The sequence below is a fragment of the Arthrobacter parietis genome (assembly GCF_039530425.1).
Taxonomy (GTDB): domain Bacteria; phylum Actinomycetota; class Actinomycetes; order Actinomycetales; family Micrococcaceae; genus Arthrobacter_D; species Arthrobacter_D parietis.
Genome location: NZ_BAAAON010000002.1, coordinates 445,584 through 503,254, shown reverse-complemented (window position 1 = coordinate 503,254; position 57,671 = coordinate 445,584). Strand labels below are relative to the sequence as shown.

Here is a 57,671-nt window from a genome sequence, read left to right as displayed (position 1 = left end):
ACGGCAAGGACCACCTCTGAGCGCGCAACAAGATCACCCAGCAGCGATCCAAGTACCGCCTCTGACTGTCCGTCAGAGAAACGTGCGGCCGTGCTGATCAGCGTTCCGCCGGCCTCGACGAACAGGCGCAACTGCTCCCGCGCCGCTTCTTCGTCAACGTCGCTGCCCCAGGTCATTGTCCCGAGGCCGAGCACTGATACCAGTTGTCCGCTACCGCCCGCGTTTCGCCACTGCATACGCCTAAGCCTACTGGCCGAGGGACCCGCGCCGAGTGCGGGCGAGCGGCGAAGGCGAGGACTCATTGAAGGGTAGGCCCGGCACGGTGACGTAGGGTCTTATCTGTGAATTGGATCGAAGCGGCCGTCCTGGGCCTCGTTCAGGGCCTTACCGAATTTTTGCCAATCTCATCAAGTGCACACCTGCGAATCGCCGGAGAGCTTCTGCCCAGGGCACAGGACCCGGGGGCAGCTTTCACGGCGATTACCCAGCTCGGGACAGAAACCGCGGTGATCGTGTACTTCTGGCGGGACATCGTCCGAATCATCAGGGCGTGGTTCGGCTCCCTCACCGGCAAAACCGCGCAGAACGACCCGGACGCTCGAATGGGGTGGCTGGTCATCCTCGGCAGCCTGCCGATCGTCATCCTCGGGCTGCTCTTCCAGGAGCAGATCGAAAGTACGTTCCGCAGTATGTGGCTGGTGGCTACCATGCTGGTCGTTTTCGGCGTGATCCTCGCGGTTGCAGACGCCGTTGGCCGCCAACGGCTGACTCTTGACCGACTGACCTACAAACACGGAATCCTGTACGGGCTTGCGCAGGCGCTCGCTCTTATTCCCGGTGTCTCCCGCTCGGGTGGAACGATCACTGCCGGACTGCTGATGGGCTACACGCGCGAAGCGGCCGCGAGATACTCCTTCCTGCTCGCCATCCCCGCAGTTTTTGGCAGCGGTCTCTACCAGCTCTACAAGAGTGCCGGGACGCCCGGTCCCTATGGCGGCCTGGAGACCCTCCTCGCAACCGTCATCGCCTTCGGGGTGGGCTACGTCATCATCGGGTGGTTCCTGAAGTTCGTCTCCACCCGCAGTTATGGCGTCTTCGTCTGGTACCGGATCGTCCTCGGCCTGGTAATCTTCCTGCTTCTCGGCTTCGGCGTCATTACCGCGTGACGCGTCTGTCGCGCCGATCGCCAACATCCAACCCCGTAAGGTAGAACAGTGATTTCCTGGAATTCCCGGACCGTTCCGGGCCTGCCCGGCAGCCCTCCTCCCATTCGCCTGTGGGACAGCGCCCTGAAGCGCTTCATAGAGCTTCCCGCTGGGCAGCGACAGGGATTGTATGTCTGCGGAATCACACCCTACGACGCCACGCATATGGGCCACGCGGCCACCTACGTGGCATTCGACCTGCTGAACCGGCTCTGGCGGGATGCCGGGTCCGCGGTGGACTACGTCCAGAACGTGACAGACGTAGATGATCCGCTGCTCGAGCGCGCCAGCGCCACCAACGTCGATTGGATGGATCTCGCCCGCTCGCAAACGGACCTTTTCCGAGCGGACATGGAAGCGCTCAACGTCCTCGCTCCCGCCCACTACGTGGGAGCAGTCGAATCCGTCGCTGCCATTGTCCCGGTCATCGAGGATTTGCTGAAGCGCGACCTCGCGTACCGCGTTCCGGGCTCCGAAACCGACCCCGACGGCGATGTGTACTTCTCCGTCGACCAGGCAACGGAACTATCGGACGCCGCCGGAGAAACGCAGTGGAAGCTGGGCTTCATCTCGCATCTGGGCGAAGACGAGATGATTCCCACCTTCGCCGATCGCGGTGGCGATCCTGCCCGACCGGGAAAGCGCAATGCGCTCGACCCCCTGCTCTGGCGGGTCGCCCGGCCGTCGGAGCCGGCGTGGGACGGTGCGTCCCTCGGCGACGGAAGGCCAGGCTGGCACATCGAGTGCTCGGTGATTGCGCTCCAGCATCTCCCGGCGCCTTTCGCGGTGCAGGGCGGGGGAGCGGACCTGATGTTTCCCCACCACGAAATGAGCTCTGGCCACGCGCAGGCCATTTCCGGGCGTCCGCTTGCTCGCCACTACGCGCATGCGGGCATGGTAGGGCTTGACGGCGAGAAAATGAGCAAGTCCAAAGGCAATCTGGTGCTGGTCTCTGCATTGCGCGAAGCCGGGACCGATCCAGCTGCCATTCGCCTCGCCATCCTCGCGAACCACTACCGTTCCGACTGGTCGTGGACATCGATCGGTCTGGATACCGCGCGCTACAGGCTGGATACGTGGCGGGCCGCACTCGCCGGAGCAACGGTGGAATCGGTAGAGGATCTTGTCGGAGCGATGCGGGCGGCGTTGACGGATGACCTTGATGCTCCGGCGGCCCTGCTGGCAGTGGATCGCTGGTGCGCTGAAACAGCGCACCTCGCAGGAACAGACTCAGGCGCGCAGCTGGCTGCTGACGCTTTCGACGCGCTGCTGGGGATCCGGCTGAAGGACTAGTCCTTACGGCGTTTCTTGAGGTAACGCTCAAACTCACGTGCAATTGATTCGCCGCTTGCCTCCGGAAGGTCAGCGGTGTCCTTTGCCTCCTCGAGCTGGCGCACGTATGCCGCAACCTCCGGGTCCTCAGTGGACAGCTCATCCACTCCCCGCTCCCATGCCTCGGCTTCCTCTGCGAGTGCCTGCGTGTCCAGGCCGACGCGGAGTAGTTCTTCAAGCCGGTTCAACAGGGCGAGCTGGGCTTTCGGGGACGGTGACTGTCCGACATAGTGGGGGACGGCCGCCCACATGGACAGGGTGGGTATGTCAGCGAGCTGGCCCACCTCCGCAAGCACTCCCACAATGCCGATCGGTCCCTCGTAGGTGGAGGCCTCGACGTTGAGCGACTCGCGAATGAGGTCGTCGTCGGAAGACACCGTGACCGGAATCGGACGGGTGTGCGGCACATCCGCGAGGAGCGCACCGACCAGGACAAGGCAGTCGACGTCGAGTTCCTTGGCCATACCCACCAGCTCGGCTGTGTATCCGCGCCACTTGTAGGACGGTTCGACACCGTGGACCAGGATGACGTCCAGGTTACTTTCAGGCACTGAGGCCTTGCTGATGCGGGTGGTGGGCCATTTGATGCGCCGCAGTCCGGAGCTATTGCGCCTGATGACGGGCCGGGTGAATTGGAAATCGTAGAACTCGTCGGCATCGATGGTCGAGATCTTTTCCCCGCCCCACTGCGTACCGAGAAACTTCAGAGCATCGCTGGCAGCTTCGCCGGCATCATTCCATCCCTCGAACGCGGCGAGCATGACCGTGACTCTTCCTCCGGTTTCCGTCTCCGGGAACAGGCCGGGAATGCCGTCAGGAACATCCTGAGTCTGGTTGTCTTCGAACGTACTCACCGTTTCACCCTAATCCTCCGCCGCTGTCGTGTCAGGCGCGCCAACGCAGCTTCGCGCAGAGCGGACCCGCCGGCCGGCCCTGCGTGGCCCCGTAGACTTGAGGAATGGTCACCCCTTTCAGCAATACGGCTGTGCCCTCAGATAACGGACAGCGTGCCGAGCACCGTGCTCCCGCGGAGCGCATTCTTCAGGCTGTGCTGTGGGACATGGACGGCACGATCGTGGATACCGAACCGTACTGGATTGAAGCTGAGCGTGCGCTGGTCGCCGCCCACGGCGGATCCTGGTCCGATGAGCAGGCAACGGGCCTGGTAGGCCAGGCACTCACCTTTTCGGCCGGCGTGTTGCAGGCCGCTGGTGTCAGGTTGAGCGTGCGCGAGATCATTGACACGCTCACGACACAGGTGACAGCAAGGGTCAGCGAGTCGGTTCCGTGGCGTCCGGGTGCCCGCGAACTCCTGACCGCCCTGCGGCAGGCCGGGATTCCCTGTGCACTGGTCACGATGTCCGAGCAGCAATTGGCGCTCGAGGTGTCACGCCACCTGCCGGAGGGTACGTTCGAATTGTTGGTAACCGGTGACCAGGTAGCCCGGGGAAAGCCTGATCCCGAGGCATACCAGAGGGCCTTTGACTTCCTCTCGGAAGGTCGCATGCTACACAAGGAGCGCGTGGTGGCCATCGAGGATTCCCTTCCCGGGGTCACATCAGCCAGGGCCGCGGGAGTAGTCACCCTTGGCGTACCGCACTTCGTTGCCTTGCCCGCTGAATCCGCTGACCACCAGTGGACCAGCCTCGCCGGACGCACCGTGGAAGATGTTGAAGACCTCGTCCACTTCCACGTTGGACGCGCTACAGGCGAAAGGGCAACTGCGTGAATAGGTCACGACGCCCTGAGCCCGTACGCCAGGAAGGTATTCCGCTAGGGCGGATCTTCGGTATTCCGGTTGTACTGGCATGGTCATGGTTCATCATCACGGCTTTCGTGGTCATCGTCTTCGGCCCGCAGGTGGCAGACCTGTACCCTGCCATTGGCTTGGGCGCGTACGGCGTTGCCCTCACCTATGCCGTCCTGCTCGCAGCGTCCGTCCTCATACATGAACTTGCACACGCGCTCTCAGCCCGAAGGTTCGGGTGGCCGACCACGCGTATCGTCCTGAATCTCTGGGGCGGACATACCCAGTTTGAAAACTTCGCCGCCAGCCCCGGCAGGTCATTGGTCGTTGCCATGGCGGGACCCGCAGCCAACCTGGTCCTTGCTGTCGCCGGGTGGGGAGCGCTGGTCATCATCGAACCAACCGGCGTGTTAAATCTCCTGGCCAATATACTGATCTGGGCCAACTTCCTTGTCGCGGCCTTCAACGTACTGCCCGGCCTGCCCCTCGACGGCGGACGGATCGTCGAATCTGCTGTTTGGCGTGCTACCGGCAGCCAGGAAAAAGGAACGGTGGCCGCCGGCTGGACAGGGAGGGCTATCGCCGTCCTCCTCGTTGCTGCCGTTGTGCTGGTGCCACTTCTTGGCGGTTCCCAACCCAGCACCGTCACGGTGATTGTCGCCGTCGTTATGGGCGGTTTCCTATGGCTCGGGGCCAGCTCAGCGATAGCCAACGCTCAGATGCGGCTGAGACTACCCGAAGTCAGCGCAGGGAGATTGAAGCGTCCCGCGATGAGCGTCCCGGCGGGAACCTCCGTCCAGCAGGTCCGGCGACTGCTCGCCGACCGGCCAGGGCACGAGGTCGTCCTGACCAGCCCGGATGGGCTGCCGGAAGCGGTGGTGGACCAAGGCGCGTTGACGGCCGTCCCCGATACGCAGGCCGAGGGTACGTCGGCGAATGCTGTCGCCCGCGCGCTCGCGCCGGGCGCCTACGTGCCTGAATTTGCCGAAGGGCAGGAACTGGTGCAGTATCTGGCCAGGCTCGCCGGAAGTGAGTACGCGGTGACAGACCGGCAAGGGTCGGTCACCGGTGTTCTGCATCAGTCCGTTGTCATCGCGGCTATCACAGGCCGTGCTCAACCAGGCAGTAACTGACACTACGCATACCCACGAACACGGGCGCCGTCAGGTTGCCTCAGCAGAACCACCGGAGGACTCCATGAACACCAGCCAGCATGAGACGGATGAGGCTCCGTCCAACCAGCGCTCTGCGCCGCAACCCCACGGCGCGGCAGCCCGCCGCGGGCCGCTGCGTCCCGGTGAGCGCGTACAGTTGACCGACGAGAAGGGGCGAATGAACACCGTTACCCTGACTCCGGGCGGTGCATTCCACACTCACAAGGGGTTTCTCAGCCACGACCAGCTGATCGGCATTCCTGAAGGAACGATCGTCACCAACACCACCGGCGGCCAGTATCAGGCACTCCGCCCGCTGCTGTCCGACTTCGTCTTGTCGATGCCTCGCGGCGCTGCGGTTGTCTACCCCAAGGATGCCGGTCAGATCATCACCATGGCAGACATCTTTCCGGGAGCCCGGGTAGTGGAAGCCGGTGTGGGTTCGGGTGCACTGTCCATCTCGCTGCTCCGTGCGGTCGGTGACAACGGATACCTGCACTCGTTCGAACGCCGCGAGGAATTCGCGGACATCGCCAAAGGCAATGTCGAAACGATCTTCGGCGGCGAACATCCCGCCTGGCAGATCACGCTCGGGGATTTCCAGGAGCAGGTTCTGGAAACGGAGCAGCCGGGAAGCGTTGACCGCGTCGTTCTGGACATGCTCGCGCCATGGGAGTGCCTTGACGCCGTCGCCACCGTGCTGGCACCGGGCGGAGTGTGGATCAGCTATGTGGCCACCGTTACCCAGCTTTCCCGGACAGCGGAGTCGATCCGCGCCGATGGCCGGTTCACTGAACCGGACGCGTGGGAGTCGATGGTGCGTGGGTGGCACCTTGAAGGACTGGCTGTGCGCCCCGACCACCGCATGGTGGCGCATACCGGATTCCTGCTCATTACCCGCCGTCTCGCGCACGGAGTGACCGGAATCAGCACGAAGCGCCGACCGTCGAAGACCGGATTCAGTGAAGAAGACCTCAACGCCTGGACGCCGCAGGCGGTGGGCGAGCGCTCAGTGTCGGACAAACGGCTGCGGCGGGTCGCGCGTGATGCAAGTTCGACCATCCAGCGCGGCGCATTGTCGGCCGAGGAGGCGCAGTTCCGGCGTGAATCCGAGGCGTCGCGGCAGACCGACTGACCCGAGCGCTTCCGAGATGACGAAGTTGTCACTTTCGGCATAATCCGATGTGCACTGCGCTATGGTCAAAAGAGAACGCAACAGACAACGGTGAAGGTGGCGATCGCGTTGGATACATCGAGTAATGAGTCCGGAACGCCTCGGTCCGCGCCCAATGCCAACCCGGCTCCGACCGACGGACAGCTGGCAGTTGCGCAGCGCCAGATCAATGTTCTACGGGACAAGCTTCGGCACATTGATCGACAACTGGCGTCCGCTACGCAGAACAACTCCAAGCTTGTTTCGGCGCTGGAAGCCGCCCGGACCGAAATTGTTCGGCTCAAGGCGGCACTCGAAAAGGAGGGGGCCGCGCCCTTCAGCTTCGCGACTGTGATCGAAGTGAACGCCCGTATTTCGTCCGGCGAGGCTAACGGTGCTCAGGCCGCACAACAGGTCAGCGCTGACATCTTCCAGTCGGGCCGGAAGCTGCGGGTCGCTGTCAGTCCGCTTGTGAACATGGACCAGCTGATGCCCGGGCAGGAAGTTCTGCTGAACGAGTCCTTGACAATCGTCGCGGCGCTTTCATTCGAGCGCGCCGGGGAACTGGTGACCACCAAGGAACTGCTCGGCAAGGACAGGGTTCTGGTCATCGGGCGCGCCGACGAAGAGCGCGTAGTCCGGTTGAGCGGCCCATTGCAGCAGCAGAAGATCCGTGTCGGGGATGCATTGTCCGTGGACAACCGGACTGGTTATGCGCTGGAGAAGATTGCACGTTCTGAGGTGGAGAACCTCGTTCTCGAAGAAGTGCCTGACATTGCTTACGAGGATATTGGAGGTCTGGGACCGCAGATTGAGCAGATTCGCGACGCCGTCGAGCTGCCTTTCCTCCACCCGGACCTCTACCGCGAGCACGGGTTGAAGGCTCCCAAGGGGATTCTGCTCTATGGTCCGCCAGGGTGCGGCAAAACGCTCATCGCCAAAGCCGTAGCCAATTCGTTGGCGGCGAGGGCAATCGAGCGTACCGGATCAGAGGAAACCCGCAGTTACTTCCTTAACATCAAGGGTCCCGAGCTGCTGGACAAGTATGTCGGTGAAACGGAACGGCACATTCGGCTAATTTTTGCCCGTGCACGTGAGAAAGCATCGGACGGCTCGCCCGTTGTCGTCTTTTTCGACGAAATGGATTCGCTGTTCCGCACGCGCGGTACCGGAGTGTCATCCGATGTAGAGACAACCATCGTGCCGCAGCTGCTCAGCGAGATCGACGGTGTCGAGAAGCTCGAGAACGTCATCGTGATCGGTGCTTCGAACCGTGAGGACATGATCGATCCAGCCATCCTCCGCCCGGGACGCCTCGATGTGAAGATCAAGATCAACCGACCGGATGCCGAGGGTGCGGCGGAGATTTTTGCGAAGTACGTGACCGGCAACCTACCCCTTCACAGGGATGATCTCGCCGAATACGGCGGCAGCACCGCTGCCGCCATCCAGGCTATGGTCCGCCGCACTGTGGAGAAGATGTATTCGACGGAGAAATCGAACGAGTACCTGGAGGTGACCTACGCCAACGGTGACACGGAGATGCTCTACTTCAAGGACTTCAACTCCGGCGCAGTCATCCAGAACGTCGTGGACCGCGCGAAGAAGAGCGCAATCAAGGACTTCCTGCTGAACGGTCAGAAGGGGTTGCGAATCGAGCACCTGCTGCAAGCCGTGGTGGACGAGTTCCGCGAACACGAGGACATGCCGAACACCACAAATCCCGATGACTGGGCGCGCATCTCGGGCAAGAAGGGTGAGCGCATCACCTACATCCGGACCATCGTGCAGGGCAAGGCAGGGCAGGAACCGGGCAAGACCATCGAAACCACCGCCAACACCGGGCAGTATCTGTGACGGAACCTTCATCCACTGCTGCATCAACAGTCGATGTGCCGCCTCTGACCGTCCACCGTGTCATGGGCACTGAAACCGAATACGGAATCATCGCTCCCGGTATCTCCGATGCGAATGCGACCGTGCTTTCCACACAGGTTGTGAACGCGTACGCTACAACACTGCGCGAAGGTTTGGGGAATCTCGCCGGTACCCGTTGGGACTACACGGACGAAGCCCCGCTGTCCGACGCCCGCGGCTGGCAGATGGGACGGTCCGTCGCTGACTCTTCCCAGCTCACCGATGAACCCCCAGTGCTCACGGCGGAGGAGGTCGCCCTCGTTGACCAGGGCGGCACCGATCCTTCGGAAGATGCTGCGGTGCTGATGAACCTCGTCCTGAGTAACGGCGCGCGGCTTTACGTGGACCACGCCCACCCGGAGTACTCAAGTCCGGAGGTAACGAACCCGCTGGATGTTGTGCGCTGGGATCGTGCCGGAGACGTTGTTGTGCAGCGCGCCATGGCCCGTATCGCGGCTACCCACGGCTTCGCGCCCGTCATCCTCTACAAGAACAACACCGACAGCAAGAGTGTTTCGTACGGGTCCCACGAAAACTATCTTGTACCCCGAAGCGTTCCCTTCGGCAGGATCGCCGCCGCATTGATCCCGTTCTTCGTGACCCGCCAGGTCATGTGCGGAGCGGGACGGGTGGGTCTAGGTTCCCTCAATCAGCAGCCCGGTTTCCAGCTGAGCCAGCGGGCAGACTTCTTCGAGAATGAAGTTGGTCTGGAAACCACCGTCCGCAGGCCGATCATCAATACACGGGACGAGCCGCACGCGGTCGCCGAGAAGTATCGCCGACTGCACGTCATCATCGGTGATGCGAATCTGAGCGAGGTATCCAACTATCTGAAGCTCGGAACTACCTCGCTTATTCTGTCGCTGATCGAACATGAGCTGGTTCCCATCCCGGAAATTGCCGAACCGGTCCGGGAACTGCAGGCGGTCAGTCACGACCCCTCCCTGCGTCACCTCATCAGACTCACCGATGGTCGAAGGGTGACAGCCCTCGACATTCAGCAGATGTATCTCGAAGCTGCACTGTCCGCAGTGACCGCCCAGGGCGGGGGAGATGCACAAACAGCGGATGTGCTTGCCCGGTGGGAGTCCCTGATTGAAACGCTGCGTCGAGATCCCATGGAAGCTGCCGGTCAGGTGGACTGGGTCGCCAAGCTGAAAGTATTACAGGCATACCGTGACCGGGATGGCCTCGGTTGGAAAGATCCACGGCTGGCGCTTATCGACCTACAGTACGCGGATCTCAGGCCGGACAAGGGTATCTATTACCGTCTCGCTGCCAGGAACGCAATGGAACGCCTGGTGAGCTACGACGACGTCGTTGCGGCAGTCACGGATCCGCCCACGGACACGCGGGCCTACTTTCGCGGACGCTGTATCTCCGCCTTCCCGAAGGAAGTGGTTGGTGCGAGCTGGGATTCCATTATCTTCGAACTGCCGTCGCAGCGAAGACTTCAGCGTATCCAGACGCGCGAACCACTTCGCGGGACAGCCGCGTTGACGGAGGAATTGTTCGCCGGTTCGCGGACGGCGGAGGAATTTGTGTCCCGGCTGCAGGGCGGTCCGGAACCCAGCATGGCACCATAGAAGTAGCCGACAACAGGCCGAAGAGAAGGGCTCTCATCATGGCAACACAGGACCAGCGGAACACCGGATCACGCCCCGAGGAGCAGGACGAGGCCACCGTCGACACTGCGCAGGCGCCTGCCGCCGCTCAGTCGCAGGACAGCAGCCAGACCGAAGGTGTAGATGACCTTCTGGATGAGATCGACGGCGTACTTGAATCCAACGCGGAAGAGTTCGTCCGGGGATTCGTGCAGAAGGGTGGACAGTAGCGCATGCTGCCGGAAGACGCGGCCGCAACCATAGGCCGGGCCGCCTCCACTTCTTTCTCCGACTACATCGCCGCACAGAATCCAGCCGCGCTTCCCTCCGCCCGCGATGCAGCGAACCATTCGGCCGGTGTCGCTGACCTCGCGCCGCACGCCACAACCATCGTGTCGCTCACCTATGCGGGCGGCGTGCTGATGGCCGGTGACCGGCGCGCAACGATGGGCAACATCATTGCCAGCCGCCACATTGAGAAGGTTTTTCCGGCGGACATGTTCTCGGTCCTCGGGATCGCCGGAAGCGCTGGAATCGCGCTCGATATCACGAGATTGTTCCAGGTCGAACTGGAGCACTATGAGAAAATCGAGGGCACACGGATGAGCCTCGACGGTAAAGCGAACCGCCTTGCCGCCATGATCAGGGCAAACCTGCCGCTGGCGCTCCAGGGCCTGGCCGTTGTGCCGCTCTTCGCTGGTTTCGATACCACCCGCAGGGTCGGACGACTTTTCTCCTTCGACGTCACCGGCGGCCGTTACGAGGAGCAGGAGCACCATTCCGTCGGCTCCGGTTCCGTTTTCGCCCGCGGTGCACTCAAGAAGCTGTGGAAGCCCAACCTCGGGGAAGACGACGCCGTGAAGGTGGCGGTGGAAGCCCTGTATGACGCGGCAGATGACGATTCCGCAACGGGCGGCCCGGACGTCGTGCGCCAGCTCTGGCCCGTGGTCTACACGGTCAACGGTGCGGGAGCGCGGCGAATCCCCGAACGAACGCTGGCGGAAGCCGCCGAGGACATCATCGCGTCGCGCTCGGTCTCAGGGCGGGAGGCTTAGCAATGACTCAGCAGTTCTACGTTTCCCCCGAACAACTCATGAAGGACCGAGCCGATTTCGCGCGTAAGGGCATTGCACGCGGCCGGTCCGTCGTTGTTCTCAGCTGCAGGGAAGGCATCGCCCTGGTCGCCGAAAATCCCTCACCCTCGCTGCACAAGCTTGGCGAGATCTACGACCGCATAGCGTTTGCTGCCGTGGGCAAGTACAACGAGTTCGAGAGTCTTCGCCAGGCCGGCGTGCGGTATGCGGACGTGCGCGGCTATTCGTATGACCGCGAGGACGTGACCGCTCGCGGCCTTGCGAGCGTCTACGCGCAAAGCCTCGGTGCGGTCTTCACCGCTGAAAGCAAGCCGTTCGAGGTGGAGCTTGCGGTGGCGGAGGTCGGCGCGTCCAGTGCGCAGGACCACATCTATCGGTTGACCTTCGACGGTTCCATTGCCGATGAAACCGGCTTCATTGTGATGGGAGGTCAGGCTGACGCCGTCGTCGAAGCCCTCAAGGACCGCTGGAACGCTGACCAGAATTTCGGTGAAGGCATTCGTGCAGCAGTTGACTCCCTTCGCTATGACGGCGGGCCAAACTCCCAGCCCAGGGAGCATCCCGGTTCGAAAACCCTCGAGGTGGCGGTTCTGGACCGCAATCCACTGACAACGCGCGGCAGCGTCCGTGCCTTCCGCCGTATTAGCTCCCACGAGCTCGATGTCATGCTGACCCCGGACGGGGCGTCACTGTAATGGACCGCCGGATCTACGGAATTGAGACAGAGTTCGGCATTGCCTACTCCGGTCCCAACTCCCGGCCGCTCTCGCCGGAGGAAGTGGCTCGCTACCTCTTCCGCAAGGTAGTGAGCTGGGGCCGGTCCTCGAACGTTTTCCTGACCAATGGGTCACGTCTTTACCTGGACGTGGGCTCGCACCCTGAATATGCAACCGCCGAGTGCGACGACGTCGCGCAGCTCATCGCGCATGATCGCGCCGGCGAACTCATCCTCGAAGACCTGATTGCCGAGGCTCAGCGCAAGCTCAGCCAGGAGGGTTACGACGGCCGGGTCTACCTTTTCAAGAACAACACCGATTCCGCCGGCAACTCCTACGGATCCCATGAGAACTACCTCATACCGCGCAAGCTGGAATTTTCCCGTCTGTCCGACATCCTGATCCCGTTCCTCGTTACCCGCCAACTCCTCGTCGGAGCAGGCAAAGTTCTGAAGACGCAGTCAGGGTCGCTGTACGCTTTTTCACAGCGCGCCGATCACATCTGGGAAGGTGTGTCTTCAGCGACTACCCGCTCGAGGCCGATCATCAATACCCGGGACGAGCCGCATGCCGACGCCGAATATTACCGGCGCCTCCATGTCATCGCGGGTGATTCGAACATGTCGGAAACAACCACCCTGCTGAAAATCGCGTCCGTCGATCTGATCCTGCGCATGATTGAAGCCGGTGTCATCATGCGGGACTTCCGCCTGGAGAATCCCATTCGGAGCATCCGGGAGATCTCACACGACCTCACTGGCAAGCAGCCGTTGAAGCTGGCCAATGGGCGTCGTGTATCAGCACTGGACATCCAGCGGGAGTATCTGAATCGTGCACGCGCCTTCGTCGCCGCTGAGGGAGCGCATACTCCGCACCTTCCACGGGTTCTGGAACTGTGGGAGCGGACCTTGAACGCCGTTGAAACCGGCGACCACACGCTGGTCGATCGCGAGATCGACTGGGCGATCAAGAAGAAGCTCGTGGATCGCTACATGGAACGAAACAACCTCGACCTTGATTCAGCACGGATCGCCCAGCTCGACCTCACCTATCACGACATCTCGCGGTCGCGGGGCCTATTTTTCATGTTGCAGGCCCGCGGGGAGACTGAGCGCGTAGTGGACGACGTCGACATCAAGGCCGCGGTCGATATTCCGCCCCAAACCACCCGGGCTCGGCTGCGGGGCGAGTTCGTGCGCCGCGCGAAGGAAGCCAACCGCGATTTCACCGTCGACTGGGTGCACCTGAAGCTCAATGACCGGGCACAGCAGACCATCCTCTGCAAGGACCCGTTCGCCGCAGAAGACGAGCGCGTGAATGCTCTTCTGGAGCATCTCTAGGCCCTGTCCCGCTCACCGGAACGGGAGAAACTTTTCCACCCAACCCGTTAGGGTAGGTAAGTCCGGTGCCGAGAGGACGGCCGGCAGGATCGCGGAACCGCGTTCTCCATCCCACGTGAAAGAAATACTGTGCGCAAAGTATTAGCATTCCTGCTGCCCACGATGCTGTTCCTGACGGCATGCGGCGGAGCAAGCACACCCGCGGAGTTCGACCAGGACGGCAAGTCCGCCGGGGCAGTTGAGACCCTTGAATCGGTAGAGGTCACCGACGCCGGGCCGGACACCGCTCCGGAAGTTGAGTTTGACGCTCCGCTTGACATCACGGAACAAGGTGCTCGCGTCATGACCGAGGGGGACGGCGCGGCCCTCGAGGCGGGCCAGAACGTGAGCGTCCATGTTCTGTCTCTCAACCCTGAGGACGGGAGCCCGCTTCAGAACTCGTATGAGGCCGGGGCGCCCCAGACCCTACCGCTGGATGAAGAGCTTCAGGAAGTCTATCCGCCGCTATATGAAGTCCTCCTTGGATCCAAGGTGGGCTCCCACGTAGCCTTTGCAATACCTGCGGAAGAAGAAGTGCCCCAGTCCCAGGATGTGCTCTTGATGCTGCAGGTAATCAGTGCCGAGAACCCTCCTCAGAAGCTCTCCTCTGAGGAAGTTGCCGAGCTTGAGGAAGCCGGACAGCTGCCTACTGTGACGCTTAACGACGAGGGTGTTCCCTCGATCGAATTCCCGGACAACGAAGCCCCAGCAGACCTCGTCGTCAAGGTCATCGAAGAGGGAACCGGCGAAGAGGTTACGGAAGCGGACACTATCGCAGCCAATTACACCGGATGGTCCTGGCAGGGCGAGCAGTTCGATTCCAGCTTCGATCGCGGTGAACCCTCCGAGTTCCCGCTCAGCGGTGTCATCCCCGGGTGGACCCAGGGACTGTCCGGCCTGAAGGTCGGCGCCAAGGTCCTGCTCGTGATTCCGTCCGACATGGCGTACGGTGATCAGCCGGCGCAGGGACCGGCCGGACCGCTCGCTTTCTATGTCGAAATAGTCGAAAAAGTATCCGCAGAGTAAGAGGAGTTTCTATGTCTTTCGGACAGCGTGAATATGACCGCACCAAGCCAGAGGTCGATTTCCCCGGCGAGGACCTTCCGGCGGACCTCATCATCAAGGACCTGATCGAAGGAACAGGCCGTGAAGCGGAAGTGGGGGATACCGTCTCCGCGCACTACGTCGGCGTCGCATTCTCCACCGGGGAGGAGTTCGACTCCTCCTGGAACCGCGGTACGCCGTTGGACTTCCGTATCGGAGTGGGTCAGGTCATCCAGGGTTGGGACCAGGGTATTGCGGGCATGAAGGTCGGCGGACGGCGCCGGCTGGAGATCCCGCCGCATCTCGCGTACGGCGATAGCGGCGCAGGCTCAGCCATTGCACCCGGAGAGTCACTGATCTTCATCGTGGACCTGATGGGCGTCCGGTAACGGACCGAAACGCGGGCGGGCAGCAACACCGAATGGTGTGGCTGCCCGCCCTTCGTCGTTGAACCTCTTCGGGAAGGTATTCTTGCCACCGTGTCAGCGAAACGAACGGAGCGCCTGCTCACCTTGGTGATGATGCTCCTATCCACCCGTCAGGGATGGACCAAGGAGGACCTGTTCCGTGAGATCGAACAGTATGAACAGGCGCCCACGCCCGCTGCCCGGGAGAAGCTCTTCGACCGGGACAAAGCCACGCTGAGGGAACAGGGCATCCCGCTTGAGGCATTCACTGAAAATCCTCTGTTCGACAATGACAATGCGTCCATCCGCTATCGGATCAACGCTGAAGATTACCGCCTCCCAGGGATGAGTTTCACTGCCGCTGAGTCCGCGGCCCTCACCATCGCGGCGGGTATGTGGGAGGAAGCCTCGCTGGGTGCGGCGGCATCACGCGCGCTACGAAAGTTGCAGGGCAGGGGAGTAGGCACGGAGACGGTCTCTCCGTCTCCGATCAATGCCCGTATCCAAACGAACGAACCGTTCTGGGACGCGCTTTGGCAAGCCACCACAGGACGCCGAGTGATTCTGTTCGGGTACAGGGCGGCAAGTACCGGGGAGGAGCGGGAGCGCAGGGTGCAGCCGTGGGGAATGGGGAGCCGGTTCGGACACTGGTATCTGGTTGGCTTTGATCTCGACCGGGAGGCAGAGCGCTGGTTCCGCCTTACCCGCATGACCACGCCCCCCGCAACACTGGGCGGTACTTACAGCGTTCCGGCCGGCTTTTCCATGTCCGCTTCGCTCGCAACACTCAAGGCCGAGAATCCTGGCCGACGGGCGACCGTCGCAATCCGGACGGGAACCTGCCATCTCCTCCGGGCGCGGCCCGGCGCACGCTCAACCCTGCACGGTGATGGGTGGGACATCCTGACATTTCCTTACTCAGATGAAGCAACAGCGGCAGGTGTGATCGCGTCCTTCGGAGCGAACGCTGAAGCGCTCTCCCCGGAACCGCTGGTTGCGGAAGTACGACGCCTGCTGACCGGTGCGGCGCGTGCGCTGCGGGACACGCCGCCGTCGTTCTCTCTGGAAGGAAACTTCACGGCACAACCTGCCTCCCGGCCAACCGCTTCCACCGAGGACCGGGTGTTACGGCTGCTCGACCTGGTGCCCTATCTGCTCAACAACCCAGGAGTGGAGGTGGCCGAAGCGGCCCGCGCCTTCAGCATCACCCCGGCTCAGCTGATCAAGGATGTGGAGTTGCTCTTCGTGAGCGGTCCGCGCTTCTACCCGGACGGCCTGATAGACATCCAGCTCGAGGACGGCCGAATTTATATCAGCGACCCCCAGTCGCTGGGCGATCCCATCCGCTTCGGCCTTGATGAAGTCTGCGCACTCCTGGTGGGACTGGATACCCTGATCAACCTCCCTGGCCTGCCCGATCACTCAGCGGTCCGCTCGGCACGGGAAAAGCTCCGCGCGGGTGCAGGGGAGGCAGGGCGCATGAATGACTCGATCGCCACGAGGATCACGGAAGACGAGGTTGCTCCTGTCCTTGCCGCGGTGCGTGCCGGAATCGAGCAGCGGAGACAGTTGCACCTGCGCTACGTCGTACCTGCCCGTGACGAGGTGACCGAGAGGTTCGTGGAGCCTCTCAGCGCGTTCCTCCACGAGGATGCCTGGTACCTGGATGCCTGGTGTCACAGCGCCGGCGGCCGTCGCAACTTTCGGCTTGACCGCATCCAGCGGGTGGAACTGACCGAACTGCCGAGCACACAGAGGGCGGAGACTCCATCCGTGATCTTCGACCGGTCAGTCGCAGATCATAAGGTTGTGCTTATCCTGGGCCCAAGCGCGCAGTGGATCGCGCAATCCTATGCGGCTGAGCGAACAGCGAAGACTGACGATGGCAGGCTTGTCGCGGAAATCAGTGTCGGCACCACCGCCTGGCTACCCGGTCTGGTGGCGAGCCTTGGAGGTGAGTGCAGCGTGGCATCCCCGCAAAAGGAGCGGGAACATGCCCTCAGCTTCATTGACGCAGCGCTGGCCGTTCGAGCACCGCGCACCGCCACCTAGACTTGACCCTATGGAATGGTGGACGTGGATTCTTCTGTGGCTCGCGCTAGCCGCGCTGTCGCTTCTCTTTCTGGGTTTCCTCGCTTGGCGCCTCTTCCGTGGCTTCACCGCACTCATGGAGGAAGCAGGGCGAGCCTCGGAGCTCCTGGCGCCTGATTTCGGCACTGCCGAGCGGACTGCTGAGGAGCGGCGGGTGCCCCTCGCCGTTTTTGCAGCTCCTGCTGTGGTCCGCACCCAGAATGCTGTTGCCTCCAGGACCCGCAAGTGGCAGCGGTTGGAGCGAAGAGTACGGCGGCGCTCACTTCACGGGCAGCCTCAGCTCCTGCGTGACTTACCGCACCTATGACCTAGACTTGAATTCAGACTCACCGAGAGGACATTCGTCATGCAGATCCAGGGTTGGCACATCCTTATCATCATCGTTATCGCGATCCTGCTGTTTGGCGCGCCCAAACTCCCCGGTCTGGCGCGCAGCGTCGGCCAGTCGCTCCGTATCTTCAAGTCGGAAGTCCGGCAGATGAAGGAAGAAAACGGTTCCACCGACCCTGATGATTCCGCGCCGGTAGAAGGACGGGTAATGGATCAGCCCCGCCGCGATGAAGCGCCGCGGAGCACCGATCCCCAGCACGGCTCCACCCGCTCCTCGGGACCGGGCAGCTCGTCTTCAACCAGCTGAGCAGGATGCCGAGGGTAAAAGGGCGCAAATCGAACCCCGAGGGGAGGATGGCGCTCAAAGAACATCTGATCGAGGCGCGCAACCGGCTTTTCAAGTCCGCCATCGCGCTCGTCGTGGGGACCGTCGTCGGATTCTTCATTTACAACCCGGTGCTCGAAGCCCTCGCTGAGCCGGTACGGAACATCAATGAGATTGACGGAAGAAATGCGGCGCTGAATTTCGACGGCGTCGGGTCCCCTTTTGACCTGATGATTCAGATCTCGGTCTTCCTCGGTCTCGTGATCGCCAGCCCCGTCTGGCTCTACCAGCTGTGGGCATTCATCACGCCGGGTCTGCGCGTCAAGGAACGGCGCGTCGCGCTCGGTTTCATCGCCGTTGCCGTTCCACTGTTCATTGGAGGCCTTTCCCTGGCCTGGCTGATCCTGCCGGGTGCGGTGCGGGTACTGACAGACTTCACACCGGAAGGTTTCGCGAACCTCATTTCGGTTCCTGTGTACATAACCTTCCTCCTGCGGCTGATGCTCGCTTTCGGTATTGCCTTCCTCCTGCCCGTGGTGCTCTTCGGACTCAACCTCGTGGGTGTCATCAAAGGCAAGCAAGTGTTGAAATCCTGGCGCGTCACCGTGTTCCTTATCTGCCTGTTCGCGGCGATGGCGGCACCAGGCGGAGATGCCATGAGCATGTTCTACCTGGCGGTACCGTTGCTGCTGCTGTTTTTCGTGGCAGTCGCGCTCTGCCTGGTTAATGACAAACGCCGTGATAAACGAAACGCTGCGAGGGACGCTGACATTGAGGCCAATGCAGATAGCGCCTCAAGGATCGACGGGCTCTGAGCCCGGCTCAATTGCAGGAGCCGCGACCCTGCAGAGCTTAGGCTTGAACCATGACCTCCCCAGCCGAGCGGTACCAGGCAGCGCAGGCACGCAACCGGTACGAGAAAACCCGGCTTCACCAGTTTGAACAGACCCTCGGTTTTGAGCTCGACGAGTTCCAACGCGAATCGTGCACGTCACTTGAAGCGGGCAGGGGAGTCCTCGTAGCCGCGCCCACAGGCGCAGGAAAGACAGTAGTCGGGGAATTCGCCATCTACATGGCGCTCAAGGACCACCTCAAGGCGTTCTACACCACCCCCATCAAAGCGCTCAGCAATCAGAAGTACGCGGAGCTTGCCGCGGTCCATGGAGCAGACCGCGTAGGCCTGCTCACCGGTGACACGAGTATCAACTCTGAAGCCCCCGTCGTCGTGATGACTACCGAAGTTCTTCGCAACATGCTGTATGCGGACTCGGATACCCTCGCCGGCCTCGGATATGTCGTCATGGATGAGGTGCACTACCTGGCTGACCGGTTCCGCGGCGCTGTGTGGGAAGAGGTGATCATCCACCTGCCAACCGAGGTCAAGGTTGTTTCCCTGAGTGCAACGGTGTCCAACGCGGAGGAATTCGGGGCCTGGTTGGATACCGTGCGGGGAGACACCGATGTGGTGGTGTCCGAGCACCGGCCCGTACCGCTCTGGCAGCACGTGATGGTCGGTCATGATCTGCTCGACCTCTTCGCAGGGGAAGTCGCCTTCGACGAGGCAGCGGCCGAGGGATCCTCAACCGGCGCGGAAGAAAAATTCGCCGTGAATCCGGAGCTGCTAAACCTGGCCACCACCGAAACCCGATTGAATCAAAGGGCCCGCTGGGGGGCGGGAGGCTCCAAGCGTGGGCGGGGCAACACGAACCGTTACCAGCAGCCACAGACTGCTGTACGACGGGCAAGCCGCCCCCAGGTGATTTCTGCCCTTGACAGGGAAGGTCTTCTGCCGGCGATCACCTTCATTTTCTCGCGCAATGGCTGCGAGGGAGCAGTTACACAGTGCCTCGATGCCGGGCTATGGCTCACCACGGAATACGAGCGCGGCGTCATCAGTGAGCGGGTCGAGGAAGCAACCCTCGACATCCCGGAGGAGGATCTGGAGATACTTGGGTTCTGGTCCTGGCGTGAAGGGCTGATCCGCGGGTTTGCCGCGCATCACGCGGGGATGCTGCCTACCTTCAAGGAAGTAGTGGAGAAGCTTTTCGAAGAGGGACTGGTCAAAGCCGTTTTCGCTACCGAGACCCTGGCTCTCGGAGTGAATATGCCGGCCAGGTCGGTGGTGCTCGAGAAACTCGACAAGTTCAACGGGGAAGCCCACGTGAACATCACGGCGGGAGAGTACACGCAGCTTACCGGCCGGGCTGGCCGTCGGGGAATCGACGTGGAGGGTCACGCCGTCGTGCTCTGGCAGTCGGGGACAGATCCCGGGGCGGTCGCCGGTCTCGCCTCGCGCCGGACCTACCCGCTGAACTCCAGCTTCCGGCCAACCTACAATATGAGCATCAACCTTGTCTCGCAGTTCGGACAGTACCGGACGCGGGAGATTCTTGAGACCTCGTTCGCCCAGTTTCAGGCTGACCGCTCGGTGGTGGGCCTGGCTCGTCAGGTCCGCACACGCGAGGAATCCCTCAAGGGCTACGCGGAGGCGATGACGTGCCACCTCGGTGACTTCTCCGAGTACTCCTCGATCCGCCGGGAACTGTCCGATCTCGAGGCTGCCGCATCCAGGGCGGGCAGCCGGAACCGGCGAAGCGCCGCTGCCGCCTCTCTTGAAGGACTGCGCCCAGGCGACGTCGTCGATATTCCTGCCGGTCGGATCGCGGGCTATGCGGTCGTGCTGTCTGCTGACGCAACGCGGGATCCCCGCCCTACCGTTCTCACCATGGAAAAACACGTTCGCCGGCTGTCGGTACAGGACCTCGACGGGCCGGTGGCGGTTCTTTCGCGGATCAGGGTTCCGAAACAGTTCGACGCGCGAAAGCCGAAGGACCGCCGGGACCTCGCTGCCTCTCTCAGGAACTCCCTGAACGACCGGCGCCCGCCCGCCACCAGAGCGCCGGTTGAGTTCCCAGCGACCGGTACCGAGCGTCAGGAAAAGGCGATTGCTGAGCTCCGCCGCCGGCTCAGGGCGCATCCCTGCCATGGCTGCAGCGACCGCGAGAACCACGCCCGGTGGGCCGAACGATGGTGGAAGCTGCGCCGGGAGACAGACCGCCTGGTCCAACAGATCCAGGGCCGCACAAACACCATCGCGAAAACGTTCGACCGGGTTTCCGAAGTACTGCTTGAGTATGGCTACCTTCAGGAAGACGCCGATCAGGGCCTGTCCACCACACCTGCAGGTCAGAAGCTGCGCCGCATCTATGGCGAAAAGGATTTGCTGATCGCGCTGTCCCTGGAGCACGGCGGATTCGACGACCTCGATGCGGCGGAGCTCGCTGCGTTTGCGTCGGCGCTCGTCTACCAGGCTAAACGGGAGGAACGCGGACTTCGTCCACGGATGCCGTCAATCTCCCTTGAGACGTCGATCGACGTCGTTATCCGCCAGTGGTCACGCCTGACGGATATGGAGGAGCAGTACCGTCTGTCGGTCACGAGTGAACCTGACTTCGGCCTGGTGTGGCCGATCTACAAGTGGGCGCGAGGAAAGGGGCTCCAAAGCGCCCTGCAGGGTACCGATCTCGCGGCCGGGGACTTCGTCCGGTGGACCAAGCAGATCATCGACCTCATCGACCAATTGGCCAAAGTACCGGATCTGCCCCCCGGTTTCCGCCGCCTATGCATCAGTTCGATCGACCTGATCCGCCGCGGCGTCGTCGCCTACTCCGCCGTTACCGAATAGCCTGCCGGCTCATCTCACTGAAAGTTGCACGCCCGTGTCTGTAAATGATCGAAAGCCCATTCTTTACCGCAACGGTTCCGTCTATAGCGCAGCCGATCCGTTCGCAACTGCGATGCTGGTTACCGGCGATACGGTGGCCTGGGTCGGGTCTGAACATGCGGCGGCGTCACTGGCGGACAGCAGCATGGTGATAATTGACCTGCAGGGAGCGCTCATAGCCCCCGGCTTCGTCGATTCACACTTCCACACCACCGAGACCGGTCTGGCGCTGACCTCCCTTGACCTCACGGAGGTCAACAGCCTGGGTGAGCTGCTGGAGCTCGTTGCCGGCGCTGCCGCAAGTATCCCGGGAACCATCATGGGAAACGGCTGGGATGAATCGAGGTGGTCCGAGCGACGTCCGCCTACAGCGGCAGAACTCGACAACGCCTCCGGAGGCAGAGACGTTTACCTTGTCCGGGCTGACGTTCATTCCGCCGTCGTATCCGCGTCCCTGGCACAGCGGCTTGCCCTCCACACACATTCGGGATGGGACAACGGGTTTGTTGTGCGGGAGGCGCACCTCGCCGCACGGACCGCCGTCCGCAGCCCCGGCGCAGCTGAGCGGACAACCCTACAGCGAACCGCGCTGGATAATGCGGCCGCCAACGGGATCGTTACGGTCGTCGAGATGGCTGCGCCCCACATAGCCCCGCGGGAGGACGTCCTTTCGCTGCTATCCCTTGACGGAGCGCATCCTGAGGTTCTTGCCTATTGGGGGCAGGCAGTGACTTCCGAAGAGGAGCTCCGCTCAGTGCTCGCTGGTTTCGATGGTCGGGTACTGGGCCTGGGCGGGGACCTCAACGTGGACGGCTCGATCGGTTCCCATACGGCGCGCATGCGCGTCCCCTACGCTGACGCGCCGCACTCCAGCGGAACCGCCTTCATGCACGCCGACGACGTCGCTTCCCACCTCGGTGCGGCCACCGCTGCCGGCAGGCAGGCCGGTTTCCATGTCATCGGCGACGAGGGACTCGATACGGTGATCGCCGGGCTTGAGAAGGCCGCTGCGGTCCACGGAATCGAGAAGGTGCGAGCCGCACGGCATCGACTTGAGCACGTCGAGATGGCCGATGACGAGTCCATCCGCAGCCTCGTCCATTTCGGCGCTATTGTCAGCGCCCAATCCGGTTTTGACGCTCTGTGGGGAGCTCCGGGAGGCCTGTACGAACAGCGTCTCGGCCGTGACCGCTATGTGCCGATGAATCGGGTCGGGAGTCTGTTGAGTCAGGGCGTGCCTGTGTGCCTCGGTTCAGATTCACCGGTCACCAGAATGTCACCGTGGCAATCTGTCCGGGCATGCATGACCCACGCCAGCCCAGAGGAGAGAATTTCGGCGCGTGCGGCTTTCATCGCTCACACGCGCGCAGGATGGCGCGCGGTGGGTGCCGAAAACCCCCTGCTGGGCCAACTGGTCCCCGGGGCTCCGGCTTCCTACGCGGTATGGGAGGTGGACGAACTCATGGTCCAGACACCGGACAGCAGAGTACAGTCCTGGAGCACTGACCCGAGGGCAGGGACGCCCTTGCTTCCCGCGCTGGATACCGGCAGTGAGCCTCGTTGCCTTGAGACCGTGCATCACGGTCGTCAGCTCTTCACTCGCGGCGGGCTGGACGCACGGTGAAGACCGACAAATGCCAAACCGGCGATCTCACCGGGCGTGACGCTGACCTGCAGAAACATATAAATTAGCAGGTCAGAGCGCTGTTGACACTCTCACTACAGGCCGTAAGCTTTTAGATCTACGGGTTGAGATCCGGCATTCCGGACAGACCTGACCGAGCCACCGCACACCGTGGACGCCGAAGGGGACGAAAGACGCGAACGTCGCGGATTTTCTTCGTGGTGGAAGGCTTGGTAATCACAACGGGTAGGTTTGCACGTCAGTAGAAAACAGCGCCGATCAATTGATCACTGCTGGCCCGAAGGCGTGTGAACCTACCCGTAACCACCATTTCCCCGTAGCCACATGTCGAGGATGCGCTCCGCGCATCGGCCTATACTGGGAAGCCGGTCCGGATTCTTCGGCTGTTGCGCCCTGCGCACAGGCCCATCGAAAGGTTCATGAGTGCGCGTTGTCACCATTATTCCTACCTACAACGAGCGCCAGTCCCTTCCGCTGACTCTTGACCGGCTACGAGCCGCAGTTCCGGATTCGGACGTCCTGGTAGTGGATGACAACAGCCCGGACGGCACAGGAGCAGTCGCGGACAGGATCGCCGCCAAGGACCCCGCAGTGCATGTCCTGCACCGGCACGGCAAAGATGGGTTGGGGGCTGCCTACATCGCCGGCTTCCGCTGGGCGCTCGAGCGCGGCTATGACGTCCTCGTCGAGATGGACGCTGACGGTTCCCACCAACCGGAACAACTACCTGCGTTGATTGATGCTGTTGCGCGCGCCCACCTGGTCATCGGGTCCCGTTGGGTTCCTGGCGGATCGGTTGTCAACTGGCCGCTCCACCGCAAGCTGCTATCCAGGGCAGGCAGCCTCTACTCACGTACCATGCTGGGGCTGACGGTCCGCGACATCACAGCCGGTTACCGGGCTTTCCGCAGAGAGACCCTCGAAAGCATCGATCTGGCTACGGTGGATTCTGTCGGCTATGGGTTCCAGGTGGACATGACGTTCAGGGTAGCCAAATGTGGGCTCCGCATTGTTGAGGTGCCCATCACGTTCGTGGAACGAGAGTACGGAGACTCCAAGATGAGCGGCAATATCGTCTTTGAGGCCATTGCCAACGTCACCCGCTGGGGCATTGCAGCGCGGTGGTCGGTTCTGGCCGGGCACCTATCCGGCAGACCGTAGCCACCGGGAGGCAGTCCCGCGCCCAACATCCAGCGCAGCAGAAGCAGGCCTTTTGGAATACAAGAGAAGCCCGGGAACTTGGTGAAGTTCCCGGGCTTCTCAGGTACCGACGAATCAGGCGGAGCGGCGCTCCCCGCGGCGCTCCCGAAGGATGTTCAGGCGATCCTCGAGAATCTGCTCCAGCTCCTCCATGGAACGGCGCTCCAGAAGCATGTCCCAGTGGGTACGAACGGGCTTGTCTCCGGAGGTGTCGGGACGCTCACCATCCACAAGCAGCGCTTCCTTGCCGGTCTTGGAAACCCATACCGGAGGAATTTCCGCTTCAGCGGCGAAGGTCACGAAGACACGTTCGCCGTCCTCGCAACGGTACTCAACACGCTGGCGGGGTGCCGGCTCAACGCCGGACTCAGTCTCCATGCTCTGGGCGCCAAGGCGCATACCCCGCAGGCTACGGTCGCTCATCTTTTCTCCCTAAACTACGTATGGCATCCTGGACTCCCAGATGCCTCTGCCGCACTCCCTTCGGGAGCACAGCACAACGACTTCGACGCCGTGTTACCACAGGTATAACGTCACTCAACCGCCGTCTGTTCCCGGCGGCACTCTCCTTCGGCAAACACTCCACTATACCGACGCTTCTGGAATAGCCCAATTCGATCGGCCAGCCAGCGAACGGCATGATCTCAGCGGAGGAACCTCAGGAGCGGGAGTTGTCCTCTGCAGGAAGGGAAGACCCGGAGTCCTCCATTTCACCGCGCTCCTGCGCGCCCAGTACATTTCCAATTCCCTTGAGTGCTTCCCCTACTTCGCTCGGGATGATCCACAACTTGTTTGAATTGCCCTGAGCGAGCTTCGGAAGTGTCTGCAGGTATTGGTAAGCGAGCAGTTTCTGGGTCGGGTTGCCCTTGTGGATGGCGTCGAAGACTTTCTGAATGGCTTGCGACTCACCGTCAGCCCTCAGAATGGCAGCCTTTGCATCACCTTCTGCAGCCAGGATTGCGGCCTGCCGTTGGCCCTCTGCTGTGAGGATCTGTGACTGCTTGGTGCCTTCGGCAGTAAGGATGGCAGCACGGCGATCGCGTTCTGCACGCATCTGCTTCTCCATCGAGTCCTGGATGGAGTGCGGGGGATCGATCGCCTTCAGTTCCACGCGAGAGACCCGGATACCCCACCGTCCGGTGGCTTCATCAAGAACTCCCCGGAGTTGACCGTTGATCTGGTCCCGTGAGGTCAGCGCTTCCTCAAGATTCAGCCCGCCGACGACATTCCTGAGCGTGGTGGTGGTCAGTTGTTCCACAGCCTGAATGTAATTGGCGATCTCATAGGTTGCAGCCCGCGCGTCCGTCACCTGGAAGTAGACCACTGTGTCGATGGATACGACGAGGTTGTCTTCGGTGATGACGGGTTGTGGGGGGAACGAGACGACTTGTTCGCGCAGGTCGAGGAGCGGAAGCAGTCGATCGACAAACGGAATCAGGATTGTCAGCCCGGGCAGAAGTGTCCGCTGGTATTTTCCGAGCCGTTCGACGACACCGGCGCGAGCCTGCGGAATGATCCGCACGGATTTCACCAGGATGATCAGGACAAAAACGATCAGAACAATCAGAACAATGGTGAGTCCGATTGCGCCTGAATCTGTGAACATGGTTCCCCTTGTTGTGTGAATGGTGCAGGTCCCGTCTCACGACGGGATGATCGGTCCGCTTTCCGCCTGTTGTGTGCCGACGACGACGGCAGTTGCCCCATCGATCCGGGAGACGGTGGCGCGACTCCCGGCGGGCAACGAAGAGCCGTCGGAGGTCCGCGCGGTCCAGGTGTCACCGCCGATCTTGACTGTGCCGGTCACCCCGGTCACCGGTTCCAAGGCGAGGGCTTGCTCACCGATCAGTCGGTCGATATTACTGAGCTGCTCGGCTGAGCCGCTCTTGAGGTGCCGGAGGGCCACCGGCCGAACGAGCAGCACCATCAGGAGGGAGACGACGCAAAAGAGCACGACCTGGATGAAGAAGCTTGCTCCTGCCAGCGCTCCCACCAGTCCGGCAAGGGCTCCCGTTGCCAGCATGAGGAAGAACAGGTCGAGAGTCAGCGTCTCAACCGCGGCCAGGCCGAGCACAAGCACGAGCCATAGTATCCAGGTGTTCTGAACCAGCCAGTCAAGCATCAGTCTTCCCCTCCCTGACGGCACTGCGGCTCTGCAATACGCCCGGAGTGCCTACCAACCATCATGCCAAACCCGCGGAGCGAAATATATAGCCCCGGCGGAATATCCCTGCGCGACATATCCTGACCGGCTAGCTTGTGTGCGCGCGCTTTTGGAAGACCTGAACGGTGAAGGCCGCGGTGACGTCCGAAGTGGGAGGAAGGGAGTCGACGTCGATGCGCAGGGTGTGGTGGCCTGCCGGGCCCATGGCCGCAACATTGCGCACATCGATGGGGGAGAGGCGCATCCCGAACTCCACCCTCCTGACTTCAATCACATCGAAGAATTCCGCCATCGAGGTGGCCACCTCTGTGGCCTTTCCAGGACGGATGCCGAGGAGCCCCGCAAGCTCTGCAATTTCCCGGAGATGGTGTGGCAGCGGAGTGACCACCAGCGCGACCGCCCGGTCGCTGCAAACCCGAGCGAACTCAGGTACATTCCGTGGAGCGAAGATGTTGAGGAGGAGGTCTACGCGCTGATCAGCGACCGGCAGGGGTCTCCAGACGTCACACACCAGGCAGAGTGCATCCGGTAGCTCTTTTGCTGACCGCCTCAACGCATACTTCGAGATGTCCAGCGCGACCGACGCGGAGACGGACACCCTTTCCTGAAGCGCCTTGAGGTAGTAACCGGTCCCCGCTCCGACATCGAGGACCAGGGGCAGGTTCCCGGCGAAACTCTCGGCGGCCGAGGAGACCGCGTTCGCCAGCGGCTGGAAATGCCCGCCCCCGAGGAAGTCGACACGGGCCTGCACCATCGCTGCGGTATCTGATTCGAACTCGGTTCCCCGTCCGGTCAGCAGATTGAAGTAGCCCTGCCGTGCCGCGTCGAAGCGGTGGCCCCGCGGACAACGCAGGAAGCGTGCCGCGCCGTCGTCCATCTTCTTCCCGTGCTGACCGGCGGAATTCACCGTCAACGGATCCCGACAGACCGGACAGAGGAGCAGAGATTCCGGGTAAGTCGGCACCCCACCATCGTAGGTGGACCCCTGCCCATTTTGAGTGTCGGCGCCTCGGAGGCATAGTCTCGGAATGTGAAACCAAACACACTCAATCTTCTTCATTCAGTGAGCGCACCCTCGCTCCACCCGGACACCCAACGCTGCGTAGTCTCCGTAACCCGGCCGGACTACGACGCCGACGCCTATGTCGGTCAGCTATGGGAGGTGCCGCTGGAGAATGGTTCTCCCCGCCGCCTCACCCGCGGCTTTCGGGACAGCTCACCCAAATACTCGCCCGACGGCGCCGCGCTCGCTTTCCTGCGGACATCCGCTGGCGGCAAGCCCCAGGTTTTCCTTACGGACAGCAGGGGAGGGGAGCCGCGGCAGTTGACCGACCGACCTCTCGGCGTGTCCGGGTTTGAATGGTCGCCCGACTCCCGACGGCTGGTGCTGTCCGCTCGCGTGCCCGAAGACGGCCGGTACGGCACGGTGGAGGGAGTGTCCGGCGGGCAGGAGAATCCACGGCTCATCGACGGCTTCAAATACCAGATGAATGGTGCCGGCTACATCGCGGATAAGCGGTCACAGCTTTTTCTCCTGGATGTTCCGCCGTTGGGTGAGGAGCCGTTTGTGAAGCCCGTCGGGCGGGCGGCACGCTCTGGTAAGGAGGACGCGCCGTCAGCTTACACCGAGCCGAAGCAGCTCACCGATGCGGATGCCGACCACTCGGAGCCGACTTTCTCCGCTGACGGCTCGCGCATCCTGTTCAGCGCAGCCCTGGAGCCGGACTCCGCAACCAACCTGCGTTCGGACATCTATTCCATTGCGCTGGATGGTTCCGACATGCAGCGGCTGAGCAACTTCACCGACGAACTCGTCAGCTGCGGTAACCCGGTTCACAGCGAGGATGGCCAGTGGCTCTTCTACCTCGGCAGCTCGCTGTCAACGAGCGGCGTCGACTTCGTGGCGCGTAATACCGCCCTGTACATTGCGCCGGTCGAGGATCCGGCTCAGGTGCGCGTATTGACGGATCCGGAAGTGCTCGACCTCGGGGAAGTCGGCGAAGTTGTCCAGGCTGGAGCGGACAGCGTCCTTGTCTTCAACCGCAGCCGCGGCGCCGGAGATCTGCGCCGTGTGAATTCGCAGGGTGCAATCCAAACGGTGGCGGACGGTGAATACATCGTGACGGGCGCCGCAAGCCGTGATGGCATCATCGTCGTCACCTACACGGACCCTGGCACCATGGGAGACGTTGCGAGGATCGACGGCAAGACGCTGACACGGCTGACCGACTTCTCGGCTGCCTTGCGCAGCGAGACAACAGTCGTCGAACCGCAGGAGGAGACGTTCACTGCGCCGGACGGCTATCCCGTGCACGGCTGGGTGCTGGTGCCGGAGGGCGAGGGCCCGCATCCCGTTCTCCTCAACATCCACGGCGGGCCCTATGCCCAGTACGGCTGGGGCTACTTCGACGAGGCGCAGGTGTTTCTCGAGGCAGGGTACGCGGTTCTCATGTGCAACCCCCGCGGCGCAGCCGGTTACGGTCAGGAACACGGCCGCGTGATCAAGGAAGCGATGGGCACGGTGGACATGCAGGACGTCCTCGCGTTCCTTGAGGGCGCTGTGGCGAAGTATGACGGGCTGGACGGAGACCGGCTGGGTGTGATGGGCGGCTCCTATGGCGGTTACCTGACAGCCTGGCTGATTGCGAACGACCACCGTTTCCAGGGCGCCATCGTTGAACGGGGCTTCCTCGACCCTGAGTCCTTCATCGGCTCGTCGGACATCGGCTGGTTCTTCTCCGAGGCTTACACCGGCGCGGACCCCGAGAAGGTCCGGGCGCAGAGTCCGTATGCGCACGTCGACAAGGTTCGGACCCCCACCTTCGTTATCCACTCGGAGGAGGATCTGCGCTGTCCGCTCGAGCAGGCGCAGCGTTACTATACCGCTCTGAAGCGCCACGGAGTGGAGACCGAAATGCTGATTTTCCCGGGGGAGACGCACGAACTGTCGCGCTCCGGCACACCGTGGCACCGGCGACAGCGGTTCGAGCACATCCTGCGGTGGTGGGCTGACAAGTTGCCGAGCAAGAAGAATCAGCCGGCTTGACCCTGCGCGCATCTGCGGTGAAGGTGCCTAGAAGTTGAGTGAGCGTTGGGCCAGTTCGATTCCGGGCTGCGCCCAGCGCTCACTGTAAGCTGCGCTGCTGACAAGCGATCGCGTGTTGGCCTTGTCGATATAAATGGCACCGTTCAGGTGATCGGTTTCGTGCTGGACGATGCGGGCGGGCCAGCCCGTGAACTGCCGGGTTACATTCTTGCCTTCGGGCGTCAGGTATTCGAGCTGTACCGATCGACTCCGTGCAACCACGGCCTGCCAACCGCTGAAGGACAGGCAGCCTTCAAAAAACGACGACGTCTCCCGGCCGATGGGCGTGTACATCGGGTTGATCACTGCAAAGTAGGGCAGCAGCGGCCGTTCACGGAGTTCGGCAACCTCGACGGGCTGGGGAATGACATCTTCGATGACCGCGAGGCGCAACGGTATTCCCAATTGCGGTGCTGCCAGTCCGACGCCCGGTGCGTCCTGCATGGCCTTGCGCATAACGGCGAGAAGTCCGGCCAGCTCTGAATCATCGAGCTGACCGTCGAACGGGGCGGCGGGGTTCCGCAGCACCGGATCACCCAGTTGGACGATCGGCGGCTGGTCCTGCGCGATAACACGGTGCACCAGCGCCCGGATACTTTCGGGAGAGTGGAAGTTCATCAGTCCATCCTAGGTTCGCCGCCTGGCATGGATGATCCCCTCGGCACACTGTAGAAGGCCAACAGGATGGCGACGGCGTTGATTGCTGCAAGCACAAGAAAAGCGCGTGAGTAGCTTCCCAATAGAGCGGCGAGGCCGGCGCCTGCCCACGGACCGAGTGCCGTGGCGAGGGTGATGGGTGAGGCGACGAGAGCCGTCAACCGGCCGTAATGGGCCGGGCCCCAGCGATCCGGAACAGCAGTCGCGTGCAGGAGGGTGAAGATTCCGCGTGCAACACCGGCTGCGAGAGCGATCAACAGTGCGGCGGTGAGGGTCTCAGTTAGGCCCAGCAGCGCCGTCGTCAGCGTTGTTCCCAGTAGCACCAGTGCTGTCCGGAGACGAAGCGGAAGCCGTTCGAAGAGGCTGTAGCCCAGGCGGCCGAGAACCTGGCCGACGCCGCCTATTCCCAGCGCCGTGGCCGCCAGCGAGGTGCTGATCCCGCGCTCGGTCAGTAGCGGAACCAGATTGACGACGGCGGCGAAGGACGCGAGGGCGGCCAGACTGACAGCCGCTACGAGGGCCAGAAACGGCACGCTCCTGGCGATTTCGTCGGGCTGCCCGTGCGCAATCTCGGGTAGCCCGGGGTGGGACCGGTGCGGCTCCCACGGCCGGCGAAGCCCGAAAAAATGCGCCGGAACGGTGACGATGAAAAGCACGAGCGCGAGGATCAGGTAGGTGGAGCGCCAACCGACGCCGGCTGAAATGACGGCAGTCAACGGCGCAAAGACCGTGCTGGCCAGTCCGCCCACGATTGTCAGAATGGTCAGCGCGCGGGTGCGCCCAACGCTCCACCAACGCGTTACAGCGGCGAACGCCGGTGGGTACAGGACCATGCCCATGGCTGCGCCGGTCAGCACCCAGCCAGCGAAGAACATCGGGAGGTTGGCGGCCAGGGCGACCATGCACAGCGCGGGCGCGGCGATGAAAGACCCTGCAGTCATCACGGCCCGAGGTCCACTGCGGTCCAGAATTCGACCGACAACCAGTCCCGTGAGCGCCGAACACACCAGTCCGGTCGAGAACGCACCGTTGACAACAGGGAGCGTCCAGCCGGTGGTCGAACTGATCTGTCCGGCAAGAACAGGGAAGGCGTAGAAGAGAATGCCCCAACTGGTGATTTCGGTCAGACATAAAACGATCAGCACATTCCGCCGTGAGACGCCTGGCCTGCCCCTTCCAGACCCCTCCCGCGAAGTGCCGATAATCGACATTATGTCAACTAAAGGATCGGATTCCCTGCCCCTACTGCTGCGGCTGGCCGGCGACGTTGATCAGCCAGGCAACACCGAACTTGTCGGTGCACATACCGAAGTGGTCACCCCAAGGAGCAACTTCGAGGGGAACAGTCACAGTCCCTTCTCCAGCCAGGCGGTCCCAATAACCGCGCAGCTCATTTTCGTCCTCGCCGCTGAGGGAAATCGAAAACGTATTGCCGGGTGTGTAGTCCATGCTGTTGGGCGTGTCAGCTGCCATCAGCACCATTCCGTTGTCCGCGGTCAGCATTCCGTGCATGATCTTGTCCAGCTCGCTTTCGTCCTCGCTGGCTTGGAAATCACCAAACGTGCTGAGGGTAAGTTCACCGCCGAAGACTGATTGGTAGTACGTCATCGCTTCCCGGGCGGTATCGCGGAAGCCCAGGTAAGGATTCAGGCGGGTGCTCATATCGGTCTCCTCGTGTCGCATCACCGGGGCGACCGGTGCCTCTCGTCGAGGCGCGCTTGCGGTGCGCTCCGTCACCATAGTGCACCACGAAAGGTTCCGCTCCCAGTCCTTTTGCACCTGGTTCTTCGACCGTGCGAAAGCGCGGCGCGAGCGAACCGGTCAGGCGGTTGCGAAGCGACGCGCTGAGCGCTCCTTCGCCTTCGCGGCTTCCTCGTCCCGGTCTTTCGGCGGCGCGGACGTGACCAGTTCCGCCAGGAGTCGCTCGGTGATGAATCCGATTTCCGCCACAGCCCGATCGAAAGCCTCCTGGTTCGCCTTCGATGGTTTGGTGGTACCGCTGATTTTCCGGACGTACTGCAGCGCAGCCGCATGAACCTCGTCGCTGGTTGCTGACGGTTCAAAATTATGGAGTGTTCTGATGTTCCTGCACATGGTTCAAGGGTAGATCGAGTCTCTTCGCTATGGAACAGGCGGGCATGCAACTGCCCTGACACCCCGGCGTTGCGTGCAGGCGGTGTCTCGCTTCCGGAGCCAGTAGGCTGACATCATGACGAGCGTAAGTTCCGGCCGCGGGGCTGCCAACAGTCGGGGGTACGCATCCTGGCTGACCACCGACGTCGTGTTGATTTCCCTCTTCGCGCTTCTCGGACACCTCTCCCACTATGGTGCGCTTTCCGCCTCCGGCATTACTCGTACAGCACTCCCCTTCCTCATTGCCTATTTCGTCACGACGGCGATTTTGCGTCCATGGCACCGGCCCCTTGCGCTGTTGTGCACTGCAGTCCCGCTATGGCTGGGAACGGCAGCCGGCGGTCTGGCGCTACGGGTGCTTCTCGGTGATGGTGCGGCTTTGTCGTTCCAGATTGTCGCGCTCGGCGTATTGGGACTGTTCCTGATTGCCCCTCGCGCCGGTGTACGGCTGATGCAGCGCCGTCGTCCTCAACCACAACCCACAACGGACACCAGTCGAAACCAAGGAGCACCCAGATGATCAGTGCGTTCGTACTCATCCAGACCGACGCCAGCCGTATCCCCGAGTGCGCGCAGGAAATTTCTGAACTCGAGGGCATCAGCGAGGTGTACTCAGTCACCGGCGAATGGGACCTCATTGCCATTGCGCGGGTGAACCGCCACGAAGATCTCGCGGACGTAATTGCCGACCGGTTGTCAAAAGTGGAGGGCGTCGAATCGACCACCACCCAGATTGCGTTTCGGTCCTACTCGAAGCATGATCTCGACGCCGCCTTCTCCCTCGGTTTCGAGGGCTAAGCACTCGCTTATGAGCTGGTGACCGCTATCCAGCGGTCCAACGCTGCCTGGGCCGCGCCAGAATCGATCGACTGCTCTGCGCGGCGCATATTTGCTCGAATCCGCTCAACAAGCGGAGCCGAGTGCTCAGTGTCCAGCGCAGTCAGTCCCGCTGCCGCATTGAGGACGACGGCGTCGCGCACCGGCCCCTTCTCCCCCGCCAGTACGGCGCGAACCACCTTCGCGTTGCTTTGGGCGTCTGAACCCCGCAGAGCCTCGACAGCCGCTTCCGGCAGATCGAAATCACCCGGATGGACGGTGTGCTCGGCGACGGCCCCGCCGCGCACCTCCCAGACGGTGGATGATCCGCTCGTCGTCAGCTTGTCGCGGCCGTCGCTGCCCCGGAAAACCAGCGCCCGGACTCCCCGGGCTGCGAGAACACCCGCCATGAGCGGCGCCATCCGTTCACTGGCGCAACCCAGCGCCTGCGCTTCGACTCCGGCCGGATTGCTGAGCGGACCCAGGAAATTGAAGGCGGTAGGGACACCGAGTTCCCTGCGCGGTACTGCAACGTGGCGCATCGACGGGTGAAAGACCTGCGCAAAACAGAAGGTGATATTGGCTTGCTCCGCCGAGCGCGCTACGTCACTGATAGACAAGTCAAGCCGCACCCCCAGCGCCTCGATGACATCAGCTGCACCCGAGGAAGAGGAGGCACCGCGATTCCCGTGCTTGACTACCCTGGCACCGGCACCAACGGCCACCAGCGAGGACATGGTCGAGATATTGAGCGTGTTCAGGCCGTCTCCGCCGGTTCCCACGATGTCCAGGGCAGGACCTGGCACGTCTATAGTGTGAGCACGCGAGAGCATCGCCTCGACGAGGCCCACCAGTTCCTCAACAGATTCCCCCTTTGCTCGCAGGCCAATCAGGAATCCGGCGACCTGTGCATGCGAGGCGAGTCCTTCCATAATGGAATCCATTGCCCAACGGGTCTGCGGCGCAGTGAGATCCTCTCCCTCGATGAGCTTCGAGATCAGCTGCGGCCAGCTGGTTGCGGGGGCTTCTGGAGCAGGAATCGCAGTCACTCCCCTAGGTTATCTACGAATTGTAGAAACTCATCACGGTGTTACTCCCGCGCCGTTACAGGCAACTCTCGCATCCGCACATATGAGCTGGGCACGCCGAGGCCGTTTCGCATTGGTGAAGTGGGATCTTTTAGAGACATAATGTCAGAGTGACGACAGCGACCCATGCCCCCAGCTCCACTGCGCATCCAACACTCAACCGGCCAAACATGGTGTCGGTAGGCACCGTTGTATGGCTTTCCAGTGAACTTATGTTCTTTGCCGGACTCTTCGCCATGTACTTCACATTGCGCTCCACGTCCGGCGAACTCTGGGCTGCCGAGACGGAGAAGCTGAATGTACCTTTTGCGCTGATCAACACCATCATTCTGGTTTCGAGCTCGTTCACCTGCCAGATGGGTGTGTTCGCCGCCGAGCGGCTCCAGCCCCGCAGGGCGGGTGGAGTGTTCAACATCGCCAAGTGGGGCATGGTCGAGTGGTACCTGCTGACCTTCCTCATGGGCGCAGTGTTCGTGGCAGTGCAGGCATATGAGTACGCAGAATTGGTCGCCGAAGGGATCACCCTTTCCGCCAATGCCTATGGATCGTCGTTCTACATCACCACCGGTTTCCACGGCCTGCACGTCATCGGCGGTCTGATCGCCTTTCTCTTCATTATTGGACGCGCCTACGCGGCCAAACGGTTCGGACACTTTGAAGCGACGTCGGCGATTGTCACTTCGTACTACTGGCACTTCGTCGACGTGGTGTGGATCGGGCTGTTCATCATCATCTACTTCTTGAAGTAGATTGCTCTTGAACCCTTTTCTACCCGGTGTAGAATTAGCGTGGCGGTCGCGAGGGTGGCTGACACCAATCGTGTACCGTACCGAAGCAATACAGAAGGCAGGAAACAGGACGTGAAGGCACTTTCGCAGAGGCGGCGTCACCCCCTGGCAGCAATAGCGCTGCTGCTAATGGGATTGTTGCTAACAGGTGGCATCTATGCCGTCGCTAGCAACGCGAACGAGGCCAAGGCACAAACCACTTTCTCAGCCAGTGATATTGAAGAAGGCGAAAAACTTTTCGTCGCAAATTGCGCAACGTGCCACGGCATGGGAGCGGCCGGCACTGAAGACGGGCCCTCGCTGGTCGGCGTGGGAGCCGCAGCAGTTGACTTCCAGGTTGGCACCGGGCGTATGCCGCTTCAAATGCAGGGCCCGCAGGCGCTTCAGAAGCCGGTTCAGTTCACCGATGAGCAGATCCGGCAGATGTCCGCCTACGTCGCCTCGCTGGGCGCAGGTCCTGCAATTCCCGGCGAGGAAGAGCTCGACCTGGAAGGTGCCGACCCCGCTGCCGGCGGTGAACTTTTCCGAGTGAACTGCGCAATGTGCCATAACGCTGCCGCTGCTGGTGGAGCGTTGACTCGGGGCAAGTTCGCTCCGGCGCTCGAAGGCGTGACGGACAAGCACATCTACGAAGCGATGATCACCGGGCCGCAGAACATGCCGGTTTTCAGCGACGCGAACATCACCCCTGAGGGCAAGCAGGACATCATCGCGTTCCTCAACATCATCGAAGAGCAGGGTTCCCCCGGCGGCGCGGACCTTGGTTCCCTAGGACCGGTGTCAGAAGGACTGTTCATCTGGGTTGCTGGGCTCGGAGTGATAATCGCGTTCACAGTCTGGCTGACCTCCCGCTCCTCGTAGCGAGCGGCCACAGCACTAAACCAAGGACACAGGATTGACGAGTGAAGTTTCTAAAGAAGGATGAGAGGGATCATGGCCGACCATAGTGACGGCAGCCCGGAGAACGCGGTTACCGTAGCTAAGCCGGGTCAGGGCGGCTTGCAGAAGTTCCAGGATCCTGGACTCCCACCGCACCGGCCGCGTTTGGCTGACGTAGACCCCCGGGCTGAGAAACGCGCAGAGCGTCAGGTCGGAGTGCTGTTCCTCGTTTCCATCTTTGGAACATTGCTTTTCTTCTTCGGATATTTCTTTATCCCCCTCGACCAGACAATCGCGAACCTCCGCCTACAGAACCTGCTCCTCGGATTGGGAACCGCGTTCGCCATGCTTGGCATTGGTGTCGGAATCGTGCACTGGGCCAAGACGCTGATGCCGGATCATGAGATCGCTGAGGACCGGCACGAGATTCGCCCCGAAGCAGACCGCGCTGACGCTGAAAAAATCGTTGGCGACATCCTGGAAGAATCCGGAATCAAGCGCAGGCCGCTGATCCGCAATACGCTCCTCGGCGCGGGAATCCTCGCAATCTTCCCGGCCATCGCAATCTTCCGGGACCTCGGTCCGCTGCCCGGTGACGTGCTTCGCCAGACCATGTGGGATGAAGGCGTACGGCTGACCCGTGATCCGAGCGGCACCCCGATCAGGGCTTCGGACGTCACTATTGGCTCAGCGTTCCACGTCATTCCCGAGGGCCTCAATGAGGCGGAACACAAACTCGAGGAAAAGGCTAAGGCTGTTGTTCTACTCATGCGCCTGAGTCCTGAATCGCTGAACCCGTCTCCGGGGCGCGAGGATTGGGGCTATGAAGGCATCGTTGCCTATTCCAAGATTTGTACCCATGTGGGCTGCCCTGTAGCCCTTTACGAACAGCAGACCCATCACCTGCTTTGTCCGTGCCATCAGTCAACCTTCGACGTCACCCAAGAAGCGAAGGTTATTTTCGGCCCGGCCGCCCGGCCGCTCCCCCAACTTCCCATCTCCGTGGATGAAGAAGGTTACCTGGTAGCGACGAGCGACTTCCAAGAACCCGTAGGACCAAGTTACTGGGAGCGTGGAGTGTGAGCAGCTCAGCAGCTGGACACCAGTACCAGCCAAAGACAAACGTCGGCAAGATTGCCAACTTCGTCGATACCCGCGTCGGTGGATCCGCGATAGTCAAAGAGTTTGGGCGGAAAATTTTCCCAGACCACTGGACGTTCATGTTTGGCGAAGTTGCGCTTTACTCCTTCGTCATCCTTCTTCTGTCGGGTACATTCCTGACCTTCTTCTTCGACCCTTCGATGGCCGAAACACATTACGAAGGAAGCTACGTACCGCTGCGCGGTATCGAAATGTCGGTGGCCTACGCTTCCTCGCTCGATATCTCCTTTGATATCCGTGGCGGGCTGTTCATGCGGCAGGTACACCACTGGTCTGCACTGCTCTTCGTTGCTGCCGTGTCAGTGCACATGCTGCGGGTTTTCTTCACCGGTGCATTCCGGCGTCCGCGCGAGCTGAACTGGGTTATCGGCGGTGTGCTGCTCATCCTTGCGATGGCCGCAGGGTTCACGGGGTACTCACTCCCGGACGACCTGCTCTCCGGTAACGGTCTTCGAATCATCGACGGCGTGATCAAGTCAATTCCCGTGGTGGGGACCTACATCAGTTTCTTCCTGTTCGGCGGTGAATTCCCCGGTACCGTGATCATCCCGCGCTTGTACGTGCTCCACATCCTCCTGATTCCGGCTCTGATTCTCCTGCTGATCGCGATGCACCTCTTCCTGGTAGTTGTTCACAAGCACACTCAATTCCCCGGCCCGGGCCGCACCAATGACAATGTAGTGGGCTATCCGGTCGGTCCCGTTTACGCGGCGAAGGCCGGCGGCTTCTTCTTCATCGTCTTCGGTATCATCGCCGCAATATCAGCGGCATTCACGATCAACCCCATCTGGAACTATGGACCTTATGATCCTTCCCCTGTCTCGGCCGGTACCCAGCCCGACTGGTACATCGGGTGGGTGGACGGCGCCCTGCGTCTTATGCCCGGCATTCTGGCGGGTTTCCCGTTCGAGTGGGAAATCCCATTCCCCTGGGGCACTAACACGCTCTCTCTGAACGTGCTGTTCCCTGCGCTCGTGCCTGCAGGGATTGTCTTTACGCTGCTGTTTGCCTGGCCGTGGATTGAAGCCTGGGTGACCAAGGACCGCAGGGAGAAGCACTTGCTCGATCGGCCGCGTAACGCTCCTACCCGCACCGGCATCGGCGTGGCAGGCGTGGTGTTCTACTGCGTCATGTGGGCAGCAGCCAGTTCCGACCTCATCGCTACGCACTTCATGGTCTCGCTGAATGATGTGACTTACTGGCTCCGTGTCCTGGTGATCATCGGGCCCGTGATCGGTTTCATCGTGGCCCGTCGTATTGCGCTGGCCCTCCAGCGCAAGGACCGCGAGATTGTGCTCCACGGACGTGAGACGGGTCGTATCGTAAGGCTCCCCCACGGTGAGTTCATCGAGGTCCACGAGCCGGTGGACGAGTACAAGCGTTACAAGCTGGTCAGTTTCGATTCGCCCGTCACTCTGTCCGCTGAAGCGGACGTCAACGGTCATGTGTCAAAGGGTGAGAAGGGCCGCGCATGGGCTTCGAAGTTCTTCTTCGAGGATCGTGTCGCACCAGTCACACCAGCGGAGCTTGAGGAGGCTCACTCGCACGGCCACCATGGCGAAGTTGCAAGCGAGCATGACAAGGCTGCCATCTCCAGCAAGTAGTCGGGGCTGAGAGCTATAGAAAGAGGAGTGGGGCGCCCAGTGCGCCCCACTCCTCTTTCTATAGCTCTCTCCCTATCGGGCTGGGCTCATTCGGCAGATGACGTTCAGCTGAAGCGCTTGGCAGTGTAGGTGCGAGGTGTGCGGACACCGGGGCGCTGAAGCGGAACCCACAGCTTGTACCTGTCAGCCCGGTAGTACGAGACCGAATAGTCCACCATGGCCCGGGCCACATAGGCATGGCGTTGAATCTTCAGGAGAGGGGCGCCCATCTCGACGTTCAGCAGACGGGCAATAGAGGGCGACGCCGCAGTCGCCTCCACTGTGTCTTCCCCCCATTCCATCACGAGCCCGTATCTCTCGCTGAGAACGTTATACAGCGACGTCGGCGGAGCATCATCAAGTATTCCGGGGACGCGGTGTGCCGGGATGAAGTTTTCGTCCACACTCATTGGTTCGCGGTCTGCCAACAACTGACGCCGGAACCTGACGACCGGGACGCCCTGCTCAATCTGCAGTTCGCGGGCAATGAGCGGTGTGGCTGCCATCTGCTCGAAGCTGAGTACCCGAGCATCCGGGACCATGCCCCTGCGGTGCATCTCTTCGCTGTAGGAGGTGAGCTTCATCTGCAGATCGAGCTTTGTGTGGGCTACGAAGGTTCCAAGGCCTACGATTCGTTCCAGAACCTCCTCGGCAACCAGTGCGTCGATGGCGTGTCGTACAGTCATCCGCGCAACACCGAAGTGTTCGGTCAGCTTCCGCTCAGACGGAATGGCTGTACCAGGCTCCGCGTGACACAGGATGTACTCGCGGAGCAGTTCGCGAAGCTGTACATGCTTGGCCGCCTTGCCGTCGAGTGTAGTACGCAGTGCGTCGAGTTGATCCGGCATGACGGCTCCTGTTATGCACGGGTGCGAACCCGGCTAGATAGACCGGTATGGTCACCATATTCTATAGCTTGGTATCAGGAGCGGCGACGGAGTAATCCAGAGCAACTACTCTCAAGAGGAGGTACACGAAGGGTCCCGCACAAAATATGTACGGGACCCTCCATTTCGGACACGCTTTGGACGACTAGTGCGCGTGGTCTCCCCTGCTGTATTCAAAGACCCATCCGACAAGTGCGATAGCCGCCAGGCCCGCCGACACGTAGAGAATCCACCATCCAGCAGCGAGGCCCAGGAAACCGCCGGCTGCAGCAAGGCCGAGGACAAGCGGCCACCAGCTCCAAGGGCTGAAATGCCCCTGCTCGCCCGAGCCTTCATGAATCTCCGCGTCGCGGCGATCCTCCGGGCGCAGTCCCACGCGGCGCCCCGTGAACCCGAGGTAGAAGCCGATCATGGCGGCGACACCGCCCACAAGCAGGATGCCTAGAATGCCAACCCACTCAGACCAATTGGTCAGGAAACCGTAGACCACTGCTACAGGTACAAAAAAGGGAACCAGTAGAAGGAACAGTCGTGTTTCTACCTTCACTTAAGCGTCCTTCCGATCAGCGGATCCGAGCAGCTGGCCTGCCGGTGAACCTGGTGTGTGCCACTGCGCAAGCTCCGGGTGGTGTAGATCCAACGCAGGGCGTTCCGAGCGGATACGTGGCAGGGAGGTGAAGTTGTGCCGTGGTGGCGGGCAGGAGGTAGCCCACTCCAGCGATGCTCCAAAGCCCCACGGATCGTCGACCTCGACCTTTGTACCGCTCCGCCAGGTGATGTAAACGTTCCAGAAGAACGGGATCAACGACGCGCCCAGAACGAAGGAAGCAATGGTGGAGAACTGGTTCATTGCGGTGAACATGTCTTCAGGAAGATAGTCAGCGTAGCGCCGTGGCATACCGATGACGCCCAACCAGTGCTGGATCAGGAACGTTCCATGGAAGCCAAGGAACAGGAGCCAGAAGTGGATCTTGCCCAGCCGCTCGTTCAGCATCTTTCCCGTCCACTTCGGCCACCAGAAGTAGAAGCCGGCGAACATCGCGAAGACGACGGTACCGAAGACCACGTAGTGGAAGTGAGCCACTACGAAGTAGGTGTCGGACACGTGGAAGTCCAACGGCGGGGATGCAAGGATGATTCCGGTCAGACCACCGAACAGGAAGGTGACGAGGAAACCGAGGCTCCAGAGCATCGGGGTCTCGAATGTTATCGATCCCCGCCACATAGTGCCGATCCAGTTGAAGAACTTCACTCCCGTGGGCACCGCGATCAGCATCGTCATGAAGGCGAAGAACGGCAGCAGAACGGCGCCGGTCACGTACATGTGGTGCGCCCACACCGTCACGGAAAGTGCCGCAATGGCGATCGTTGCGAAAACGATGCCCTTGTAGCCGAAGATCGGCTTACGACTGAAGACCGGGAAGATCTCCGAGACAATACCGAAGAACGGCAGCGCGATGATGTACACCTCTGGGTGTCCGAAGAACCAGAAGAGGTGTTGCCATAGGATCGCTCCTCCGTTGTCCGGATCGAAAATGTGTGCTCCGAACCGCCGGTCGGCACCGAGCGCAAACAGAGCGGCAGCGAGCGGCGGGAACGCCATCAACACGAGGATCGACGTGACGAGTGCATTCCAGGTGAAAATCGGCATGCGCCACATGGTCATGCCGGGAGCGCGCATGCAGATGATTGTGGTGATGAAGTTGACGGCGCCAAGGATGGTGCCGAATCCGGAAAGAGCAAGCCCGAACACCCATAAGTCACCACCAACACCAGGCGAGAACGTTGTATTGGACAACGGGGCGTACGCGAACCAGCCGAACGAGGCAGCGCCCTGCGGCGTGATGAATCCGGACACTGCGATGGTGCTGCCGAAAAGGAAGAACCAGAAAGCAAGGGCATTCAGCCGTGGGAAGGCGACGTCGGGTGCACCGATCTGCAACGGCATGATGACGTTTGTGAACCCGGCAAACAGCGGGGTTGCGAACATGAGCAGCATAACCGTGCCGTGCATGGTGAAGAGCTGGTTGTACTGCTCTTTGGTCTGCAGAATCTGCATTCCCGGTTCGAACAGCTCGGCGCGGATGACAAGCGCCATAACCCCACCGAGGCAGAAGAACACGAATGAGGCGATCAGGTACATATACCCGATGGTCTTGTGATCAGTGGAGGTGATCCAGTTGACGACTATGCGTCCCTTGGACCGCGGTACAACCCGTGGAGCAACCGTCGTGCCGGCGTCCTCGGCAGTGTATTCGTAAGTAGACATCTAATTAATCCTGCCCAATTTGCTCGTCAGCTCCGCTGGGGCTCTCGCCGGTCACAGTCTGCGGATTGCGGTCATACTCTTCGCCCAGCTGGCCGTCCTCAAGGGTTTCCAGATAGGCCTGGTACTCCTCCTCGGAGACAACCGCTACGTTGAACAACATCTCCGAATGGTACTCGCCGCACAGCTCGGCGCACTTCCCTTCGAAGACGCCCTCACGCGTGGGAGTCAGGGTGATGTAGTTTTCCCGTTCGGGAATCATGTCCCGCTTTTGAAGGAAGGCCGGAACCCAGAACGAATGGATTACGTCGCGGGAGTTGAGCCGGAATTCCACCGTCTGGTTGACCGGCAGATAAAGCGTCGGAAGAGTTTCCGGGACGCCCGGCTCACCATCGAGTTGAGCCTGGACACCTGAGGAATACTTGTCCTCGAGCACGTAGTTGAAGTCCCACGACCACTGCTTGCCGCGCACATCGATGATGACATCGGGGTCCTCGACACGGGCGTCGATGATCTGTTGATCACGGTCGGTGAAGTAGAAGAGCACCAGCACCATGAAGATCGGAATTGTCAGGTAAAACACTTCCAGCGGAAGGTTGTAGCTGATCTGGCGCGGGTACCCGGTCTCGTTGCGACGACGACGGTACGCGACGATGCACCAGATGATCAGGCCCCAGGTGATGACGCCTACTATCAGGGCAGCGATCCAGGAGTTGACCCACAGGTCAATGATCCGACCGGTGTGGTTGGTGGTATCACGCTCGGTGGGTAACCAACCCTTTTGGACTTCTGATGAACAACCAGACAAGAACAGCGCAGCCACGACCACGAGGCTTGAGACCTTGAAAATCTTTGCGCGTCGGCTGCCGGTTCGGTCCTGCGAACTCACAGACGGCCCTTCCTTTTCTCACGTGCGGTGCCACCGACGGTGACAGCATTTCCGTGCACGGTGCTGCCTGAGCTGCTACTCAAACGCGATGCACTTTCAGTTTTACTACTCACTGTAGAGCTTACCCGCAACGGCAGCCATCGTGTGACAACAAAGCCCCCGTCCGTACCTCTTTCGGATACGTGACGGGGGCTTTGGTACCCCACTTTCGGGATGGACCTCTAGTGAAAGGAGTCACCGCAGGCGCAGGACCCGCCGGCGTTCGGGTTGTCGATGGTGAAGCCTTGCTTGGAGATGGTGTCCTCAAAGTCAATGGAGGCCCCGGCGAGGTAGGGAACGCTCATGCGGTCAACGATGACCTCCACGCCGTCGAAGTCACGAACCGCATCGCCATCGAGGACGCGTTCATCGAAGTAAAGCTGATAGATCAGCCCCGAACACCCGCCGGGCTGGACCGCCACGCGCAAACGCAGATCAGTCCGGCCCTCCTGCTCAAGGAGGCTGCGTACCTTGCCGGCAGCAACATCTGACAGGTTAACCTCATGTACCGGCAGTTCGGTATCTGCGGCCGTCTCAGTGGTTGGTTCGCTTGTTGATGTGCTCATGGTGTGCGTTCTCCTTTACTATGTGCCCGCCGCACCGGTTCCCCCGCCTGCGATCATAACGCCGGGCGGCGTGTGGCTTTCAGCGCCTCGCAGCGCTGTCCGTCCCATGGTACGTCCGGTGGGCACAGCCTGCCCAGCTGTGTAACGATCCATGCTGGTCAAACATTCCGGGCCGGCCCGGCAGTGCGCGGCGGGGCACTGGTGTCAGCCGCCGGCGTTGAGCCGCGCGAGCATCAGAGCCTCTGCGAGCACCGCACGGTTGAACTCACCCAGGTGGAGCGATTCGTTGGCGCTGTGTGCCCGTGAATCCGGGTCCTCGACGCCGGTCACCAGAATTTGCGCCTCCGGATAGACCTCAGTCAGATCCGCGATGAAGGGTATGGACCCTCCGATCCCCGCTTCAACGGCCTGCGTTCCCCAGGCGGTCTGCAAGGCCCACAGTGCGATCTGGGCTGCCGGCCTCGTTGTGTCGGTGGAGAAGGGGTTGCCTGACTCCCCCGGCGTGAACGTCACCGTGGCGCCGAACGGAGCGTGGGAGCGCACGTGGCGCTCGACGGCGGCCATAGCCTTCTGGGGCTCCTGTCCGGGCGCTAGCCGAAGGCTGAACTTCGCCCGCGCTGTGGGCAGGAGCGTGTTCGATGAGACAGCTACTCCTGGCGCATCGATGCCGATGATGGACAGTGCGGGCTTCGTCCACAACCGTGACGCAAGGGAGCCTGTGCCAGCCAGCTGCACGCCGTCGAGAACCGAGGCATCAGCGCGATAGTCAGCTTCCGCATAGTTCACATCCGCGTCGTCATTCGAAACAAGGCCCTGGATGGCGACGCTGCCATCGTCGTCGTGAAGGGTGGCAATCAATCGGGCAAGCAGGGTCGGCGCATCCAATACAGGACCGCCGAACATACCGGAATGGACAGCGTGTTCCAGGACTCTGACCTCGATTACACCATCAACCAGTCCGCGCAGGCTGGTTGTGAGGGCAGGGATGCCGACCTTCCAGTTACTCGAGTCCGCAACCACGATGACGTCGGAGCGCAGGAGTTCACGGTGTTCTTCTAGGAAGCTGCGGAAGGTCGGGGATCCAGCCTCCTCTTCACCCTCGATGAATAAGGTGATGCCCAGGCCAAGGTCCTCCCCCAGGACCTCGGAGACAGCTCGGACCGCCGCGATATGGGCCATAATGCCGGCCTTGTCGTCCGCTGCTCCCCTCCCGTATAACCGGCCGTCTCGTTCCTCGGCGACGAACGGCTCGCTTTCCCACAGGTCCCGCTCACCGGGGGGGCTGGACATCATGGTGTGCATAGAGCAGGATGGTCGGTTTTCCCGCAGCAGCCGGACGCCGCGCGACGACAGCAGGACCACCGGGTGTGCCGTTGTTGTCCATTCGGAGGATACGCACATCCGTGATGCCCGTGGATCGGACTAGCGAAGCAACTGCTTCAGCACTGCGATCGAGTTCCGCGGGATCAAAGGTTGCCCAGGCCACACCCGGAATGGCGACGAGCGACTTGAGCTCCTCAATTGTCCGCGGGAATGCGGAGTCGACGGTGGAACGCAGGGCAGCAACGGTGGTGTCCGGCAGTAGATCACTTGAAGGCATATTCATGCCTTCGAGCCTACACACGCATGCGGAGAATCCGGCGCTCAGGACGGGTATCCTAGAGGGGTGTTTGGACGAAAAAGAGACGCTGCCGTTGTTGAGAATCCCGCAGAGCAAGTCGCGGAGGAACAGCGATTGAGAACGGCCGGTAAGGGCGCGCCCACTCCCAGGCGCAGCGTTCAGGAAGCGGCCCGGAAGCGGCCCCTGGTTCCGAATGACCGGAAGGCAGCGCGGGAGGCCAGCCGCCTGGCGCGGCGCGAGGACCAACTGCGGATGCGGCGTGCACTCGAGAACGGCGATGAGCGGCACCTGCCGTTCCGTGACAAGGGCCCGGCCCGTCGCTACGTCCGTGACTATGTGGACGCACGCTGGAATGTCGCCGAGTTCCTGATGTTTGCGGCGCTGGTCTTTGTCTTCCTGAGCTTCATCCCCAATCTGACTCTCCAGGGCTACGTCATGCTGACCTTCTGGGTGATCATCATGGCGGTGATCGTTGACTGCCTTCTCCTGCGCCGCAAGCTCAAGGCGCAACTGACAGCGAAGTTCGGCGAACCCGGGCGTGGGGATCTTTGGTACGGTATCTCACGTGCCATGCAGATCCGTCGGCTCCGTCTTCCCAAGCCGCAGGTAAGCCGCGGGCAGTTTCCCGCCTAACAGCGGGACATCGCGCGCCGCTTCAGCGCTGCAGGCGGGGGTGGTTCCTCAGCGCGCGGTTGATCGACGAAGCCCAGAAAGGGCCTTCGTAAAGGAACGCGGTGTAGCCCTGCACCAGGTTGGCTCCAGCGTTGAGACGGTCAACGACGTCGTCTGCTGTTTCCACTCCGCCCACCGAGATCAGGGCCAGTTCGGGCCCGGCCGCCTGCCGCAAGCGCGTGAGTACCTCAAGCGAACGTGCCTTGAGCGGAGCACCACTCAACCCACCTACCCCACAAGCCATCACGGTTTCCGGATCGGTCGTAAGGCCTTCCCGGGTGACGGTGGTGTTGGTTGCGATGATGCCGTCCAGTTTCAGCTCCAGTGCCAGCGCCGCTACCTCCTCGATGTCCTCATTGCTCAGATCCGGGGCGATCTTCACCAACAGCGGTACGTGACGGTCGGCGCTTTCATCCGCAGCCTTTCGGACCGCTTTCAGAAGGGGGCGGAGAGAGCGGACGCTTTGCAGCAGACGGAGTCCCGGGGTGTTGGGCGAGCTGACGTTGACCACCAGGTAGTCCGCAAGCGGAGCTAACGCCGTCGCGGATATTCGGTAGTCGGCGACCGCATCGCGCAGATCCACAGTCTTGGTCTTGCCGATGTTCACGCCGATCACGGGCCGTACCGACGGGTAGCGTCGTTCAAGCGTGCGGCGTGCGGCCGCGATGCGCGGAGCAACTGCAGCGGCGCCGTCGTTATTGAAACCCATCCGGTTGATCACCGCCCGGTCCTCGACCAGCCGGAAGAGCCGTGGTTTTGGATTTCCCGGCTGCGCCTGCCCAGTGATTGTTCCGATCTCTACATGGCCGAACCCCAGGTCAGCCAGCGCGGCGGCGCCGTGTCCCTCCTTGTCGAAACCGGCCGCAAGCCCGAACGGTGACGGGAAGGTCACGCCGAACGCCGTAGTCTGCAGTTCGGCAGGCGGCGCGGTAATGCGGCGCAGGACGCCGCCCACCGGGGTCCTGCCCGTCCACCGGATCAGGCGGAAGCCGATCCGGTGCGCGCGCTCAGGGTCCATACCGCTGAAGACGACGCGGAAGAAGGCAGGATAAATACGCATGGGTCAAAGTTGCCATGCCCGCAGCCGCTTCACCAAGTTGATGTTGGCATCGATATCCTCGACCAATGGGCATCAACTGGCAGCCGGACCACCTGGGCGACGGATTTGCGCTGACCGAGCTTCACGTTGGCTCAGACGAGGAGGGCCCGTGCCTGGCCACGCTCGTCTCCTACACCCCACCCGCCGTCGTTGCGCCGACCGGCCTGCGTGACGCAGCGCGCGTGGTGCTGAAGCGCCTGCGCCCACGCGGACGCGATGAACAGGAGTCCGCAGCGCAGGCGGTGCTCTACGTCCATGGCTGGAGCGATTACTTCTTCCAGCACGAACTGGCTCACTTCTTCAGTGACCGCGGTATTGCCTTCTACGCCCTGGACCTGCGGAAGTACGGACGAAGCCTGCGGCCGTGGCAGACGCCCGGTTACGTCACGGACCTGTCGGAGTACGACGACGACATCGCTGCTGCCCTGGATACCCTCTCCGAAGACATCACGGCCAAAACGGGCGCGCCGCCGTCCGGCGTCACCCTGATGGCGCATTCGACCGGCGCCCTCGTCGCTTCGTTGTGGGCGAACCGCTTTCCAGGGCGGGTATCGAGCCTCATCCTCAACAGTCCGTGGCTGGACATCCAGGGAAGTGCAATACTGCGCACCACCACGCAGGGGCTCCTCGAGCCGATCACGCGGTTCAGGCCCAAGGCACGCTTGAAACTGCCGGAATTCGGCTTCTATTGGCGAAGTATAAGCAACCTTGCCGAGGGCGAGTGGGAACTTAACGGGCAGTGGCGGCCGCAATTCGGTTTTCCCATCCGGGCCGGCTGGCTCACCGCTGTCCTGAACGGACACGCGCAGGTGCGCCGCGGACTTTCCATCGACCTTCCAGTGCTGGTTCTGTCCTCTGCGCGATCCACCATCAGTCCCGTGTGGAGTGAAGCAATGCTCTCCTCGGACAGCGTCCTCGATGTGACCGTCATGACGCAACGTGCCCTGCTGCTGGGGCCTCACGTCACCGTCTGCAGGTATGACGGCGCGCTGCATGACACCCTCCTGTCGCGAAAGGCGGTGCGTCGAAAGGTGTATGCCGATCTCGATCGGTGGGTAAGGTGCTACAGCAGCGCCTCACCCATACCGGAGGTCTAGGACTTGGCTTTGTCGACAGCTCCGCCGTAGCGCCGATCCCGCGCAGCGTACTCATCCACGGCCCTCCAGAGCGTACGGCGGTCGACATCCGGCCACAGGACATCCATGAAGACCATTTCTGCGTAAGCGGACTGCCACAGCATGAAATTTGAGGTCCGCTGCTCGCCGGAGGTGCGGAGGAACAGATCGACATCGGGCAGGTCCGGCTCGTCCAGGTAACGCTGGATGGTGCTCTCTGAGACGGATGACGCCTTCAACCGGCCAGCCGCCACGTCTTCCGCTATGCCCCTGGCCGCATCGGCAATCTCAGCCCGGCCCCCGTAGTTGACACACATGGTGAGGGTACACACCGAGTTGGAGCGCGTGCGCTCCTCTGCGATCTCAAGTTCATTGATGACCGAGCGCCAGAGCCGCGGGCGCCGCCCAGCCCACCGTATGCGCACTCCCCACTCATTGAGCTGATCCCGCTGCCGGCGCAGGACGTCCCGGCTGAAACCCATCAGGAACCGTACTTCGTCCGGGGAGCGCTTCCAGTTCTCGGTAGAAAAGGCATAGACGCTGACATACTTGACCCCGATGTCGATGGCGCCTGCGATCACATCGAGGAGCGCGGCCTCACCCGCCCGGTGGCCCTCCGTACGCGGCAGCCCCCGCTCATTGGCCCACCGTCCGTTGCCATCCATCACGATTGCCACGTGGGCCGGCACAAGGTCCACGGGGATGGCAGGCGGACGCTCGCCGCTCGGATGAGGCCACGGCTGAGACGGTTCGCCGGCGGATTTCGTCACACGCGCTCCACATGTTTGAGGGACTTCACTGCTCGTTCCAAATGCCACTGTACGTAGGCAGCGACAAGTCCTGCACTTTCACGCCGGGCAAAAGCCTCGGCGGTATCCGCAACCTCCCAGTTCCCGGACAGCAGCGCACCCAACAACGCCATGGCATCGGGTGACGGTGACGCTGAACCGGGCGGCCGGCAGGAGGCGCACACCGCGCCGCCCAAAGCGGCCGAGAACGCAGTATGGGGACCAGCCGCGCCGCACCGGGCGCAGTCGGTGAAGCTCGGCGCCCAGCCGGCCGTGGCCAATGCCCGTAGCAGATAGGAGTCAAGAATCAGTTCGGACGGATGGAGACCCCTGCTGAGAGCGGACAGGGCACCGATGACCAGGCCGTACTGTGCTCCTGCAGACTCACCGTCCGCATCCGTGAGCTTCTCGGCCGTTTCAGCGATAGCTGCCGCCGCGGTGTAGCGGGAATAGTCGGACGCAATTCCATGCCCGTAGGCGCCGCGTGTCTGGGCCTGCGTCACAACATCGAGGGTGCGTCCGGAAACCAGTTGAAGGTCCACGGTCATGAACGGCTCCAGCCGCGCTCCGAATTTGCTGCTCGTCCGCCGGATGCCCTTCGCAACAGCGCGCACCTGACCGTGTTCCCTGGTCAGGAGCACGATGATGCGGTCGGCTTCACCGAGCTTGTACGTGCGAAGGACGACGCCTTCCGCCCTGTAGGTTCGCGACGCGAATGATCTGGACACGTTCTATTTTCCCACTCGGAGGGCCGGACGCGACCAACGCCGCGCCAAGCCCTCCCGTATGCCCTGCGCTGACGTCAGCTGTTATCCCGGATGGCGCGGTTCACGGCAGAAATGACCGCTTTCAGGGACGCCATGGTCGAGTTTGCATCAATTCCAACACCCCAGAGGACGCGCTCCCCGACTGCGCACTCCACATAGGCAGCCGCCCGCGCATTACCTCCGGAAGACAATGCATGCTCGGTGTAGTCAAGGACGCGCACGTCCACGCCGTCCTGACCGAGGATAGACACGAGGGCATCAATAGGACCGTTCCCCTGCGCGGATCGGCGCTGCTGCACGCCGCCAACCAGAAGGGTTGCCGTCAGGTTGAATCGGCCGTCTTCGGACGTATCGGTGTTCGTGGAGGTCAGGACATAGGTGCCCCACGTTCCGTTACGGGACGGCAGGTATTCGTCCTGGAAGGTTTCCCACAGTTCGGCTCCGCTCACTTCCCCGCCCACTGTGTCTGTCCGTCGCTGCACGACTCCCGAGAATTCGATCTGCGCCCGGCGCGGCAAGTCCAGGCTGTGCTCATGCTTGAGAAGGTAAGCCACGCCGCCCTTGCCTGACTGGGAGTTTACGCGGATCACCGCCTCGTATGAGCGTCCAATGTCCTTCGGATCTATGGGCAGGTACGGGACGGCCCACGGGATTTCTTCGACCGTCTTGCCAGCGGCGGCGGCGTCTGCCTCCATCCGCTCGAAACCCTTCTTGATCGCATCCTGATGCGATCCTGAGAAGGCGGTGAATACCAGATCTCCACCGTAGGGTGAACGCTCCGGGACATTGAGTTGGTTGCAGTATTCTGCGGTTCGGCGGATGTGATCCATGTCGGAGAAGTTGATCTGCGGATCGATGCCCTGTCCATACAGGTTCATGCCCAAAGTCACGAGATCAACGTTTCCGGTGCGCTCACCGTTGCCGAACAGGCATCCCTCGATGCGGTCAGCCCCGGCGAGGTAGCCGAGCTCTGCCGCAGCGACACCGGTGCCGCGATCATTGTGGGGGTGAAGCGAGAGAATAACGGCGTCCCGGTTCGCCAAATTACGGCACATCCATTCAATGGAGTCGGCGTACACGTTGGGCGTCGCCATTTCCACGGTTGCCGGCAGGTTCAGAATCATCTGGCGATCGGCGGACGCCTCGAACACGGCGGCAACCTCGTTGGAGATGCGCGCCGCGAACTCCAGCTCAGTACCGGTGAAGGACTCCGGCGAATACTCATAGGTGATGTGGGTATCACCCACATTCTCCTCGAACTTGCGGCACAGCCGTGCGCCAGTGAGCGCGATATCAACTATGCCGTCCATGTCCTGGTTGAACACGACCCGGCGTTGGAGCACCGACGTCGAGTTGTACAGATGGACGATCGCGCGGTCAGCGCCCTCGATCGATTCATAGGTGCGCTCGATCAGGTGTTCGCGTGCCTGGGTCAGTACCTGGATGGTCACGTCATCCGGGATGCGATCGCCCTCAATGAGCTGGCGGACGAAGTCGAAGTCGGTCTGGGAGGCGGACGGGAAACCTACTTCGATCTCCTTGTAGCCCATCTGTACCAGCAGGTCGAACATCTTGTGCTTGCGCTCGGGGCTCATGGGGTCGATCAGCGCCTGATTGCCGTCCCGAAGGTCGACGGCGCACCAGCGCGGAGCCTTGGTGATGACCTTGTCCGGCCAGGTGCGGTCCGGAAGTTCCACAGTGATCTGATCCTGGAACGGAACATACTTGTGGAACGGCATTCCGGAGGGTTTCTGTGCGTTGCGCATGGCGGTGAGGGGCCTTTCCTTTGGTGAACCTATAAGGCTCTTGCTTCACAGGATGGCGGCCGGCAACACAGACTCCGCAGCGGGGATTCGGCCTGCGACCCGGTAGTCAAAGACTGACTATCCCGTCGGTGTGGCCCCGCCACGGCAGCTAAGAAGGAGCAGCTCTGCGCGCACAATTCAACACTAGCACGGCCCCTAGGATGAGAAGACGCACCAACGAAGGAGCTTTCATGACCGCATCCGGCATCAATGTCGCGAACATCGATTCCGATGTCCGCCCCCAGGACGACCTCTTCCGCCATGTCAATGGCGGTTGGCTACGAAACACTCCCATTCCCGAGGACCGAGCCCGCGAGGGCTCATTCTCGCAGCTGGCGGATGCAGCTGAACTGGCCGTGCGCAGAATCGTCGAGGATGCGGCAGCAGAGACGGACGACGACGGCGACCGCTTTCGTCTCGGCGCGTTGTTTGCGGACTTCATGGACACAGAACATCTCAGCAGGCAGGCCGGCGCTCCCGTCCAACCGCTGCTGGAAGAGATAGACGGCGCTGCGGCGGTCATGGACATCGTCCGCCTCGACGCCGAACTCACGAGGGCCGGCGCAGCCGGTCTTGTCCTCCCCTACGTCAGCAACGACGCAGGAAATCCCGAACGCTACCTGCTGCACCTCTACCAGTCCGGACTAGGGCTGCCTGACGAGTCCTACTACCGGGAGGCGAAGTTCGAAGAGGCACGACTCGGATATGTCGAACTGCTGCACCAGCTGTTCGAGCTTGCCGGGCGCCCTGAGAGCCGTGCTGCGGCGGCGAGCGTCTTCGATCTCGAAGCACGCCTAGCTTCTTCCCACATGGACACGGTGACCAAACGTAATCCACAGGCCACCTACAATCTGCGCACAACTGCCACGTTGATCAAGGATGCACCGCAGCTGGAAACCTGGCTCACGGAGTTGACTGCCGGCGTCGGGATTCCCGGTGAACTGATCGTGAACCAGCCGGGGTACATCACGGCTCTGGTACGAGCACTGGATGAAGTCCCGTTGGAGGTGTGGAAAAACTGGCTGGCTGCCAGGGTGCTGTTGCACGCAGCTCCGTTTCTCAGCGACGACTTCGTCGACGCTCACTTCGCGTTCTACGGGACCACCCTCAGCGGTACGCCACGGCTGAAGGAACGTTGGAAACGGGGTGTCGCGATTGTCGAGGGAACCATGGGTGAGGCCGTTGGGCGTATGTACGTGGCGCGGCATTTCCCTGAGTCCCACAAGGCCACCATGCGGGAACTGGTCGAAAACATCCTTGCTGCCTACGAACAGCGCATCAACCGTCTCGAATGGATGAGCGCCGAGACACGTGCACGTGCCCTGGAGAAGCTGAGTCTCTTCACCACGAAGATCGGGTACCCCGATCGCTGGATCGATTATTCAACACTGAAGATTGTCCCCGGTGACCTGTACGGCAATGTGCGCAGAGCGACCGAGTTCGAAACCGACCGGCAACTTGCCAAGCTCGGCGGCCCCATTGATCGTGGCGAGTGGCACCTCACGCCGCAGACCGTGAACGCCTACTACATGCCGACAATGAACGAGATTGTCTTCCCGGCCGCGATCCTGCAGCCGCCATTTTTCGACGCCGATGCCGATCCAGCCGCAAATTACGGGGCGATCGGGGCCGTCATCGGACACGAGATCGGGCATGGCTTCGATGACCAGGGATCACAGTTCGACGGTACGGGCGCGCTGCACAATTGGTGGACTGAAGCTGACCGGATGGCATTCGAGGCGCTCACTGGACGGCTTGTCAGTCAATACTCTGAGTTGGCTCCCACCGAGGCTCCGGACCATCCGGTCAACGGGAAATTCACCCTCGGTGAGAACATCGGCGACCTTGGCGGACTGGGAATCAGCCTGGCTGCTTACGTCATCAGTCTGGACGGAGCGGAAGCGCCTGTTCTTGACGGGCTGACCGGAGTGCAGCGTTTCTTCTACTCCTGGGCTGAATGCTGGCGCCAGAACATTCGCCCTGAAGAGGCCGCACGGCGCATCGCCATCGATCCTCACTCACCGAACGAGTTCCGGTGCAATCAGGTAGTGCGCAACCTCGACGAATTCCATAGTGCTTTTTCGGTGGATCAAGAAGACAAGCTGTGGCTTGCGCCCGAGGAACGGGTCAGGATCTGGTAGGAGCTGCTCAGGACTGGCAGGTTACCTGGGCGGCCGTCTGGCCGCTCAGGTCGCCGGCAACGCCCTGGGCCTCGATAGTCTCCCCCTCGGTGAAGTCGCTGCCAACGGATAGTTCCAGTCCCACAGTTGTTGCACTCGGGATTACCTGAACATCAGCCAGACCGAACAGTTCTGCGATGACGGGCGCTATTCCCTCGTAGCCGGGGCCCACAAACAGTTGGGTAGCCGGACGATCGTCCGCGTCAGCGACAGTGGCCTGTACGTAGCCCTCTGCGAGCAGCACTTCCTGCAGTTCCTGCCCGCGATCGGATTCGCCGGAAGCGTTGAGCACAGTAAGCGGGACCAACGCCGGATCGAAACCGAGCTCTTCGACGGTCGGGGTGGGTTCAGGTTCCGGGGTCGGCTCAGGCGTGCCCGACGGGTCCGTCTCCGGACTCGCGCTTGCTGACGGCGAGGGCTCCTGTACCGGCTTGGTGATGTCCCGGTCGGCGCGAAGAGCCGCGAACAGGTCATCAGCCTTGTCCTCATCCAGGACGAGGCGATTCGGGTCAAGTTCATAGGGCACAACGGGGACCGTCACGAACGCCACGTTTCCCAGGTCAACCTCCTGCAGGCGCCCTGCCAGTTTGAGCAGCTCCGGAATCTCGGCGAGACCGTCGTCGACCGTCAGGTTCTGAGTGACTGCCTCCGCAATGGAGTAGAGGCGCGGGATGTTGCTCAGCGTGCCTTCCTCCTTGATTTTCCGTGCCAGTGACGCCAGGAAAGCCTGCTGCGCGCGGATTCGGCCCTCATCTCCTCCGGTGCCGAAGCTATGCCGTGTGCGCAGGAATGCCAGGGCCTGCTCACCCTCCACCTCGCTGGTACCGGCCGGCAGTTTCAATCCGGAAAATTCGTCGTCGACGGCCTGATTGACGCAGACTTCAACACCGCCCACTGCTTTCGAAAGCTCAGTCACCGCGTTGAAATCAGCCATCATGAAGTGGTCGATCTGCAGACCCGTGATTTCGTTGATGGCTGCGACGGTGCAGCCGGGACCGCCGTTAGCGAGGGAGCTGTTGAGCTGTCCCAGCGCCATCGGCTGACTGGTTGCACCGGTTTCCGGGTTCTCGCAAGCCGGCAGCGGAACCAACAGATCCCGGGGGAAGCTCACCATGGTGACGTTGCTCCGGTCCGCGGACATCGTCATGAGCATCATGACATCCGCCTGACCCTCGACATCCTCTGGCTCGCTGTCCGCACCCTGCCCGGCGCGGGTGTCACTGCCGATGATTAGAATCTGCACGGGATCCCTGCTGAGGTCGACGGGCAGCTGGGATTCACCGTCGGTGGAAAGGTTGAGGGGTTCGGTGGCTACATTCCCCTGGAGGCGAACCACTGAAAGCGCCACGAATGCGATGGCACCCACGAGTACCGCAACGAGCGAGATCGCGACTATCTGCAGGACGCGCGGACGTCCCTTGCCGAGATGCCGGCCACCGGTCCCCAGACGGATGCCATCCGGGGAGCCGTTCCGCTCACCGCCGGATTCACTCATGACGCTCGGCCCTTTCGATGTGATTCAAGACCTGGTGCCCCTGTGCTCCGGGCATCTGTAGCTCAACGAGCAAGCGCCGCTTGAAGTGCCCCGAGGCGATCAGCACCGGCTAGAAACCGAGCTTCACGAGCTGTTTGGGATCGCGCTGCCAGTCCTTGGCAATCTTCACATGGAGGTCGAGATAGACCTTGGTGCCGAGTAGAGCTTCAATACTCTTCCTTGCGGCAGTCCCTACCTCGCGCAGTCGTGCGCCGCCCTTTCCGATGACGATGGCCTTCTGCGAAGAACGCTCGACGTAAAGATTCACCCGGACATCGAGCAGCGGATTGTTTTCGGGGCGCCCCTCGCGCGGGACGATCTCCTCAACGACGACCGCGAGCGAGTGGGGAAGCTCATCACGAACACCCTCAAGCGCCGCTTCCCGCACTAGCTCAGCGACCATCACGGCCTCCGGCTCGTCGGTGAGAGCACCATCGGGGTACAGCGGCGGCGACTGGGGCATGTGCGACGCGAAGACATCGGCAACCGTGCTTACCTGGTACCCGTCAACTGCGGACACAGGCACGACGTCGGCCCACCCCGCTTCGCCCAACACCTCGCGTCCCAGCTCAGACACCGCTAACAACTGGCGCACAAGCGCCTCCTTGCTCACGAGATCTGCTTTAGTGACGACAGCGATGACGGGTTTCCGCAACAGCTGCGCCAGTTGCGCCGCAATGTAGCGGTCACCCGGTCCCACCTGTTCGTTGGCGGGCAGGCAGAACCCAATGGCGTCGACCTCCGCCAGAGTATCCGCAACCAAGTCATTGAGACGCTGGCCGAGAAGAGTTCGTGGTCGATGCAGACCCGGGGTGTCGACCAGGATGAGTTGCGCGTCCTCCCGGTGCACAATCCCGCGGATGGTGTGCCGAGTGGTCTGGGGTTTGGCCGAAGTGATGGCAATCTTCTGCCCCACCAGTGCATTCGTCAGGGTTGACTTCCCTGCGTTGGGCCGGCCGACCAGCGAGATGAACCCCGCGCGATACTGCTGCGTGCTCATTTGTTTTCCACCGTTTCCCTCGAAAATCCGTTGTCCTGATCTGTTCGTGCGTCCTCATCCGTGGGCCGTTCGACCCTCCATGCAAGGATGTGGGATACGCGGTTGCGGCGCCCCTCGACCCGTTCCGCACGTAGAGCGATGTCACCGACCTGGACCTCGCTCCCGACGATGGGCACCCGTCCGAGGGTTTTCGCCAAAAGTCCACCGACGGTGTCAACCTCATCATCCTCAAGCTCCAGGTCGAACAGCTCACCCAGATCGTCGATGCTCATGCGTGCACTGACGCGAAATCCGCCCTCGGACAACTGTTCCATTTCGGGTACCTCGGAGTCGTACTCGTCGACGATCTCGCCGACGATCTCCTCGATCAGGTCCTCCAGCGTCACGAGTCCCGCCGTACCGCCGTACTCGTCGATGACGATGGCCACATGTGTTGATTCGCGCTGCAGTTCCTGAAGGAAATCTCCCACGGGCTTGGACTCAGGAACATAGCGGACATCCCGGCAGACACCATCCACCGGGTCCCTATCGCTGGGATTGTTTCCGTTCAGGACAGCAACGACGTCCTTCAGGTACAGAATGCCCCGGACGTCATCCGCATTGTCGCCGATTACGGGCACTCGGGAGTATCCGGACCTGAGGAAGAGGGACATCGCCTGCCGGAGTGTGGATCCGGCCTCGACCGACACCATGTCCGTGCGCGGCACCATGACAGACCGCACCTTGGTATCTCCCAGCTCAAACACCGAATGAATCAACTCGGCCTCGCTGTCCTCGATCATCTCCGCTTCATTGGCACGTGAGAGCAGTTCCCGAAACTCCTCTTCCGTGAAAAACGCCGCCTCAGCCCGGGCAGACCCCGGCGACAGTGCGCTGCCGATGCCGACCAACCAGCGAGGAACGGGACCCAGAATAGACCGCAGGACACCAACCAGGCGGGCGGTCAACGGCACCAGGGTTGCTGCGTTGGTCCGGCCGAGCTGCCGTGGCGACACACCTACCAGTACAAACCCGAGGCCGGCCATCGTCACCGTGGCCAGTAGTCCCGCGACCCAGATGTTGTCCAGCACATCAGCAAAAAGAAGCGCAACGGCGACTGCGGCGGCCATCTCAAACCAGACGCGCCAAAACCGTAGCGCATGCATGTGTGCTACGGGCGATTCGAGGACGCGGCGCACAGGTTCTCCCTTGGGCCCGTCAAGATGAGCCTCAGCGTCCTGGCGGGGAAGATAGCTGAAAGCCGCTTCGGCAGCCGTAACCAACGCGGCAATCAACACAAACACGATTGCCATCAGGGCCAGGAGGAACACGATCATCTGATGGACTGCTTCGACGCTGGGAAAAGTCTCACTGGGTGGTTTCCCGTGGCGCTTTGCCTCCCAGGAAATCGGTCAGGAGCTCGCGTTGGAGGCCGAACATCTCCTTTTCCTCTTCCGGATCAGCGTGATCGAACCCCAACAAGTGAAGCATGCCGTGGGTTGTGAGCAGGAGCAGCTCCTCGTTCATGCTGTGTCCGGCGTTGTCCGCCTGGGTCCGGGCCACCTCTGGACAGAGGACGACATCTCCCAGAATGCCCGAATCCGTGGGACGCGTGGCCGTACCAGGCCTCAACTCGTCCATGGGGAAGGACAGAACATCGGTTGGCCCCGGCTCGTCCATCCATTCGATGTGAAGCTTTTCCATGGCGTCAATGTCAACGAGGATGATCGACAGCTCCGACTCCGGATGCACAAAGAGACGCTCAAGCACGTGGCGACCGAGCCTGACCAGCGCCTCATCATCCACCTCGAAGCCTGACTCGTTATTCACCTCAATGCTCATTACGGGTCGCCTTCCCTGGACCGCGGCGTCCGTTCAGAGCCACTCTCTGTGACTCATCCCACCGGCTGTAGGCGGACACGATGTCTCCCACCAGCCGGTGGCGCACGACGTCGGTGGCATCCAGTGTGGAGAACGCAACAT

Annotated in this window: 55 protein-coding genes and 1 pseudogene (2 of these 56 cut by a window edge); 30 read left to right on the top strand and 26 right to left on the bottom strand. The window is 61.7% G+C overall.

Annotated elements, in window-relative coordinates:
• Positions 1-236 carry the beginning of an aldo/keto reductase gene (locus ABFX19_RS10530; RefSeq protein WP_346028268.1) on the bottom strand. It extends 700 nt beyond the left edge of the window, so only the first 236 of its 936 coding nucleotides appear in the window; the start codon lies at positions 234-236; its stop codon lies off the left edge, out of view.
• Between the two features lie 105 nt (positions 237-341).
• Here ABFX19_RS10530 and ABFX19_RS10525 point away from each other — a divergent pair, with 105 nt between their 5' ends.
• Positions 342-1,166: an undecaprenyl-diphosphate phosphatase gene (locus tag ABFX19_RS10525; RefSeq protein ID WP_277357137.1), complete on the top strand. Its 825-nt coding sequence runs from the start codon at positions 342-344 to the stop codon at positions 1,164-1,166.
• 48 nt (positions 1,167-1,214) lie between these two features.
• Positions 1,215-2,498: a cysteine--1-D-myo-inosityl 2-amino-2-deoxy-alpha-D-glucopyranoside ligase gene (mshC, locus tag ABFX19_RS10520; protein WP_277357136.1), complete on the top strand. Its 1,284-nt coding sequence runs from the start codon at positions 1,215-1,217 to the stop codon at positions 2,496-2,498.
• Here the strand turns inward: mshC and ABFX19_RS10515 are convergent.
• Entirely contained in the window at positions 2,495-3,346 is an 852-nt protein-coding gene (locus tag ABFX19_RS10515; protein WP_277357225.1) for a proteasome assembly chaperone family protein, read from the bottom strand. The two genes, mshC and ABFX19_RS10515, sit on opposite strands and share 4 nt — an antisense overlap.
• 149 nt (positions 3,347-3,495) lie before the next feature.
• Between ABFX19_RS10515 and ABFX19_RS10510 the strand changes: the two genes are divergently transcribed.
• The 18 genes from ABFX19_RS10510 (at position 3,496) to ABFX19_RS10425 (ending at position 24,028) form a co-directional block, all read left to right on the top strand.
• A complete protein-coding gene (locus ABFX19_RS10510) occupies positions 3,496-4,266 on the top strand; it encodes an HAD family hydrolase (protein WP_277357135.1) in 771 nt (256 codons plus the stop codon).
• Positions 4,263-5,417 carry a site-2 protease family protein gene (locus tag ABFX19_RS10505; RefSeq protein WP_346028267.1) on the top strand — a complete coding sequence of 385 codons (1,155 nt, stop codon included), beginning with the start codon at positions 4,263-4,265 and terminating at the stop codon, positions 5,415-5,417. The genes ABFX19_RS10510 and ABFX19_RS10505 overlap by 4 nt, the downstream gene beginning before the upstream one ends.
• 64 nt (positions 5,418-5,481) lie before the next feature.
• A complete protein-coding gene (locus ABFX19_RS10500; RefSeq protein WP_346028266.1) occupies positions 5,482-6,573 on the top strand; it encodes a tRNA (adenine-N1)-methyltransferase in 1,092 nt (363 codons plus the stop codon).
• A 108-nt stretch (positions 6,574-6,681) separates the two neighbouring features.
• On the top strand, positions 6,682-8,448 hold the full coding sequence (gene arc / locus ABFX19_RS10495) for a proteasome ATPase (protein ID WP_056549621.1): 1,767 nt from the start codon (positions 6,682-6,684) through the stop codon (positions 8,446-8,448).
• A gap of 62 nt (positions 8,449-8,510) precedes the next feature.
• On the top strand, positions 8,511-10,094 hold the full coding sequence (gene dop / locus ABFX19_RS10490; RefSeq protein WP_277357224.1) for a depupylase/deamidase Dop: 1,584 nt from the start codon (positions 8,511-8,513) through the stop codon (positions 10,092-10,094).
• Positions 10,095-10,132: 38 nt separating this feature from the next.
• Positions 10,133-10,342 carry a ubiquitin-like protein Pup gene (locus tag ABFX19_RS10485; RefSeq protein ID WP_277357132.1) on the top strand — a complete coding sequence of 70 codons (210 nt, stop codon included), beginning with the start codon at positions 10,133-10,135 and terminating at the stop codon, positions 10,340-10,342.
• Positions 10,343-10,348: 6 nt separating this feature from the next.
• Positions 10,349-11,167: a proteasome subunit beta gene (gene prcB / locus ABFX19_RS10480; RefSeq protein ID WP_428831034.1), complete on the top strand. Its 819-nt coding sequence runs from the start codon at positions 10,349-10,351 to the stop codon at positions 11,165-11,167.
• A gap of 2 nt (positions 11,168-11,169) precedes the next feature.
• On the top strand, positions 11,170-11,901 hold the full coding sequence (gene prcA / locus ABFX19_RS10475) for a proteasome subunit alpha (protein WP_277357130.1): 732 nt from the start codon (positions 11,170-11,172) through the stop codon (positions 11,899-11,901).
• Complete coding sequence (pafA, locus tag ABFX19_RS10470; protein ID WP_277357129.1) at positions 11,901-13,262, top strand: Pup--protein ligase; 1,362 nt, start codon at positions 11,901-11,903, stop codon at positions 13,260-13,262. Before prcA ends, pafA begins: the two co-directional genes overlap by 1 nt.
• Before the next feature lie 129 nt (positions 13,263-13,391).
• Positions 13,392-14,327: an FKBP-type peptidyl-prolyl cis-trans isomerase gene (locus tag ABFX19_RS10465; RefSeq protein WP_277357128.1), complete on the top strand. Its 936-nt coding sequence runs from the start codon at positions 13,392-13,394 to the stop codon at positions 14,325-14,327.
• 11 nt (positions 14,328-14,338) lie between these two features.
• Positions 14,339-14,734: an FKBP-type peptidyl-prolyl cis-trans isomerase gene (locus tag ABFX19_RS10460; RefSeq protein ID WP_277357127.1), complete on the top strand. Its 396-nt coding sequence runs from the start codon at positions 14,339-14,341 to the stop codon at positions 14,732-14,734.
• A gap of 90 nt (positions 14,735-14,824) precedes the next feature.
• The gene (locus ABFX19_RS10455) at positions 14,825-16,804 is read left to right on the top strand and encodes a helix-turn-helix transcriptional regulator (RefSeq protein ID WP_277357126.1); all 1,980 of its coding nucleotides are present in this window, start codon (positions 14,825-14,827) and stop codon (positions 16,802-16,804) included.
• 10 nt (positions 16,805-16,814) lie between these two features.
• The gene (locus tag ABFX19_RS10450) at positions 16,815-17,150 is read left to right on the top strand and encodes a hypothetical protein (protein ID WP_277357125.1); all 336 of its coding nucleotides are present in this window, start codon (positions 16,815-16,817) and stop codon (positions 17,148-17,150) included.
• 39 nt (positions 17,151-17,189) lie between these two features.
• Positions 17,190-17,480 carry a Sec-independent protein translocase subunit TatA gene (gene tatA / locus ABFX19_RS10445; protein ID WP_277357124.1) on the top strand — a complete coding sequence of 97 codons (291 nt, stop codon included), beginning with the start codon at positions 17,190-17,192 and terminating at the stop codon, positions 17,478-17,480.
• Between the two features lie 47 nt (positions 17,481-17,527).
• Complete coding sequence (tatC, locus tag ABFX19_RS10440; RefSeq protein WP_235563322.1) at positions 17,528-18,313, top strand: twin-arginine translocase subunit TatC; 786 nt, start codon at positions 17,528-17,530, stop codon at positions 18,311-18,313.
• A gap of 50 nt (positions 18,314-18,363) precedes the next feature.
• A complete protein-coding gene (locus ABFX19_RS10435) occupies positions 18,364-21,183 on the top strand; it encodes a DEAD/DEAH box helicase (RefSeq protein ID WP_277357123.1) in 2,820 nt (939 codons plus the stop codon).
• Positions 21,184-21,217: 34 nt separating this feature from the next.
• Complete coding sequence (locus tag ABFX19_RS10430; RefSeq protein ID WP_277357122.1) at positions 21,218-22,846, top strand: amidohydrolase; 1,629 nt, start codon at positions 21,218-21,220, stop codon at positions 22,844-22,846.
• Positions 22,847-23,290: 444 nt separating this feature from the next.
• Positions 23,291-24,028, top strand: a complete 738-nt coding sequence (locus ABFX19_RS10425; RefSeq protein WP_277357121.1) for a polyprenol monophosphomannose synthase — start codon at positions 23,291-23,293, stop codon at positions 24,026-24,028.
• Between the two features lie 114 nt (positions 24,029-24,142).
• Here ABFX19_RS10425 and ABFX19_RS10420 read toward each other — a convergent pair whose 3' ends face one another.
• From ABFX19_RS10420 to ABFX19_RS10405, 4 genes are all read right to left on the bottom strand, one after another.
• The gene (locus ABFX19_RS10420) at positions 24,143-24,490 is read right to left on the bottom strand and encodes an RNA polymerase-binding protein RbpA (RefSeq protein ID WP_056549551.1); all 348 of its coding nucleotides are present in this window, start codon (positions 24,488-24,490) and stop codon (positions 24,143-24,145) included.
• A 235-nt stretch (positions 24,491-24,725) separates the two neighbouring features.
• A complete protein-coding gene (locus tag ABFX19_RS10415) occupies positions 24,726-25,673 on the bottom strand; it encodes an SPFH domain-containing protein (RefSeq protein WP_056549550.1) in 948 nt (315 codons plus the stop codon).
• A 36-nt stretch (positions 25,674-25,709) separates the two neighbouring features.
• Positions 25,710-26,189 carry an NfeD family protein gene (locus ABFX19_RS10410; RefSeq protein WP_277357120.1) on the bottom strand — a complete coding sequence of 160 codons (480 nt, stop codon included), beginning with the start codon at positions 26,187-26,189 and terminating at the stop codon, positions 25,710-25,712.
• 130 nt (positions 26,190-26,319) lie between these two features.
• Positions 26,320-27,195: a putative RNA methyltransferase gene (locus tag ABFX19_RS10405; protein ID WP_277357119.1), complete on the bottom strand. Its 876-nt coding sequence runs from the start codon at positions 27,193-27,195 to the stop codon at positions 26,320-26,322.
• A 66-nt stretch (positions 27,196-27,261) separates the two neighbouring features.
• Here ABFX19_RS10405 and ABFX19_RS10400 point away from each other — a divergent pair, with 66 nt between their 5' ends.
• On the top strand, positions 27,262-29,277 hold the full coding sequence (locus ABFX19_RS10400) for a S9 family peptidase (RefSeq protein WP_346028264.1): 2,016 nt from the start codon (positions 27,262-27,264) through the stop codon (positions 29,275-29,277).
• A gap of 27 nt (positions 29,278-29,304) precedes the next feature.
• Here the strand turns inward: ABFX19_RS10400 and ABFX19_RS10395 are convergent, their stop codons facing one another.
• From ABFX19_RS10395 to ABFX19_RS10380, 4 genes are all read right to left on the bottom strand, one after another.
• Positions 29,305-29,934 (bottom strand): peptide deformylase, encoded by a 630-nt coding sequence (locus ABFX19_RS10395; protein WP_277357117.1) that lies wholly within the window; start codon positions 29,932-29,934, stop codon positions 29,305-29,307.
• Positions 29,934-31,118 carry an MFS transporter gene (locus ABFX19_RS10390; RefSeq protein WP_346028263.1) on the bottom strand — a complete coding sequence of 395 codons (1,185 nt, stop codon included), beginning with the start codon at positions 31,116-31,118 and terminating at the stop codon, positions 29,934-29,936. The genes ABFX19_RS10395 and ABFX19_RS10390 overlap by 1 nt, the downstream gene beginning before the upstream one ends.
• A gap of 97 nt (positions 31,119-31,215) precedes the next feature.
• Positions 31,216-31,635 (bottom strand): VOC family protein, encoded by a 420-nt coding sequence (locus tag ABFX19_RS10385; protein ID WP_277357115.1) that lies wholly within the window; start codon positions 31,633-31,635, stop codon positions 31,216-31,218.
• 159 nt (positions 31,636-31,794) lie between these two features.
• Positions 31,795-32,067, bottom strand: coding sequence for a DUF2277 domain-containing protein (locus tag ABFX19_RS10380; protein ID WP_277357114.1), 273 nt, complete (start codon positions 32,065-32,067; stop codon positions 31,795-31,797).
• Positions 32,068-32,182: 115 nt separating this feature from the next.
• On the opposite strand from ABFX19_RS10380, the gene ABFX19_RS10375 reads away from it, so the two are divergent.
• On the top strand, positions 32,183-32,626 hold the full coding sequence (locus ABFX19_RS10375) for a DUF3054 domain-containing protein (protein WP_346028262.1): 444 nt from the start codon (positions 32,183-32,185) through the stop codon (positions 32,624-32,626).
• Positions 32,623-32,904, top strand: a complete 282-nt coding sequence (locus ABFX19_RS10370; RefSeq protein WP_056549538.1) for an Lrp/AsnC family transcriptional regulator — start codon at positions 32,623-32,625, stop codon at positions 32,902-32,904. Before ABFX19_RS10375 ends, ABFX19_RS10370 begins: the two co-directional genes overlap by 4 nt.
• Before the next feature lie 8 nt (positions 32,905-32,912).
• On the opposite strand, the gene trpD is transcribed toward ABFX19_RS10370, so the two are convergent.
• A complete protein-coding gene (gene trpD, locus ABFX19_RS10365) occupies positions 32,913-33,971 on the bottom strand; it encodes an anthranilate phosphoribosyltransferase (RefSeq protein ID WP_346028261.1) in 1,059 nt (352 codons plus the stop codon).
• A 149-nt stretch (positions 33,972-34,120) separates the two neighbouring features.
• Here trpD and ctaE point away from each other — a divergent pair, with 149 nt between their 5' ends.
• The 4 genes from ctaE to qcrB all read left to right on the top strand — a co-directional run bounded on the left by ctaE (position 34,121) and on the right by qcrB (position 38,442).
• Positions 34,121-34,759 carry an aa3-type cytochrome oxidase subunit III gene (gene ctaE / locus ABFX19_RS10360; RefSeq protein ID WP_082566157.1) on the top strand — a complete coding sequence of 213 codons (639 nt, stop codon included), beginning with the start codon at positions 34,121-34,123 and terminating at the stop codon, positions 34,757-34,759.
• A gap of 111 nt (positions 34,760-34,870) precedes the next feature.
• On the top strand, positions 34,871-35,659 hold the full coding sequence (gene qcrC, locus ABFX19_RS10355) for a cytochrome bc1 complex diheme cytochrome c subunit (RefSeq protein WP_056549531.1): 789 nt from the start codon (positions 34,871-34,873) through the stop codon (positions 35,657-35,659).
• A gap of 72 nt (positions 35,660-35,731) precedes the next feature.
• Positions 35,732-36,760, top strand: coding sequence for a cytochrome bc1 complex Rieske iron-sulfur subunit (qcrA, locus tag ABFX19_RS10350; protein WP_277357111.1), 1,029 nt, complete (start codon positions 35,732-35,734; stop codon positions 36,758-36,760).
• The gene (qcrB, locus tag ABFX19_RS10345) at positions 36,757-38,442 is read left to right on the top strand and encodes a cytochrome bc1 complex cytochrome b subunit (RefSeq protein WP_346028260.1); all 1,686 of its coding nucleotides are present in this window, start codon (positions 36,757-36,759) and stop codon (positions 38,440-38,442) included. The genes qcrA and qcrB overlap by 4 nt, the downstream gene beginning before the upstream one ends.
• A 104-nt stretch (positions 38,443-38,546) precedes the next feature.
• Here qcrB and ABFX19_RS10340 read toward each other — a convergent pair whose 3' ends face one another.
• The 6 genes and pseudogenes from ABFX19_RS10340 to ABFX19_RS10315 form a co-directional block, all read right to left on the bottom strand.
• Entirely contained in the window at positions 38,547-39,329 is a 783-nt protein-coding gene (locus tag ABFX19_RS10340) for a GntR family transcriptional regulator (RefSeq protein WP_056549524.1), read from the bottom strand.
• 184 nt (positions 39,330-39,513) lie between these two features.
• Positions 39,514-39,915, bottom strand: coding sequence for a cytochrome c oxidase subunit 4 (locus tag ABFX19_RS10335; protein WP_346028259.1), 402 nt, complete (start codon positions 39,913-39,915; stop codon positions 39,514-39,516).
• Positions 39,916-41,637, bottom strand: a complete 1,722-nt coding sequence (gene ctaD, locus ABFX19_RS10330) for an aa3-type cytochrome oxidase subunit I (RefSeq protein ID WP_346028258.1) — start codon at positions 41,635-41,637, stop codon at positions 39,916-39,918.
• Positions 41,638-41,641: 4 nt separating this feature from the next.
• The gene (gene ctaC, locus ABFX19_RS10325) at positions 41,642-42,523 is read right to left on the bottom strand and encodes an aa3-type cytochrome oxidase subunit II (protein WP_346028257.1); all 882 of its coding nucleotides are present in this window, start codon (positions 42,521-42,523) and stop codon (positions 41,642-41,644) included.
• A 221-nt stretch (positions 42,524-42,744) separates the two neighbouring features.
• Positions 42,745-43,128, bottom strand: a complete 384-nt coding sequence (locus ABFX19_RS10320; RefSeq protein ID WP_026544041.1) for a HesB/IscA family protein — start codon at positions 43,126-43,128, stop codon at positions 42,745-42,747.
• A 204-nt stretch (positions 43,129-43,332) separates the two neighbouring features.
• A pseudogene (locus ABFX19_RS10315) lies at positions 43,333-44,734 on the bottom strand (M20/M25/M40 family metallo-hydrolase).
• Between the two features lie 129 nt (positions 44,735-44,863).
• Between ABFX19_RS10315 and ABFX19_RS10310 the strand changes: the two are divergent.
• Positions 44,864-45,382, top strand: coding sequence for a DUF3043 domain-containing protein (locus tag ABFX19_RS10310; protein ID WP_327019701.1), 519 nt, complete (start codon positions 44,864-44,866; stop codon positions 45,380-45,382).
• A 22-nt stretch (positions 45,383-45,404) separates the two neighbouring features.
• Here the strand turns inward: ABFX19_RS10310 and ABFX19_RS10305 are convergent, their stop codons facing one another.
• The gene (locus ABFX19_RS10305) at positions 45,405-46,481 is read right to left on the bottom strand and encodes a quinone-dependent dihydroorotate dehydrogenase (protein WP_346028256.1); all 1,077 of its coding nucleotides are present in this window, start codon (positions 46,479-46,481) and stop codon (positions 45,405-45,407) included.
• Between the two features lie 65 nt (positions 46,482-46,546).
• Between ABFX19_RS10305 and ABFX19_RS10300 the strand changes: the two genes are divergently transcribed.
• Positions 46,547-47,617: an alpha/beta hydrolase gene (locus ABFX19_RS10300; RefSeq protein ID WP_346028255.1), complete on the top strand. Its 1,071-nt coding sequence runs from the start codon at positions 46,547-46,549 to the stop codon at positions 47,615-47,617.
• On the opposite strand, the gene ABFX19_RS10295 is transcribed toward ABFX19_RS10300, so the two are convergent.
• The 3 genes from ABFX19_RS10295 to leuA form a co-directional block, all read right to left on the bottom strand.
• The gene (locus ABFX19_RS10295) at positions 47,614-48,405 is read right to left on the bottom strand and encodes an isoprenyl transferase (RefSeq protein WP_277357101.1); all 792 of its coding nucleotides are present in this window, start codon (positions 48,403-48,405) and stop codon (positions 47,614-47,616) included. The genes ABFX19_RS10300 and ABFX19_RS10295 overlap by 4 nt on opposite strands.
• Positions 48,402-49,151, bottom strand: a complete 750-nt coding sequence (gene recO / locus ABFX19_RS10290) for a DNA repair protein RecO (RefSeq protein ID WP_056549506.1) — start codon at positions 49,149-49,151, stop codon at positions 48,402-48,404. Before recO ends, ABFX19_RS10295 begins: the two co-directional genes overlap by 4 nt.
• Positions 49,152-49,225: 74 nt before the next feature.
• Entirely contained in the window at positions 49,226-50,956 is a 1,731-nt protein-coding gene (leuA, locus tag ABFX19_RS10285; RefSeq protein WP_277357100.1) for a 2-isopropylmalate synthase, read from the bottom strand.
• Between the two features lie 230 nt (positions 50,957-51,186).
• Between leuA and ABFX19_RS10280 the strand changes: the two genes are divergently transcribed.
• Complete coding sequence (locus tag ABFX19_RS10280) at positions 51,187-53,136, top strand: M13 family metallopeptidase (RefSeq protein ID WP_277357099.1); 1,950 nt, start codon at positions 51,187-51,189, stop codon at positions 53,134-53,136.
• A gap of 7 nt (positions 53,137-53,143) precedes the next feature.
• Here the strand turns inward: ABFX19_RS10280 and ABFX19_RS10275 are convergent, their stop codons facing one another.
• The 5 genes from ABFX19_RS10275 to ABFX19_RS10255 form a co-directional block, all read right to left on the bottom strand.
• Entirely contained in the window at positions 53,144-54,670 is a 1,527-nt protein-coding gene (locus ABFX19_RS10275; protein ID WP_277357098.1) for an LCP family protein, read from the bottom strand.
• A 109-nt stretch (positions 54,671-54,779) separates the two neighbouring features.
• Complete coding sequence (era, locus tag ABFX19_RS10270; protein ID WP_277357097.1) at positions 54,780-55,709, bottom strand: GTPase Era; 930 nt, start codon at positions 55,707-55,709, stop codon at positions 54,780-54,782.
• Positions 55,706-57,025 (bottom strand): hemolysin family protein, encoded by a 1,320-nt coding sequence (locus ABFX19_RS10265; RefSeq protein WP_277357096.1) that lies wholly within the window; start codon positions 57,023-57,025, stop codon positions 55,706-55,708. Before ABFX19_RS10265 ends, era begins: the two co-directional genes overlap by 4 nt.
• A gap of 31 nt (positions 57,026-57,056) precedes the next feature.
• Complete coding sequence (gene ybeY, locus ABFX19_RS10260; protein WP_277357095.1) at positions 57,057-57,530, bottom strand: rRNA maturation RNase YbeY; 474 nt, start codon at positions 57,528-57,530, stop codon at positions 57,057-57,059.
• Positions 57,520-57,671: the 3' portion of a PhoH family protein gene (locus ABFX19_RS10255; protein WP_082566156.1), read on the bottom strand. Its footprint extends 895 nt past the window's final position; only the last 152 of its 1,047 coding nucleotides appear in the window; the start codon falls outside the window, past its right edge — the gene reads right to left on this strand; the stop codon is at positions 57,520-57,522. Before ABFX19_RS10255 ends, ybeY begins: the two co-directional genes overlap by 11 nt.

What these genes read in the sequence shown, in the direction of transcription:
- ABFX19_RS10380 (WP_277357114.1), bottom strand. Translation starts at nt 32,067, where the DNA reads ATGTGCAGGAACATCAGAACACTCCATAATTTTGAACCGTCAGCAACC.
- ABFX19_RS10415 (WP_056549550.1), bottom strand. Translation starts at nt 25,673, where the DNA reads ATGTTCACAGATTCAGGCGCAATCGGACTCACCATTGTTCTGATTGTT.
- ABFX19_RS10420 (WP_056549551.1), bottom strand. Translation starts at nt 24,490, where the DNA reads ATGAGCGACCGTAGCCTGCGGGGTATGCGCCTTGGCGCCCAGAGCATG.
- ABFX19_RS10460 (WP_277357127.1), top strand. Translation starts at nt 14,339, where the DNA reads ATGTCTTTCGGACAGCGTGAATATGACCGCACCAAGCCAGAGGTCGAT.
- ABFX19_RS10265 (WP_277357096.1), bottom strand. Translation starts at nt 57,025, where the DNA reads ATGATCGTGTTCCTCCTGGCCCTGATGGCAATCGTGTTTGTGTTGATT.
- ABFX19_RS10340 (WP_056549524.1), bottom strand. Translation starts at nt 39,329, where the DNA reads ATGCCGGATCAACTCGACGCACTGCGTACTACACTCGACGGCAAGGCG.
- ABFX19_RS10435 (WP_277357123.1), top strand. Translation starts at nt 18,364, where the DNA reads ATGACCTCCCCAGCCGAGCGGTACCAGGCAGCGCAGGCACGCAACCGG.
- tatA (WP_277357124.1), top strand. Translation starts at nt 17,190, where the DNA reads ATGCAGATCCAGGGTTGGCACATCCTTATCATCATCGTTATCGCGATC.
- ABFX19_RS10320 (WP_026544041.1), bottom strand. Translation starts at nt 43,128, where the DNA reads ATGAGCACATCAACAAGCGAACCAACCACTGAGACGGCCGCAGATACC.
- qcrA (WP_277357111.1), top strand. Translation starts at nt 35,732, where the DNA reads ATGGCCGACCATAGTGACGGCAGCCCGGAGAACGCGGTTACCGTAGCT.
- tatC (WP_235563322.1), top strand. Translation starts at nt 17,528, where the DNA reads ATGGCGCTCAAAGAACATCTGATCGAGGCGCGCAACCGGCTTTTCAAG.
- ABFX19_RS10395 (WP_277357117.1), bottom strand. Translation starts at nt 29,934, where the DNA reads ATGAACTTCCACTCTCCCGAAAGTATCCGGGCGCTGGTGCACCGTGTT.
- ABFX19_RS10450 (WP_277357125.1), top strand. Translation starts at nt 16,815, where the DNA reads ATGGAATGGTGGACGTGGATTCTTCTGTGGCTCGCGCTAGCCGCGCTG.
- leuA (WP_277357100.1), bottom strand. Translation starts at nt 50,956, where the DNA reads ATGCGCAACGCACAGAAACCCTCCGGAATGCCGTTCCACAAGTATGTT.
- ybeY (WP_277357095.1), bottom strand. Translation starts at nt 57,530, where the DNA reads ATGAGCATTGAGGTGAATAACGAGTCAGGCTTCGAGGTGGATGATGAG.
- prcA (WP_277357130.1), top strand. Translation starts at nt 11,170, where the DNA reads ATGACTCAGCAGTTCTACGTTTCCCCCGAACAACTCATGAAGGACCGA.
- ABFX19_RS10275 (WP_277357098.1), bottom strand. Translation starts at nt 54,670, where the DNA reads ATGAGTGAATCCGGCGGTGAGCGGAACGGCTCCCCGGATGGCATCCGT.
- ABFX19_RS10510 (WP_277357135.1), top strand. Translation starts at nt 3,496, where the DNA reads ATGGTCACCCCTTTCAGCAATACGGCTGTGCCCTCAGATAACGGACAG.
- ABFX19_RS10280 (WP_277357099.1), top strand. Translation starts at nt 51,187, where the DNA reads ATGACCGCATCCGGCATCAATGTCGCGAACATCGATTCCGATGTCCGC.
- ABFX19_RS10375 (WP_346028262.1), top strand. Translation starts at nt 32,183, where the DNA reads ATGACGAGCGTAAGTTCCGGCCGCGGGGCTGCCAACAGTCGGGGGTAC.
- ABFX19_RS10385 (WP_277357115.1), bottom strand. Translation starts at nt 31,635, where the DNA reads ATGAGCACCCGCCTGAATCCTTACCTGGGCTTCCGCGATACCGCCCGG.
- ctaD (WP_346028258.1), bottom strand. Translation starts at nt 41,637, where the DNA reads ATGTCTACTTACGAATACACTGCCGAGGACGCCGGCACGACGGTTGCT.
- ABFX19_RS10410 (WP_277357120.1), bottom strand. Translation starts at nt 26,189, where the DNA reads ATGCTTGACTGGCTGGTTCAGAACACCTGGATACTATGGCTCGTGCTT.
- pafA (WP_277357129.1), top strand. Translation starts at nt 11,901, where the DNA reads ATGGACCGCCGGATCTACGGAATTGAGACAGAGTTCGGCATTGCCTAC.
- era (WP_277357097.1), bottom strand. Translation starts at nt 55,709, where the DNA reads ATGAGCACGCAGCAGTATCGCGCGGGGTTCATCTCGCTGGTCGGCCGG.
- ABFX19_RS10300 (WP_346028255.1), top strand. Translation starts at nt 46,547, where the DNA reads ATGGGCATCAACTGGCAGCCGGACCACCTGGGCGACGGATTTGCGCTG.
- ABFX19_RS10370 (WP_056549538.1), top strand. Translation starts at nt 32,623, where the DNA reads ATGATCAGTGCGTTCGTACTCATCCAGACCGACGCCAGCCGTATCCCC.
- ABFX19_RS10500 (WP_346028266.1), top strand. Translation starts at nt 5,482, where the DNA reads ATGAACACCAGCCAGCATGAGACGGATGAGGCTCCGTCCAACCAGCGC.
- ABFX19_RS10485 (WP_277357132.1), top strand. Translation starts at nt 10,133, where the DNA reads ATGGCAACACAGGACCAGCGGAACACCGGATCACGCCCCGAGGAGCAG.
- dop (WP_277357224.1), top strand. Translation starts at nt 8,511, where the DNA reads ATGGGCACTGAAACCGAATACGGAATCATCGCTCCCGGTATCTCCGAT.
- ABFX19_RS10305 (WP_346028256.1), bottom strand. Translation starts at nt 46,481, where the DNA reads ATGCGTATTTATCCTGCCTTCTTCCGCGTCGTCTTCAGCGGTATGGAC.